General features: G+C 57.9%; 47 protein-coding genes and 1 pseudogene (2 of these 48 cut by a window edge). 30 read left to right on the top strand and 18 right to left on the bottom strand.

Annotation, left to right across the window (positions count from 1 at the left end):
- The 3 genes from prs to lolB all read right to left on the bottom strand — a co-directional run.
- On the bottom strand, window positions 1-766 hold the 5' portion of the coding sequence (gene prs / locus QSK07_RS15735) for a ribose-phosphate diphosphokinase (RefSeq protein WP_003850825.1). Its footprint begins 182 nt before the window's first position; 766 of the gene's 948 nt are visible here — the first part of the coding sequence; its start codon is at window positions 764-766; its stop codon lies beyond the left edge, outside the window.
- Between the two features lie 136 nt (window positions 767-902).
- On the bottom strand, window positions 903-1,760 hold the full coding sequence (gene ispE, locus QSK07_RS15730; protein ID WP_098050807.1) for a 4-(cytidine 5'-diphospho)-2-C-methyl-D-erythritol kinase: 858 nt from the start codon (window positions 1,758-1,760) through the stop codon (window positions 903-905).
- Window positions 1,757-2,380: a lipoprotein insertase outer membrane protein LolB gene (gene lolB, locus QSK07_RS15725; RefSeq protein WP_285721913.1), complete on the bottom strand. Its 624-nt coding sequence runs from the start codon at window positions 2,378-2,380 to the stop codon at window positions 1,757-1,759. Before lolB ends, ispE begins: the two co-directional genes overlap by 4 nt.
- Window positions 2,381-2,596: 216 nt before the next feature.
- Between lolB and hemA the strand changes: the two genes are divergently transcribed.
- From hemA to kdsA, 6 genes are read left to right on the top strand one after another with little or no spacing between them, the layout of a single operon-like run.
- Window positions 2,597-3,853, top strand: a complete 1,257-nt coding sequence (gene hemA / locus QSK07_RS15720) for a glutamyl-tRNA reductase (RefSeq protein ID WP_098050806.1) — start codon at window positions 2,597-2,599, stop codon at window positions 3,851-3,853.
- A 42-nt stretch (window positions 3,854-3,895) separates the two neighbouring features.
- Complete coding sequence (gene prfA, locus QSK07_RS15715) at window positions 3,896-4,978, top strand: peptide chain release factor 1 (RefSeq protein WP_098050805.1); 1,083 nt, start codon at window positions 3,896-3,898, stop codon at window positions 4,976-4,978.
- Entirely contained in the window at window positions 4,978-5,811 is an 834-nt protein-coding gene (prmC, locus tag QSK07_RS15710) for a peptide chain release factor N(5)-glutamine methyltransferase (protein WP_275219591.1), read from the top strand. The genes prfA and prmC overlap by 1 nt, the downstream gene beginning before the upstream one ends.
- 23 nt (window positions 5,812-5,834) lie before the next feature.
- A complete protein-coding gene (locus QSK07_RS15705; protein ID WP_285722012.1) occupies window positions 5,835-6,227 on the top strand; it encodes a SirB2 family protein in 393 nt (130 codons plus the stop codon).
- A 1-nt stretch (window position 6,228) separates the two neighbouring features.
- Window positions 6,229-7,038, top strand: a complete 810-nt coding sequence (gene sirB1, locus QSK07_RS15700) for an invasion regulator SirB1 (RefSeq protein WP_098050802.1) — start codon at window positions 6,229-6,231, stop codon at window positions 7,036-7,038.
- Window positions 7,039-7,063: 25 nt separating this feature from the next.
- Complete coding sequence (gene kdsA, locus QSK07_RS15695; RefSeq protein ID WP_098050801.1) at window positions 7,064-7,918, top strand: 3-deoxy-8-phosphooctulonate synthase; 855 nt, start codon at window positions 7,064-7,066, stop codon at window positions 7,916-7,918.
- Between the two features lie 59 nt (window positions 7,919-7,977).
- Here the strand turns inward: kdsA and chaA are convergent, their stop codons facing one another.
- A complete protein-coding gene (gene chaA / locus QSK07_RS15690) occupies window positions 7,978-9,069 on the bottom strand; it encodes a sodium-potassium/proton antiporter ChaA (protein ID WP_098050800.1) in 1,092 nt (363 codons plus the stop codon).
- A gap of 373 nt (window positions 9,070-9,442) precedes the next feature.
- Here chaA and chaB point away from each other — a divergent pair, with 373 nt between their 5' ends.
- A complete protein-coding gene (gene chaB, locus QSK07_RS15685) occupies window positions 9,443-9,673 on the top strand; it encodes a putative cation transport regulator ChaB (protein WP_098050799.1) in 231 nt (76 codons plus the stop codon).
- A 225-nt stretch (window positions 9,674-9,898) separates the two neighbouring features.
- Window positions 9,899-10,573 carry a gamma-glutamylcyclotransferase gene (locus tag QSK07_RS15680; RefSeq protein ID WP_167493432.1) on the top strand — a complete coding sequence of 225 codons (675 nt, stop codon included), beginning with the start codon at window positions 9,899-9,901 and terminating at the stop codon, window positions 10,571-10,573.
- 94 nt (window positions 10,574-10,667) lie between these two features.
- Here QSK07_RS15680 and QSK07_RS15675 read toward each other — a convergent pair whose 3' ends face one another.
- The 8 genes from QSK07_RS15675 to QSK07_RS15640 form a co-directional block, all read right to left on the bottom strand.
- The gene (locus tag QSK07_RS15675) at window positions 10,668-12,095 is read right to left on the bottom strand and encodes a serine/threonine protein kinase (protein WP_285721912.1); all 1,428 of its coding nucleotides are present in this window, start codon (window positions 12,093-12,095) and stop codon (window positions 10,668-10,670) included.
- A 44-nt stretch (window positions 12,096-12,139) separates the two neighbouring features.
- Window positions 12,140-13,093 carry a hypothetical protein gene (locus tag QSK07_RS15670; RefSeq protein ID WP_098050797.1) on the bottom strand — a complete coding sequence of 318 codons (954 nt, stop codon included), beginning with the start codon at window positions 13,091-13,093 and terminating at the stop codon, window positions 12,140-12,142.
- Window positions 13,094-13,107: 14 nt separating this feature from the next.
- Window positions 13,108-13,884 (bottom strand): PP2C family protein-serine/threonine phosphatase, encoded by a 777-nt coding sequence (locus QSK07_RS15665; protein ID WP_285721911.1) that lies wholly within the window; start codon window positions 13,882-13,884, stop codon window positions 13,108-13,110.
- The gene (gene tagH, locus QSK07_RS15660) at window positions 13,881-15,017 is read right to left on the bottom strand and encodes a type VI secretion system-associated FHA domain protein TagH (protein ID WP_275219587.1); all 1,137 of its coding nucleotides are present in this window, start codon (window positions 15,015-15,017) and stop codon (window positions 13,881-13,883) included. Before tagH ends, QSK07_RS15665 begins: the two co-directional genes overlap by 4 nt.
- A 36-nt stretch (window positions 15,018-15,053) precedes the next feature.
- Window positions 15,054-15,752 carry a type VI secretion system-associated protein TagF gene (tagF, locus tag QSK07_RS15655; protein WP_013357633.1) on the bottom strand — a complete coding sequence of 233 codons (699 nt, stop codon included), beginning with the start codon at window positions 15,750-15,752 and terminating at the stop codon, window positions 15,054-15,056.
- A gap of 13 nt (window positions 15,753-15,765) precedes the next feature.
- Window positions 15,766-17,880, bottom strand: coding sequence for a type VI secretion system membrane subunit TssM (gene tssM, locus QSK07_RS15650; RefSeq protein ID WP_285721910.1), 2,115 nt, complete (start codon window positions 17,878-17,880; stop codon window positions 15,766-15,768).
- On the bottom strand, window positions 17,880-19,097 hold the full coding sequence (gene icmH, locus QSK07_RS15645) for a type IVB secretion system protein IcmH/DotU (RefSeq protein ID WP_275219584.1): 1,218 nt from the start codon (window positions 19,095-19,097) through the stop codon (window positions 17,880-17,882). The genes tssM and icmH overlap by 1 nt, the downstream gene beginning before the upstream one ends.
- Window positions 19,098-19,182: 85 nt before the next feature.
- A complete protein-coding gene (locus QSK07_RS15640) occupies window positions 19,183-19,674 on the bottom strand; it encodes a hypothetical protein (protein ID WP_013357636.1) in 492 nt (163 codons plus the stop codon).
- A 487-nt stretch (window positions 19,675-20,161) separates the two neighbouring features.
- On the opposite strand from QSK07_RS15640, the gene QSK07_RS15635 reads away from it, so the two are divergent.
- The 7 genes from QSK07_RS15635 to cobA all read left to right on the top strand — a co-directional run bounded on the left by QSK07_RS15635 (window position 20,162) and on the right by cobA (window position 32,143).
- On the top strand, window positions 20,162-21,373 hold the full coding sequence (locus QSK07_RS15635) for a nitrate regulatory protein (RefSeq protein WP_285721909.1): 1,212 nt from the start codon (window positions 20,162-20,164) through the stop codon (window positions 21,371-21,373).
- A gap of 262 nt (window positions 21,374-21,635) precedes the next feature.
- Entirely contained in the window at window positions 21,636-22,886 is a 1,251-nt protein-coding gene (locus QSK07_RS15630; RefSeq protein ID WP_285721908.1) for a CmpA/NrtA family ABC transporter substrate-binding protein, read from the top strand.
- A gap of 11 nt (window positions 22,887-22,897) precedes the next feature.
- The gene (gene ntrB / locus QSK07_RS15625; RefSeq protein WP_285721907.1) at window positions 22,898-23,770 is read left to right on the top strand and encodes a nitrate ABC transporter permease; all 873 of its coding nucleotides are present in this window, start codon (window positions 22,898-22,900) and stop codon (window positions 23,768-23,770) included.
- Between the two features lie 10 nt (window positions 23,771-23,780).
- The gene (locus QSK07_RS15620; RefSeq protein WP_013357640.1) at window positions 23,781-24,569 is read left to right on the top strand and encodes an ABC transporter ATP-binding protein; all 789 of its coding nucleotides are present in this window, start codon (window positions 23,781-23,783) and stop codon (window positions 24,567-24,569) included.
- 10 nt (window positions 24,570-24,579) lie between these two features.
- Complete coding sequence (gene nirB, locus QSK07_RS15615; RefSeq protein WP_285721906.1) at window positions 24,580-28,644, top strand: nitrite reductase large subunit NirB; 4,065 nt, start codon at window positions 24,580-24,582, stop codon at window positions 28,642-28,644.
- A complete protein-coding gene (locus QSK07_RS15610) occupies window positions 28,641-31,262 on the top strand; it encodes a nitrate reductase (RefSeq protein ID WP_285721905.1) in 2,622 nt (873 codons plus the stop codon). The genes nirB and QSK07_RS15610 overlap by 4 nt, the downstream gene beginning before the upstream one ends.
- On the top strand, window positions 31,262-32,143 hold the full coding sequence (gene cobA / locus QSK07_RS15605; protein WP_285721904.1) for a uroporphyrinogen-III C-methyltransferase: 882 nt from the start codon (window positions 31,262-31,264) through the stop codon (window positions 32,141-32,143). Before QSK07_RS15610 ends, cobA begins: the two co-directional genes overlap by 1 nt.
- 845 nt (window positions 32,144-32,988) lie before the next feature.
- Here cobA and QSK07_RS15600 read toward each other — a convergent pair.
- Window positions 32,989-33,801, bottom strand: a complete 813-nt coding sequence (locus QSK07_RS15600; RefSeq protein WP_285721903.1) for a DeoR/GlpR family DNA-binding transcription regulator — start codon at window positions 33,799-33,801, stop codon at window positions 32,989-32,991.
- Window positions 33,802-34,153: 352 nt separating this feature from the next.
- Between QSK07_RS15600 and QSK07_RS15595 the strand changes: the two genes are divergently transcribed.
- The 8 genes from QSK07_RS15595 (at window position 34,154) to QSK07_RS15560 (ending at window position 43,205) form a co-directional block, all read left to right on the top strand.
- The gene (locus QSK07_RS15595; RefSeq protein WP_275219576.1) at window positions 34,154-34,951 is read left to right on the top strand and encodes a GolD/DthD family dehydrogenase; all 798 of its coding nucleotides are present in this window, start codon (window positions 34,154-34,156) and stop codon (window positions 34,949-34,951) included.
- 55 nt (window positions 34,952-35,006) lie between these two features.
- On the top strand, window positions 35,007-35,942 hold the full coding sequence (locus tag QSK07_RS15590) for a D-ribose ABC transporter substrate-binding protein (protein WP_275219575.1): 936 nt from the start codon (window positions 35,007-35,009) through the stop codon (window positions 35,940-35,942).
- 45 nt (window positions 35,943-35,987) lie between these two features.
- A complete protein-coding gene (locus QSK07_RS15585; RefSeq protein ID WP_285721902.1) occupies window positions 35,988-36,599 on the top strand; it encodes a DUF2291 family protein in 612 nt (203 codons plus the stop codon).
- A gap of 10 nt (window positions 36,600-36,609) precedes the next feature.
- The gene (locus QSK07_RS15580) at window positions 36,610-38,136 is read left to right on the top strand and encodes a sugar ABC transporter ATP-binding protein (RefSeq protein WP_285721901.1); all 1,527 of its coding nucleotides are present in this window, start codon (window positions 36,610-36,612) and stop codon (window positions 38,134-38,136) included.
- Window positions 38,137-38,174: 38 nt separating this feature from the next.
- Entirely contained in the window at window positions 38,175-39,242 is a 1,068-nt protein-coding gene (locus QSK07_RS15575) for an ABC transporter permease (RefSeq protein ID WP_098050780.1), read from the top strand.
- An 11-nt stretch (window positions 39,243-39,253) separates the two neighbouring features.
- Entirely contained in the window at window positions 39,254-40,051 is a 798-nt protein-coding gene (locus QSK07_RS15570; RefSeq protein WP_285721900.1) for an SDR family oxidoreductase, read from the top strand.
- A 173-nt stretch (window positions 40,052-40,224) separates the two neighbouring features.
- Window positions 40,225-41,658: a YchO/YchP family invasin gene (locus QSK07_RS15565; protein ID WP_285721899.1), complete on the top strand. Its 1,434-nt coding sequence runs from the start codon at window positions 40,225-40,227 to the stop codon at window positions 41,656-41,658.
- 224 nt (window positions 41,659-41,882) lie between these two features.
- The gene (locus QSK07_RS15560; RefSeq protein ID WP_285721898.1) at window positions 41,883-43,205 is read left to right on the top strand and encodes a methyl-accepting chemotaxis protein; all 1,323 of its coding nucleotides are present in this window, start codon (window positions 41,883-41,885) and stop codon (window positions 43,203-43,205) included.
- A 153-nt stretch (window positions 43,206-43,358) separates the two neighbouring features.
- On the opposite strand, the gene QSK07_RS15555 is transcribed toward QSK07_RS15560, so the two are convergent.
- From QSK07_RS15555 to QSK07_RS15545, 3 genes and pseudogenes are all read right to left on the bottom strand, one after another.
- Window positions 43,359-43,559 carry a hypothetical protein gene (locus tag QSK07_RS15555; RefSeq protein WP_275219569.1) on the bottom strand — a complete coding sequence of 67 codons (201 nt, stop codon included), beginning with the start codon at window positions 43,557-43,559 and terminating at the stop codon, window positions 43,359-43,361.
- 93 nt (window positions 43,560-43,652) lie between these two features.
- On the bottom strand, window positions 43,653-44,147 hold the full coding sequence (locus QSK07_RS15550; RefSeq protein ID WP_013357655.1) for a MarR family winged helix-turn-helix transcriptional regulator: 495 nt from the start codon (window positions 44,145-44,147) through the stop codon (window positions 43,653-43,655).
- 640 nt (window positions 44,148-44,787) lie between these two features.
- Window positions 44,788-46,331 (bottom strand): annotated as a pseudogene (locus QSK07_RS15545) (methyl-accepting chemotaxis protein).
- Window positions 46,332-46,935: 604 nt separating this feature from the next.
- On the opposite strand from QSK07_RS15545, the gene QSK07_RS15540 reads away from it, so the two are divergent.
- The gene (locus QSK07_RS15540) at window positions 46,936-48,492 is read left to right on the top strand and encodes a putative bifunctional diguanylate cyclase/phosphodiesterase (protein ID WP_285721897.1); all 1,557 of its coding nucleotides are present in this window, start codon (window positions 46,936-46,938) and stop codon (window positions 48,490-48,492) included.
- A 77-nt stretch (window positions 48,493-48,569) separates the two neighbouring features.
- Here the strand turns inward: QSK07_RS15540 and QSK07_RS15535 are convergent, their stop codons facing one another.
- The gene (locus tag QSK07_RS15535; protein WP_285721896.1) at window positions 48,570-49,643 is read right to left on the bottom strand and encodes a porin; all 1,074 of its coding nucleotides are present in this window, start codon (window positions 49,641-49,643) and stop codon (window positions 48,570-48,572) included.
- A gap of 928 nt (window positions 49,644-50,571) precedes the next feature.
- On the opposite strand from QSK07_RS15535, the gene QSK07_RS15530 reads away from it, so the two are divergent.
- From QSK07_RS15530 to spy, 6 genes are all read left to right on the top strand, one after another.
- On the top strand, window positions 50,572-51,792 hold the full coding sequence (locus tag QSK07_RS15530) for an aspartate aminotransferase family protein (protein ID WP_285721895.1): 1,221 nt from the start codon (window positions 50,572-50,574) through the stop codon (window positions 51,790-51,792).
- Entirely contained in the window at window positions 51,789-52,820 is a 1,032-nt protein-coding gene (gene astA / locus QSK07_RS15525; RefSeq protein ID WP_098050773.1) for an arginine N-succinyltransferase, read from the top strand. Before QSK07_RS15530 ends, astA begins: the two co-directional genes overlap by 4 nt.
- Entirely contained in the window at window positions 52,817-54,286 is a 1,470-nt protein-coding gene (gene astD / locus QSK07_RS15520) for a succinylglutamate-semialdehyde dehydrogenase (RefSeq protein WP_285721894.1), read from the top strand. The genes astA and astD overlap by 4 nt, the downstream gene beginning before the upstream one ends.
- Window positions 54,283-55,611 carry an N-succinylarginine dihydrolase gene (astB, locus tag QSK07_RS15515; RefSeq protein WP_285721893.1) on the top strand — a complete coding sequence of 443 codons (1,329 nt, stop codon included), beginning with the start codon at window positions 54,283-54,285 and terminating at the stop codon, window positions 55,609-55,611. The genes astD and astB overlap by 4 nt, the downstream gene beginning before the upstream one ends.
- Before the next feature lie 50 nt (window positions 55,612-55,661).
- On the top strand, window positions 55,662-56,657 hold the full coding sequence (astE, locus tag QSK07_RS15510) for a succinylglutamate desuccinylase (RefSeq protein WP_285721892.1): 996 nt from the start codon (window positions 55,662-55,664) through the stop codon (window positions 56,655-56,657).
- A gap of 308 nt (window positions 56,658-56,965) precedes the next feature.
- On the top strand, window positions 56,966-57,460 hold the full coding sequence (gene spy / locus QSK07_RS15505) for an ATP-independent periplasmic protein-refolding chaperone Spy (protein ID WP_098050769.1): 495 nt from the start codon (window positions 56,966-56,968) through the stop codon (window positions 57,458-57,460).
- A gap of 72 nt (window positions 57,461-57,532) precedes the next feature.
- Here spy and cho read toward each other — a convergent pair whose 3' ends face one another.
- Window positions 57,533-57,671: the 3' portion of an excinuclease Cho gene (cho, locus tag QSK07_RS15500; RefSeq protein ID WP_098050768.1), read on the bottom strand. The gene runs 722 nt beyond the window's last position; 139 of the gene's 861 nt are visible here — the last part of the coding sequence; the start codon falls outside the window, past its right edge; the stop codon is at window positions 57,533-57,535.

The raw sequence follows: 57,671 nt of genomic DNA, 5'->3' as shown, positions 1-57,671 counted from the left end.
TGCCGGAGAAGATCGGGTGGGTCGCGTAAGCAAACACGCGTTTAGCACCGCGCTCTTTCAGCGCTTCAGCCGCTTTGCACAGCGTGCCGCCGGTGTCGATCATATCGTCGACCAGCACGCAGTCGCGGCCAGCAACGTCACCGATGATGTGCATCACCTGAGAAACGTTCGCGCGAGGGCGGCGTTTATCGATGATAGCCATATCGGTGTCGTTCAGCAGTTTAGCGATAGCACGGGCACGTACTACGCCACCAATATCGGGAGAAACAACAATCGGGTTTTCCAGACCGATCTGCATCATATCTTCCAGCAGGATCGGGCTGCCAAATACGTTATCAACCGGGACGTCGAAGAAGCCCTGGATCTGCTCGGCGTGCAGGTCAACCGTAAGAACACGGTCAACACCGACGCTGGAAAGGAAGTCTGCCACTACTTTAGCGGTAATAGGCACACGCGCGGAACGCACGCGGCGGTCCTGACGGGCATAACCAAAGTAGGGGATGACTGCGGTAATACGACCAGCAGAAGCACGACGCAGCGCGTCGACCATCACAACCAGTTCCATCAGATTATCGTTGGTGGGAGCACAGGTGGACTGGATGATGAAAATATCACCACCGCGTACATTTTCATTAATCTGTACGCTCACTTCACCATCACTGAAACGGCCTACAGCGGCGTCTCCCAGGCTGGTGTAAAGACGATTGGCAATACGTTGTGCTAGTTCCGGGGTGGCGTTACCAGCAAATAGCTTCATATCAGGCACGAGAAGAACCTCAGGCTTTGCGTCCAGAGAATGAACGGCATGACTGTAACCGGCGCCTACGGTCATAGACGTTCACACGGGTGTGTTAATGCGAAACGTGCAGTGTCTGGAACAGGGTGACACTGTCACGCATTCGCTAATCGCCTCGCAGGGTACGCTGTAGCGGCGAGACATTAACGCCCCGGGCTATAAATCCGCGTACCCCATTCGGGGCAAGCTCCAGCACCTGGCGGGCAGCGGACTCGGTGTCAAATTCAGCAAACACACAAGCGCCTGTGCCAGTCAGGCGTGACGGCGCGTATTCTAGCAGCCAGGAAACAAGCGCATCAACCTCACGAAAACGTTTTCTTACCACTGCTTCACAATCATTGGTGAAGGGTAAGGCTAAAAGCGTCGATAAACTGCGCGATGGCGTATCCCGCGTCAGCCCGGGGTCGTTAAATACCACGGGCGTACTGATGTTCACACCAGGATGAGCGACAAGATACCACTTTTCTTCCGGCGCTGCGGGATGAAGTTGTTCACCCACGCCCTCTGCAAAGGCCGCAAAGCCATGCACAAAAACCGGTACATCCGCGCCCAGCTTCACACCGATTGCCGCCAGCTCATCCGGTGCGAAGCCGGTTTGCCACAGATGATTCAGCGCCACCAGCACGGTCGCCGCATCAGAAGAGCCGCCACCAATGCCGCCGCCCATGGGCAGCCTTTTCTCGATAGCAATCTGTGCACCTGCACGTGCGGGCAGGCGATGGTTATTCTGTGCCGCCTGTTTCAGCATGTTCGCAGCACGCACAATCAGGTTGTCCGCATCCGCCACGCCCGGCACCGGCGTTAACAGCTGAATAGAATCGCTGTGATCAACGCTAATTTGCAGTTCATCACCGTAGTCGAGAAACTGAAACAGCGTCTGCAGGTTATGATAGCCGTCGGGACGACGGCCAGTGATGTAGAGAAAAAGATTCAGTTTTGCCGGGGCAGGCCAGTGGGTGATCATTGAACGGTCCAGCCGTCCATACGTAGTTTAATTCGCTGGTCACCCTCTTTCAGCTCCAGGCTGGACGGCAGCGGCGGGGTAACCTTGCTGTCGTAGTCCGCAATCGAAACCTGCCAGTTCTGACCGTCACGGCTGTAGTTAAGGCTGCTTAGCTGATAGCTATCGTTAAGCCTATAATCCGTGGCATCGCCCGGCAGACCCATCATCCACTGACGCAGATTTGCCAGTGGAATATTCATGCCGGTCAGCTGCGAGATCATTTTCTGCGCATCGTTGCTGACGTAGCGCTTGCCTTTGTTATCGACGATCTGCACTACCGAGCCCTGCGCATCGAGCTGCAGTTCGGTGCTGCCGAGCGGATTGGTCAGCAGCAGGCGATAGCGATCGGGCGCGGTCTGCTGCCAGTTGAAGCGGGCGTAGACTTTCTGCTTGTCAGAGAGGTAGGCAAAGGCGCCGCGGGTCTGGTAGTGCGTGACCTTTGAGACCGCCTGCTGATGCTGCTGCCACTGTGGCGCGGTAACGCTGGGGCCGGGACCCTGCGGTTTGTTGACGCTACAGGCCGCCAGCAGCACGCTGGCAAGGGGCAAAAGGCGCAACAGATTGCGTGGTGAATTAAGCATCAAGTGGTCATCTCCTCGGACACATTTATTATTTGTAACGGATAACGCTAACCGCCCCGGTTTTAACCGTCAATGCTGTTATGCAGCAAATTGAGCACGAACAGGTTAATCTTATTACAGTCATAGCCTTTGTATGGCTTTTCTTGATCTGCCGCATCTTGTAGAATGCGCCTCACAAAACCCTGACATTATTGGGACATCCCAACCAAAACCGCCATGACGCTGCTCGCTCTCGGAATCAACCACAAGACTGCCCCCATTGCTCTGCGCGAACGTGTTTCGTTCGGGCCGGAGACGCTTGAGCAGGCGCTGAACAGCCTGTTATCACAGCCAATGGTGCAGAGCGGCGTGGTGTTGTCCACCTGTAACCGGACGGAACTCTACCTGAGTGTAGAGCAGCAGGCCGATTTACAGGCGCGTCTGGTGAGCTGGTTATGCAATTATCATCAGCTGGATGAAGAGGATGTGCGCAATAGCCTCTACTGGCATCAGGATAACGAGGCGGTCAGCCACCTGATGCGCGTCGCCAGCGGACTCGATTCACTGGTGCTGGGCGAACCTCAGATCCTCGGTCAGGTAAAAAAAGCCTTTGCCGACTCCTCACGCGGTCATGCGCTGAGCAGTGAACTGGAACGCATGTTCCAGAAAACCTTCTCTGTCGCCAAACGCGTGCGCACGGAAACTGATATCGGTGCCAATGCGGTGTCAGTGGCGTTTGCCGCCTGTACGCTGGCCCGTCAAATCTTCGAATCCCTCTCCTCCGTTAATGTATTGCTGGTTGGCGCGGGTGAAACCATTGAACTGGTGGCACGTCATCTGCGTGAACATCAGGTTAAAAATCTGATCATCGCGAACCGTACCCGCGAGCGTGCCGAAGCGCTGGCGTCGGAAGTCGGTGCAGAGGTGATTACGCTGGCGGAGATTGATGCCCGCCTGGCTGAAGCTGACATTATTATCTCCTCAACCTCCAGTCCGCTACCGATTATCGGCAAGGGGATGATGGAACGCGCTTTGAAAGCGCGACGTAACAAACCCATGCTGCTGGTCGATATTGCGGTGCCACGCGACGTGGAGCCGGAAGTCGGCGATTTGCCCAATGCCTATCTCTATAGCGTGGATGACCTGCAGGCGATCATCGAGCAGAACCTTGCGCAGCGCAAAGCGGCCGCGGTTCAGGCCGAAAGCATCGTGGTTCAGGAAAGCAGCGAGTTTATGGCGTGGCTGCGCTCACAGGGCGCGGTGAATACCATCCGTGAATATCGTTCTCAGGCGGAGGATATCCGTGCTGAGCTGGAAGGCCGTGCGCTGCAGGCGCTGCAGCAGGGTACCGATCCGCAGAAAGTCATGCAGGAACTGGCGCACAAGCTGACTAACCGTTTAATACACGCTCCAACCAAATCACTTCAGCAGGCCGCCCGCGACGGCGATAATGAACGCCTGCAGATTTTACGCGACAGCCTGGGTCTCGATTAGGCACAACGCTGTCGCCACCTGTTACGGGAATCCCACATTTAAATGAAAACCTCTATAATTGCCAAACTGGAAGCCCTGCAGGAGCGCCACGAAGAAGTGGAAGCGATGCTGGGTGATGCTGGCGTGATCGCCGATCAGGAGCGTTTCCGTGCGCTGTCACGCGAATATGCTCAACTGACCGATGTGACCCGTTGCTTCCGCGACTGGCAGCAGGTTCAGGAAGATATTGAAACGGCGCAGCAGATGCTCGACGATCCTGAAATGCGCGATATGGCGCAGGAAGAGTTGCAGGAGGCGCGTGAGAAGGGCGAAGCGCTGGAACAGCAGTTGCAGGTGCTGTTACTGCCGAAAGATCCCGACGATGAGCGCGCCTGTTTTATCGAAGTGCGCGCCGGAACGGGTGGGGATGAAGCCGCGATCTTCGCTGGCGATCTCTTCCGCATGTACAGCCGCTATGCCGAAGCGCGTCGCTGGCGGGTAGAGATCGTCAGCGCCAACGAAGGCGAACATGGCGGTTACAAAGAAGTGATTGCCCGCGTCACCGGCGACGGTGCCTATGGCCGCATGAAGTTCGAATCAGGCGGACACCGCGTACAGCGTGTTCCGGAGACCGAATCACAGGGCCGTATTCATACCTCAGCCTGCACTGTTGCCGTGATGCCGGAAATTCCGGAAGCGGAACTGCCGGAAATTAACGCTGGTGACCTGAAGATCGATACCTTCCGCTCATCCGGCGCAGGCGGTCAGCACGTTAACACCACCGACTCCGCGATCCGTATTACCCACCTGCCAACCGGCATCGTGGTGGAGTGTCAGGACGAACGTTCACAGCATAAAAACAAAGCCAAAGCGCTGGCGGTGCTGGGTTCCCGTATTCATGCGGCAGAGATGGCCCGCCGTCACGCCGCCGAGGCCAGTACTCGCCGCAACCTGCTGGGCAGCGGCGATCGTTCTGACCGTAACCGTACCTATAACTTCCCGCAGGGCCGCGTGACTGACCATCGCATCAACCTGACAATCTACCGTCTGGACGAAGTAATGGAAGGCAAACTCGACAGCCTGATTGAGCCAATTGTGCAGGAGCACCAGGCGGATCAGCTGGCGGCACTGGCTGGTCAGGATTAATGGATATTCGTCACTGGCTGAAACAGGCTGTCGCCACGCTGTGCGGGGGGGACAGTCCGAGGCGTGACGCAGAGATCCTGTTAGGTTTCGTGACCGGCAAATCGCGCAGCTGGTTAATTGCTTTCGATGAAACGGTGCTCAGCGATGCGCAACTCGCACAGCTGGACAGCCTGCTGGCAAGGCGTGCCCGGGGTGAACCGGTGGCGCATCTGGTGGGCGAACGCGAGTTCTGGTCGTTGCCGTTACGTGTCAGTGACGCCACGCTGATCCCGCGCCCGGATACCGAACTGCTGGTTGAGCAGGCGCTGGCGCATCTGCCCGCGACACCGGCAACCATTCTGGATATGGGCACCGGCACCGGGGCAATTGCGCTGGCGCTGGCCAGCGAGCGGCCCGACTGTCGGGTGACCGGCGTGGATCGCATTGAAGCCGCCGTTGAGCTGGCGAGCAGCAATGCAGAACAGCTCAACCTCTCTAATACCACCTTTCTGCTCAGTCACTGGTTTCAGGCGCTGGCGCCGCAGCGCTTTGCGCTCATCGTCAGCAACCCGCCTTATATTGATGCCAGCGACAGTCACCTGGAGCAGGGCGACGTGCGTTTCGAACCGCGCAGCGCGCTGGTGGCGGATGAAGCGGGGCTGGCCGATCTGCGCACGCTCATCGTGCAGGGGCCCGCGTGGCTGCTGCCGGGTGGCTGGCTGCTGCTGGAACATGGCTGGCAGCAGGGTGAAGCGGTGACTACGCTGATGCGGAATAATGGCTATCACGCCGTTGAAACCGTCAGGGATTACGGCGGTAATCCGCGTGTGACGCTGGGTCAGTTCCCTTCATAAAAGCGCTTTGAAAAGGATTCATGATGTTTGCTTTTTATCCCCTGATTAAAAATCTGCATATCTTAACGGTCATGCTGACCGTGACGCTGTTCCTGCTGCGGTTTTACTGGCTGCGCTGTGGTTCGGCGATGATGACAAAACGCTGGGTCCGCATTCTGCCGCACGTTAACGATACCCTGTTACTGCTGACTGGCGTCTTGCTGGTGGTGATTACCCACTTCTATCCCTTCACGCCACAAGGAAGCTGGCTGACGGAGAAGCTTTTAGCGGTTATCATCTACATCGCCTTAGGATTTGTGGCATTGAGTCGCCGTACTCGCACTGATCGTACCCGCTGGATCGCTTTTCTGGTGGCGTTAATCGCCCTGGTGACCATCATTACGCTGGCGCTGACCAAAATGCCGTTATGGGGATAGCATGACCTCGACCGAACAATTAGATTTCAGCCAGACACCGCTGTGTGAAGCGGTGATTGGTGCCACGCTTGCCATCCGCGCCGATTTCCCGGCGGTGTCGGTGGAAGCGCAGCTTACGGCGTTAGTCGCCGAAGCGCGTGATTATGTCAGCGACATCGAAGATGCTGACATGCAGCTGGAAAAGCTGCTGGAGCTGTTTTATCGCCAGTGGGGATTTTGCGGCGCCAGCGGCGTCTACAAACTTTCTGATGCGCTCTGGATCGACAATGTATTAAAGACCCGTCAGGGCACCGCCGTGTCACTGGGCGTGATTCTGCTGCACATCGCCGCCGAGCTGGAACTGCCGCTGATGCCCGTGATCTTCCCGACGCAGCTGATTCTGCGCGCCGACTGGATTGATGGCGATAAGTGGATGATTAACCCGTTTAATGGGGAAACCCTGGATCGGCACACGCTGGAAGTGTGGCTGAAAGGCAATATCAGCCCCACCGCGCGTCTGTATGACGATGATCTCGACGAAGCCAAAACCGTCACCGTGATGCGCAAGATGCTCGACACGCTGAAAGCGGCGTTGATGGAAGAGCAAAAGATGGAGCTGGCGCTGAATGTCAGTCAGGTGCTGTTGCGTATCGATCCGGATGATCCCTATGAAATCCGCGATCGCGGTTTGATTTACGCGCAGCTGGAGTGCGAACATATCGCCCTGAGTGATTTAAACTATTTCGTTGAGCAGTGTCCTGAAGACCCGGTCAGCGAAATGATCAAAGTTCAGATTCACGCAATCGAACAAAAACAGGTCACGCTGCACTAAGCGGACCCACTGAAAAGGAAAGGGCATGACACAGAAAGTCGTGAGTATTGGCGAGATCAACGTTGCAAACGACCTGCCATTTGTACTGTTTGGCGGGATGAACGTGCTGGAGTCGCGCGACCTGGCGATGCGCATCTGCGAGCACTACGTCACCGTGACAAATAAACTCGGTATTCCTTACGTGTTTAAGGCGTCGTTTGATAAAGCGAACCGCTCCTCAATTCACTCTTACCGTGGCCCTGGCCTCGAAGCGGGGATGAAGATTTTCCAGGAGCTGAAGCAGACGTTTGGCGTGAAGATTATCACTGATGTCCATGAAGCGGCACAGGCCCAGCCAGTTTCTGAAGTGGTTGATGTGATTCAGCTGCCGGCCTTCCTGGCGCGTCAGACTGATCTGGTGGAGGCGATGGCGAAAACCGGTGCGGTCATCAATGTTAAGAAGCCGCAGTTCGTCAGCCCCGGTCAGATGGGCAACATCGTGGATAAGTTCGCGGAAGGTGGCAACGAGCAGGTTATCCTGTGCGATCGCGGCAGCAACTTTGGCTACGACAATCTGGTTGTCGACATGCTCGGCTTTAACGTGATGAAGAAAGTCACTAAAAACAGCCCGGTAATTTTCGACGTGACCCATGCGCTGCAGACCCGTGATCCGTTTGGCGCGGCATCTGGCGGTCGTCGTGCGCAGGTGGCAGAGCTGGCGCGTGCCGGTATGGCGGTCGGCATTGCCGGTCTGTTTATCGAAGCGCACCCGGATCCGGAACACGCCCTGTGTGACGGCCCATCTGCGCTGCCGCTGGATAAGCTGGAGCCGTTCCTGGTGCAGATGAAAGCGATTGACGATCTGGTGAAGAGTTTCCCGGAACTCGAAACCAGTAAGTAAGTTTGCTGCAAAAAAAAGAGCGATTCATCGCTCTTTTTTTCGCCTGAAATCCGGTGACGTTACAGCATGATAGTCATCAGATAGCCAATAAACAGCGCCAGATGCGCAGCACCGTTCAGAACATTGGTGCGGCCGGTTGAGAAGGAGATCTGACAGAGGATCAGCGATGCCATCATAATCACCATCTGCGGCGGCTCCAGCCCGAATATCAGCTCCTGTCCGGTCAGCGTGGCGATAATGGTCACCGCAGGCACCGTCAGGGAGATGGTCGCCAGCACCGAACCAAAGAACAGGTTCATGGCGCGCTGCACCTGATTCATCAGCACGGCTTTAATCGCGCCCAGGCCTTCAGGGGAGAGGATCAGCAGGGCCACCAGGAAACCGGTGAACTGTGCCGGTGCATTCATTTCTGTCAGCAGGCTTTCCAGGGTGGTGGCGTTCATTTTGGTCACGGCAATAACAGCAATCAGATGCACGATCAGCCAGACGGTGTGCCAGACGCTGCTATGGGCCGAGGGCTTACCATGGTGCGGATCACCATCATCGCTATCATCTTCGTGCTCATAGACAAACAGGCTCTGATGCGTCTTGGTCTGAATCAGCAGGAAAACGCCATACATCGCCGCGGAAATCGCTGCAATCAGCAGCGCCTGAGTCACCGAGAAATTTCCGCCCGGCAGCGCGTTGGGAAACACCAGCACCAGAATCGCCAGCGGGAAGATAGCGATGAGATATTGCTTTACGCCCGCCAGATTCACGTACTGCGTCGCAAATTTGTTACCGCCCAGCAGCAGCGCAAAACCTACCAGCCCGCCGGTCACAATCATCACTATCGAATAAAGCGTATCGCGCATCAATCCCGGTGCGGCATCGCCGGTCGCCATCAGTGCTGAGATCAGGCTCACTTCCAGAATCACCACTGACAGACTCAGGATCAGCGAGCCATAAGGCTCACCCAGCCGGTGGGCCAGCACGTCAGCGTGACGCACAACGCTGAATGCACTGCTCAGAATGGCAACCAGCGCCAGTAAGTTAATACCGACTACGACCGGAAATGAGGTATTTGCACCAAAAAAATAGAGTATACCCAGCGTGATAATGGGAAATATCAGTGAAAATTCCTTGTGACGTGTTTTTTCATGTGAAGGCATTCACCATCCTCTCTGGTTAATGATTATCCGGATGCAGCGGATGCTGCTGTTAGAAATATAATCAGTTTTAAGGCAGGGCGCAGTTTATCTTTTCACCGGCCCGGGTGGGGAAAATTTACTGCTTTTTACTTAAACGCAATAAAGGGCCGAAAGGGTATTAACCTGACGTTATCTCAAATATTGCAATAGTAATCAGTCTACAACAATTATGACTTATGCACCTACCGGGTCTCATTTTGCCGGAAATTTGGCTTAATATTATGATTTGCAGGGTCAGTACCTGATTTTTAATCTGAAGTGCTAATAAGTCGCTGTTTGTATTTTTGCTTTCCTGCGCCAGGCTTAGTATGTATCCATAAACCGAGGAGCCGCTATGCCTTACGCTAACCGAGCCGACCTACCTGACAACGTAAAACATGTGCTTCCTGCGCATGCGCAGGAGATCTATCAGCAGGCCTTTAACAACGCATGGGATCAGTATAAAGAGGCTGAAGATCGCCGCGGCGATGACTCTCGGGAGGTGGTCGCGCATAAAGTCGCCTGGGCTGCCGTGAAGAAAGAGTACGAAAAAGGCGATGATGATAAGTGGCACCCTAAACGTTAATCCGGCGGTTAGCTGGTTTACGACAAAGGGCCGGGATTATCTGGTCCTTTTTTTCGTCTGTGCTATCAGGTTTATCTGGTTTTTTTTAACCTGCGACCGGAATCACGCTTGAAACCCCGCGTGTAAATAGATTACTGTCAATTTGATGATCGAAACGCAGTGCCGTTTTGGCGTCATGTTTCAGGAGCCATTCTGCAGGACGCTGTTGAAGTCGAGGAGGTCGCATTGCTTACCCGGGAATTTCTGTTAAAAGCGGATTGTAAAACGTCATTCGGGGATATCGATGAGACGCTGCTCTGGAGTTGCGAGCAGCGCGCGGCTTCGCTGGCAGCCACGCTGGCCTGCCGTCCCGATCACAGTCCGGTCTGGATATTTGGTTACGGCTCGCTGATGTGGAACCCGATTTTTGAGGCGGACGAAGTCGCATCCGGTTCGCTTGAAGGCTGGCATCGCGCTTTCTGCCTGCGGCTGATTGCCGGACGTGGCACCGCCACGCATCCTGGCCGCATGCTGGCGCTGAAGCAGGGTGGCCGCACGACGGGACTGGCGTTTCGTCTGCCGGAAGCGCGGTTACATGAAGAGCTGGCGCTGCTGTGGAAGCGGGAGATGATCACCGGCTGTTATTTACCGACATGGTGTGAGTTACAACTGGAGGATGGCCGCAGCGTCACTGCGCTGACCTTTATTATGGACCCGCGCCATCCGCTCTATGAATCGGACTCCTGCCCGGAGGCGATTGCGCCTTTAATTGCCGCAGCGAGTGGCCCGCTGGGATCGAACGCACAGTACCTGTTTGCGCTGGAAGAAGAACTGACCCGGCGCGGCATGGAAGAAGAGAGTCTGAGCCGGCTGGCGCATCAGGTGCGGACGCTGCAGCAATCCTGCCTCAGGCAGGCCTGAATCCCGTCCGGTATAGCAAAAGGGCGCGTCCTTATGACGCGCCCTTTATCGTCTGCGCCGCTGGCAGCCCCGGGTAACCTGTTAATCCGGTCAGCTAGTTGCCAGGATTAATCAGCCAGGTGCCCGGCTTATCAATTGTCAGGGATTGCGTGTGCAATTCGCTGCCATTTTTAACGTCTATTTTATACTGTCCTGCCGCCAGATTCAGTGCGGCAAATCCGCTGCTGCCGGGTTTAACCTCAACCGGCTGTCCATTCAGCACCACGCTTTCACCACTTTCCAGCTTAAGATAAACCGTCGCCAGGGCAGCAGGCACGGCGGCTGGCGGCGGAGCTGATGCGGGTGCCTGCGTCGCGGCTGCCGGATTGTTAAGGACATCCGGTGTGGCACTGTGGCGATTAGCCAGCCAGACGGTGACGACCACGGCCAGAAGCGCCACGGCAGCCAGCCCCAGCAAGCCTGGCGACAGCCGGCGCACCGTGCGCGGCGTTACCGGCTCCGCTGACGCCGCAGCGTGATTCATCGCCATCACCACCGGTGGGGCCACTTCAACCGGCTCCTCGACCGGCAGCGCGGGCGGCTCGCCCGGCACCGGGAAGCTGTTTACCACGGCTTCCACATCACTGACCGGCAGATCAATCAGTGCCGCAAAGGCGTCAATCGTTTGCGGACGATCGCCGGGTTTCATGGCCAGCGCACAGTCAATGGCATGCAGCAGCGGCAGCGAGTAGCCCTCTGGCTGACGTTCCACCAGCGGCTGATAATTATCTTCAATACAGCGCACCACACTGACTGGCGGTGGATTACCGGTAATCAGACTGTGCAGCACCGCGCCCAGCGCGTAAATATCGGTCCACGGTCCCTGTTCGACTTCACCTTCTTCGCTGTACTGCTCAATCGGCGCAAAGCCAGGTTTAAGCATGATTTCGGTTTCGTCAGAGAGGTTGCCAATCTCTTTACGCGCCGAGCCAAAGTCCAGCAGCACCGGCAGCTGGTTTTCCTGAATCTGGATATTGTCGAGCGAGATATCGCGATGCAGATAGCCAGCCTGATGGATGGTGCTGATGGCGCCCAGCAGCGGCGGCAGCAGGCGGCGGATCCAGACTTCAGAGATAGAGGCCGGGCTGGTCAGCTGCCACTCTTTCAGCGTCATCCCGCTGTAGTAAAGCGTGCCCATATAGGCCGTGCCGTTCTGCTCCCAGAAGCGCAGTACGTGCAGCAGACCAGGATGATTGAAGCGGGCCAGCAGACGCGCTTCCTGAATAAAGCTGGTCAGCCCGGCATTAAACAGCTTCTGGAAACGTTCACCGCGCAGCTCCAGCGTTAAGTCGGCGGCACGGACAGCCAGCGACACGGGCATATACTCTTTGATGGCAATAGTACGTTCAAGCTGGTGATCCCACGCACGATAGACGATGCCAAAGCCGCCGCCTCCGATCACTTCCTTGATCTCAAATTCATTGAAACGGTATCCGTCAGGCAGGGCATTCGGAACAGTTTTCGGATTATCATTTGCCGACATAGTGAACTCTCTGTACACGGCCTGGTCGTCAGGCTGCGCGGTAATTAATTGATGTTGCGCCAGGCACCAATGGCAGGATCAACCAGATCCGCGTGCAGGGTGTCGATGAGTAACACATTCACTTTTTGCTGTGGCATGAAATAGGGCGCCCACTGGCTGCGCAATGTATCGACTCGCGATTTCACAGCGTCAGCATCCTGCTGTGCAGCATTCTTATCCATCTTTATTAACAGCGCACCATTGAAGCGCCAGACATGCTGCCGGGCATCAAAGGGTAGCACCAGCCAGCTATCCGGCGTATCCGGTCGTGTCACAATCATGCGCTGATTATTTGCGGCAATGACTTCCAGCTTGCTGTCCGGAATAGTCAGATTGGCGATGGGGTAACCCTGATAAAAGGTGACCGCAACCAGCGTCGGGTGATTCGCTGTCGCCAGCGTCAGTTCACTTTTGCCTTCTGCCCAGCCGTCAGGCGAGCACTGCTGCTTGCTGACATCCGGGATAAACAGGGTCTGCGCATTCTCATCCCAGGCGGTGCGGAAATGGCAGCCGCTGGGAAGATCAAAATGTTGCAGCGGCGTGCTGTTGGCGGGCCGTGACAGGTCGAGCGGAGCGGCATTGCTGGCACTGGCGCTGGCTGTTGCATCCGCCATCACAATCGGGCGCCAGTTCTGCAACTTGCTGCCGCTGCCGCTGGCCAGGACGCCACCCTCTTTATTGGTCATCTGCCAGGGCAGTTCGTCCAGTAAGCCGCACTGATTCGCGAGCAGGGTGCCCACGCGCGGTAAAAAGGTGGTCAGCACGGACGAATCCTTACTTTTGCCAGAGACGATACGCAGCGGCAGCGTCTCTTTACACCAGTCGTCAGGCGCTTTACTCACCACATTATCGATATAAACCTCCAGCGCCAGGCTGGGGGAATAGACCACACGATAATTTTCAGCCTGGGCGTTAAAGGCAATCAGCAGAGTGATGATGCCGGGCAACCACAGTTTCATAAGGATCCTTGGAATCAAAAACGAGGCGGCAGAAAGCGCGCCGAATCAGCCAGTGAGTAGAGCAGTGTTGCCTCCTCCGGCTCACCAATCCAGACCGCCAGTGCGCTAAGATTATCTTTCTTAACGTTGCGGCTCACCGCCTGTTCCATCAGAGCCAGCCACTCTTCGCAGGCATTCACCATGCGCAGCGCCTGTTCCATTTCACTACTGGTCAGATTCAGCCAGAAGCCATCGGTGCAGACCAGAAAAGCGTCCCCATCCTCCAGCGTAATCTCCTGCGAAAAGCTGACTAAGCGAGGCGGCTCAGCGCCGAGCGCATTATAGAGTAAATTACTGTTAATGCCGGTATTTTCATAGCCCGCTTCTTTCAGCTGCTGGGCCAGACTGTGGTCGCGGGTCACCTCGTGAAGCACGCCCCGCCGGAAGTGGTAAACCCGGCTGTCACCGGCATGCGCCCACCATGCACGCTGTTTCTGGCGGTCAATAAACAGGGCTGCCAGCGTGGTGCTCATGCGCGAATATTTCGGATTTTTACCCTGTGCCTCATGCAGCGCTAGGCGGCACTTTTCGATCGCCTGGTGGGTGATTTCCGGCGTAAAGTCAGTGTGCGCCTGTATCTGGCTCAGCAGAGTGTCGCGCACCAGCTGTGCCGCCATCTCGCCGCCGGGCAGCCCGGCCACGCCATCGCAGACCACAAAACAGGCTTTTCGCTCATCCAGCTCGGCACCTGTGCGATCCTGATTCTCATCGCGTAGTCCCTGCTGGCAGCGGCTGGCAAAAACGATTTTCATGCGTCGTCCACCCGCGTCTGAGAATCTTTATACTGATTCACTTCCATGTCATAGGCGTGAAGGAAAGCTTCGCCAAACAGCGTATGGAAATCATCTTCGATCTCACCGGCCGTACGCTGGTAATTACGCATAAAGTAGTCCCATAACGCCGCTTTCTTCGCGGTGGAAAACGGCAGTTTTGACACCAGGCCATCGGCGCGAGCCTGCTCTTCCAGCCGCTGCGGATTAAAGGATTGCAGCATCGCCGCAATAATGGCACGAATTCCGGCAATCATGCCCAGCTGGTGGGCCTGCAGATCGACCAGCGCATCGCGCACTGCCTGTTCCGGTGGCATAAATCCGGGCATCTGGCTCTGATACATCTGCATCAGCACGGTTTTGCCGGAGGGCAGGATCTTGAACGGATTGTTGGCCTCATTCAGAATCATGGTCATGTCCGCTTTCACGCCCCGTTTGAGAATGGAACGTGATGAGAGCAGCGCCACGGTGCCCTGAGAAAAGAGGCTCAGCATCCGGCCGGTAATGCGCATCTGCTCTTCGTCAACTGGCGTGGCGTGACCGTTGCTCAGCCCCATGCCGTCCAGCAGGGCGGCGATCAGCCGATCCTGATCCACTGGCTGTGCCGCCAGCGCCCGGCGCGGCTCACTGGCCTGCGGATCGATCGCCAGCCGCGCATCACTGTGACGCTCATGACGTGAAGGCGGCACGTCGTTGACCAGCAGCCGATCCTCAACCTCATGATGTTCGTGAATGCCCAAAGGATTCGCGGGCCGGGCGCTGTCACCCGCAAACAGCGCCAGCGGATCGCTCTGCGCGTTCTGGCAGGCAGGATCGCGCACTTCCAGCGCATAATCACCGATGCGCAATGCGTCGCCGTGCTTCAGCAGCACCTGTATGCCGCGACCCAGCGTAATGCCGTTATGCTCGACCGGCGTAACGCTGCCCTGGTTAGTCAGCCGGCACTCCCCGTCATGCGACAGGTGAACCAGCGCCTGCAGGCGCGAAATAGCCCGCGTCTCATCCGGCAGCACCAGATCGTTGTCCTGACTGCGGCCAATAGTGCCGCCAGGCGGTTGAAACGCGACGCTTCTGATCGGAACATCCGTAGTGCATTGCACGATGGTAAATTGCATGAGTTATCCCAGATTGAACGGCAAACGCATCCGGCCTCACTCAAACATCGGAGGATAGAGGCCATTACGTCCCGGCTGTGCACCTGCCGCCGGGTTAAACAGTAACGAAAACAGTTGCGCCGTGAGGTTGCCGCTGTGCTTGTGGGTCGCATGGGCAAAACCATCACTGCGATTACTCCACCAGTAGCTCATATGCTGCTGAGGGTCGAAACGTTCGGCCACTTCACGCCAGCTCAGCGTGCAGGGCAGATCCTGAAATCCGATCACATCCATAATCTCAGAGGGCTTGCGGGCGGGCACCAGCAGCGGCGGCAGCGCCTGTATCTGCTGCTCTAACTGCTCGCCGTCCAGTGGCGTCTGAACCGCCCGTAACAGGGTCGCACCCAGATCCTGAAACCAGTCACCGGAGATGGTCAGCTGAGCCGGATGCCACTGCGCAAGCGGAAAGCTGTGCAGTGCCAGCAGCGGCCAGGCGCGCCCGACGCGGTCACATGAGGGCAGCAGACAGCCCATCTGTACGTGTGGCCGGGTCGCAGTCACCGGCAGGACAAAGTTCCATACCGGCGCGTGAAGAAAGTTCGCGCTGTATGACCAGGCCTGCTGATGCCAGTGCATTAATCCCTGCTGGAACCAGTGATTCCACGGGCTAATCTGTTGCTCACTCAGACGGCGGTGCAGAAAGTCACCGGTCGACGGCAGCTTGCCATACCAGCCGGGGGCGGTGTAAGCAGCCATTTTCACCTCACCATTACTCGCTTTGCGAGTGTGATCGCGCGGCCGGGTGCAGCGGTGCTGCCGCCAGCACGCTGCCCGCCTGGCCCGCGATTTTAAGATTGTCTGCCAGCTTGCGCATCATCAGTGCATTGTCACGCGCATAAGGCGATGACTGAATCTGCTGATCCAGCAGCTGGCTCAGGTGCCAGTCGAGCTGCTGCAGATCGCGGGCACTGACCGTATCGGGCAGCGAGCGCTGTAAGTTTTGCAGCAGCCAGGCCCGTAAAAATTCGCCATCGTAATTGCGCGGCTGATAGAGCATCTGATAGGCGCGCAGCGCATTGCGGCTGTAGGCGTTATCATCACCCGGATCGTTGCGCAGAATGTTAGTGATCTGCTGCGCCACGCGCGGCAGCAGCAAAGACTTAAGCGCATTTTGATAAAGCACCCAGGCGGCGTCACTGACCTGACTGCCGCGATATAAGCCAGCCCGCATAGCAAGCGGCGGATTATCGAGAGAAAATCGCTCTGACAGCGGCAGCTTCACCAGGTTGTTCAGAAAGGGTAGCAGATCAAAAATATTATCAGCAGGCTGATGAATTACCTGCTGACTCTGCTCACGAATGGCCGGCACCCGTGCGGCCACCTGCTGAAGATAGTGCTGATTCTGGTAATAGCTGATGCTCCACAGGCTGGAGGCAATCAGCAGTGCGCCTGCCAGCACGCCGTAGCCAATCCAGTGGAACAGCTGATTGCGATATTCCCAGCGGCGATTACTGCCCGCCAGTCCGCTTTCTTTAAAGATCAGATCGCTCAGCAGATCACGAATAAAGAAGCTCTGGCCTTTGTTGCCGGGAATCGGACTGTTGCGGTTAACGCTGTCCCAGGCGGCAATCGAATGTTCGCCCGCCTGACGTAACTGCAGTTTACGGCTCAGTTCACCCATTACCCGATCAAACGGCATGCCTTCCTGCGTGCCGCTGGTAAAGAAGAGGCCGCGCGGGCTCCAGGCAACAGCATCCTGATGATCAGAAAAGACGATATCCATATACTCATTCAGCAGCGGGCGCAGTGAGGCGAATTCCTGCGGGAAGAGAAAGCATTCAGCGCGCTCATTCAGATCGCGCTCCTGGGTCATCTGCTCCGCCAGCTGCTGCTGTAGCTGCTCTTCCAGCCGTTGAAACTGCTGGACAAAATGATGATGCCAGTCATCTTTATGCGGCTTGCCCGTCTCACGGTTAAACGTAAAGCCCCATATAGCGTCACGCCGCGCTTTATCAATGTTGCCAAAGTAGCTCATGAAGCCTTTCAGCAAATCGGTCTTGGTGACCATCACATAGACCGGGAAGTGAATACCCGTTTGCTGATGCAGTTCCGCCATGCGCTCGCGCAGCGCACTGGCCTGGGCAAAACGTGCTTCGGCAGAATCGCTCAGCAGATCGGCCACGCTGATGGTCATGATGACACCGTTAATCGGCTGGCGGGTGCGATAGCGTTTTAGCAGATTGATAAAACTGTGCCACTCCGCGGCATCGCGCACGCGCTGGCTCTCCTGCAGCGCATAACGCCCCGCGGTATCAATCAGCACTGCGCTGTCGGTAAACCACCAGTCGCAATTGCGGGTGCCGCCGACGCCACGAATCGCCTGTTTACCCAGCGTATCGGTCAGCGGAAAATCGAGGCCCGCATTAAACAGCGCGGTGGTTTTACCGGCACCGGGCGCCCCCATCACCAGATACCAGGGCAACTGGTAGAGATAATTGGCATTAAAGCGCGAGAGCAGATTGCCGCTGTGACGACGGCCAAACTGGGTGCGTTTCAGCTGCATCGCCGCTTCGCTGAAGCGCTGATTAAGCCGCTCCTCAGTCATCTGACGTTCCGCCGGATCGTCATTGCCCGCCAGCTGAAGCTGGGTCAGTAAGTGGCTATTAAACCAGGCACGATAAAGTGACGGGATCAGCTGGAACAGGATCCAGAGAAAATAGAGAGCGCTCACGGTGAGCTGGCGAGGGAGCACCGGTTCCAGAGGACGCGACTCGCCCCATGTCCAGAACGGGCCCAGCATCCAGACCAGACAGCTCAGCGCCGTGACACCAATAAAACTCCACAGCAGGCGATGCGTTAACAGCAGGCGAAGGGAAGCGCGCATTATTGTGCTCCTTGATGATTACTGAGCGTTTCAGGCGCGGCAAACAGGGTGATCTCAACGCGGCGATTGCGGGTCCGGTTTTCGCTGCTGTCGTTGGGCAGCAGCGGGTCGCTGTCGCCGCGGCCTTCAGAGCGGACCGTATGACCGTCCTCCAGCTGCAGCTGCAACAGCTGGGTGATGGCACGGGCGCGGGCGAAGGAGAACTCATAGCTGGAGGCAAAACGGCTGTTATCCACCGGATGATCGTCGGTAAACACGGACACCAGAATGGTGCCTTTGACATCTTTCATCGCGGTTGAGACGCGGGCGAGCAGCGCGCGGCCCACCGGGTTGATCACCGTGCCTTGCTCGGCAAACAGTTTGTCCGCGGGAATAATCACTTTACTGCCAAATGCACCATCGCTGACTTCGAGCTGTCCTGCAGCGATCACATCGTTCAGTCGCTGATGCAGATCGAGCAGCGCCTGCGGAGAAGAGGGACGGCGGCCCGCAGTAATCTGCGGCAGCGGGGTCTGATAGATGGTGCGCAGCAGCGGTTCAGCAGCGTTGCCGAGCCGCCAGTTCAGGCCGCTGTAGATCAGGCAGCCGATGAGCGCGACCAGCATGGCGCAGGCCCAGAGCGGCACCATCGGGCGGGCGAGGGTACTGACCAGCGGATGCACCTCGACCAGCGGGGGGTGCGGCATCTGGCGCTGGGCGCGCGTCTCGTCAATCAGGCTTTTCAGGCGCTTACGGATACCGTCGCACTGGGCGCGGCCATTTTCACTGCCGCGATAGCGGCCTTCATAGCCCAGTAGCAGGCAATATTGCACCACTTCCAGCAGCCAGAGGTGTTGTTGCGGGCTTTGTGAAATGCGTGACAGCAGCTGAAAGAATTTCTCGCCACCCCAGCTTTCATTGTGAAAGGTCACCAGCATGCCGTTGCCCGACCAGACGCCACGCGTGCCCCAGGGGGTTTGCGCTGCGGCTTCGTCCAGCGCGCTGCAGATGCAGTAACGCGCGCCGATAATCATCTCAAACGGCAGCCCTGCCTGTTTACAGCGTTGTTCAAACTGGCGGATTTCATCGATCAGAGACTGGCGCAAACCCGCAGGGTCGTCATGGGTGGCTGCCCGACGAATTTGCACCACCGCATTCAGCAGTGGCGCCGCAGCCTGAAGTAATAGATTCTCATTGCCTGAGGGGGTCGCCTCACGCGCAGGGGATTCCACAGTCATTAATTCGTGATCTTCCAGCCAATGGCAAATCCCTGTACCCGCAGCACAGGACGGTGCTGCGGGCAATATGCGCCGGATTTCATATTCAGTCTAAGATCCAGGTCGCGGTATCGTTAGTCCGACAGGCTTTACTCGCGCCGCCGACGGCCACACAGACTTGTTTCGCTTTTCGCGGACGGGGACGATCACTCTGCAGCGTGGCATCATAACGACTGCTCTCTACGCCCGCTTTTAACGGTACATAACCAATTAACGGGCCATCAGCCTGGTCAGCAATCGCCAGCCAGCTGTGCTCCACATTACCTAATACTTCAAACGGTTTACCCGTTTCGAGATAGCGTACGACTTTGCCGCCGTAATCCGGCGAGGTCATTACCGAGGCACCATAGAGCGCCCGCCAGGTCTGGTTGACCGGCTCAAATTCAGTCGGTGCCGCGACAGCATGTCGATGGACCAGTTTGACGCCGTTAATTTCGCTGGTGACCAGCGTATCGTCAGTGACGGGCGGCGGCGGGGCCTTACAGCCTGCCAGGGTAAGCACCGCCAGCAGCGTTAACGCAAGACTCTTTTTCACCATGTTCCTCGTGATCTCATCAAAGTATCTGCATATTGCCAGGCCCGATGCAGGAGACGCTGTTTTTCGCGCCGCATCGTGCCGAAAGTCTGTTTTTTAAAAAAAGTTCAGATTACATCAGGATAGTTACGCGTTTAGTCTACCTAAGACTTTTGAGAATTCAAACCATTGCACCTGCTGGCGATGCGTGATAGCAGGCGCTTTGGGGGCGGGCTGCGATAGAAGAAAAGCGCCAGACAATGTGATAGTTAAAGCGAACTGAATTATCGCAGGGACAAACTGGTTAAGAACATTGCCGCGCATTCTGACATGCAATGAATCCAATTGGAAATTATTAAGAATTTCTAATTGTTCGTTACCGATAAAATTTATCTCTTCACTCAAAGAATCTTATCAAAATCAGAATTTACTCGCCGGATATGCCCGCCTTTTTTCCGGAAAGCGGCACGTCTTTTGCTTTAGAATAGTTTTAACGGCGGAGAGGTGAACCATGGATGCCCTGATCTGGCTGCAGGCATCGCGTGACAGCGATATTGCCAGCCTGCAACGGCTGCTTGAGACCGGCGAGCTGATGGCCGCCGTCAGTGAGCTGGTTCACCAGCTGCAGCGGGAACGCGGTGCAAACAATCTCTGGATCTGCTCCGGTGGCGCGCTGTTCAGCGCCGAGCGTCACGCTCGTCAGCAGGAGGTCAGCGCCGGCCTGCACCATTTTTATCAGGCGCTGCCGCACGCCACCGCACAACCCGGTTTCAGTCGTTTCTGCAACCTCATTGCGGCTGCCCTGCAGTCGCTGGCGGGATTACCGCTGCTGCGTCAGCAAATCAGCCTGCATGAGCGGGATCAGGCTGCGGCGATGGCGGCGTTTAATCAGGTCATTCGTACCTTACTTAATCTGGTTTTCGAGGCAGCCGACACCGCCAGCGATCCCGATATCTCGCGTGCACTGATCGCGCTGTTCAGTTTTATGCAGGGCAAAGAGCTGGCAGGACAGGAGCGGGCCATCGGCTCAGCTGGCTTCGCGGCGCGGCACTTCACGCCTGAGCAGCGCAGCCAGATGGTGGCGCTGATTGCGGCTCAGGAGCAGAGCTTTACCACCTTCCGGGAGTTTGCCGACAGCGCCGCCTGTGAAAACTGGCAGCCGCTGTCTCACGCCAGCCGGGATATCGAACGGCTGCGGCGCATCGCCTGCACCGGTAGCCAGTATGATGAAACCGGCGCGCTGGAGTGGTTTTCCCTGCTCTCCGAGCGGCTGGATCAGATGAAAACGCTGGAGGATGCCCTGACGGCCACGCTGATGCAGCGCTGTCGTGAGGCGATTGAGCAGGCGCAGCAACAGGCGGCATCGCCGGTCATGCAGGGTGACAGCAACTTCTCGCTCTACGTCTGCGGGGCTGACTGGCTGCCCGGCGCGTCAACGCTCAGCAGTGACGGGCTGGCCCCGCAGCTCGGGCGCTCGGTGCTGTCGCTGATTGGTGAACAGTCACAGCGTCTGCAGCAGCAGGCGGATGAGCTGGCATCGATGCGCGCTTCACTCGACGAGCGACGGGTAATCGATCAGGCCAAACACTGGCTCATGCAGCAGCAGGGGTTCACCGAAGAGGCAGCCTGGCAGGCGCTGCGCAAAAGTGCGATGAATCAGAATAAGCGTGTACTGGAGATCGCGCAGGCGGTGCTGGCCGTCGCGAAGACCCTGAGCAACTAACCCGGACGAGGTAGCTGCACAACCTTTGTGCGTGATCTGCGTCAGAAACGTGCAAAAAAGGTTAATTATCCAGCAGCGCATCACCGCACGTCGGCTTTAACGCGGCTTCAGCGATCTGGCACGCCCTTTGCTTTAACCCTACAGAGAGTATGCATTGCTCCCGCCAATGGCGGTGGGGTCAGTGCTTTGGATAAAGGCGTCCATCCGCAGGCTTCGGCTTGTCGGAGGACGCCTTTTTTTATTTCTGTTCAGGGGCAACAAGATGAGCAAAACGCCATTTTCACTGACACGACGTCAGGCGCTGATCTCCGGTGCGGCGCTGGGTACGGCCTGGATCGTGCCGGGATTACGCAATGCAGTCTGGGCAGCAGGTTCCGATGCGCCAGAAAAGGCGCAGGTGCGGGTCGGCTTTATCCCGCTCACCGACTGCGCGCCGGTCGTCATGGCGTCGGTAAAAGGCTTCGACAAAAAGTATGGCCTGACATTGCAGGTCAGCAAAGAGGCGAGCTGGGCGGCGATGCGTGACAAGCTGACCTCCGGCGAGCTGGACGCGGCCCATGTGCTCTACGGCATGATCTACGCGCTGCAGCTTGGCGTAGGCGGGCCGCAGCACGACATGGCGAACCTGATGACGCTCAATCACAATGGCCAGGCGATTACCCTGTCGAACCCGCTGAAAACCCGTGGCGTTACCGATGCGGCCAGCCTGAAAAAAGCCGTTGATGGCAGTCCGAAAGGCAGTCTGACCTTCGCCCACACCTTTCCTACCGGTACGCACGCCATGTGGCTCTACTACTGGCTGGCCAATGCCGGCATTCATCCGTTTGACGATGTGCGCACCGTGGTCGTGCCGCCGCCGCAGATGGTGATGAACATGAAGATTGGCAACATGAGCGGCTACTGCGTCGGCGAGCCATGGAACCAGCGTGCTATCAGCGACAACATCGGCTTTACCGCTGCCACCAGCCAGCAGATCTGGCCAGAGCATCCGGAAAAAGTGCTCGGCACCCGCGCCCAGTGGGTGAAAGAGAACCCCAATACGGCCCGCGCGCTGACTGCCGCGGTGCTGGAGGCGGCGCGCTGGATCGATGCCTCAGACGATAACCGCCGTGAAACCGCGCAGGTGTTAGCCGGGCGCGCCTGGATCAACACCAACGTGGAGACGCTGCAGGGACGGATGCTTGGTCAGTACGAGAACGGTCTGGGACAGTCGTGGCAGGACGCGCATCCGATGCGCTTCTTCGACAACGGCAACGTCAGTTTTCCGTGGCTCTCAGATGGCATGTGGTTCCTGACCCAGATGAAACGCTGGGGACTGCTCGCCAGCGATCCCGATTACCTCGCCGTGGCTCGCCAGATCAACCGCATCGACATCTATAAACAGGCCGCCAGCGCCGTCGGGCAGATTGCCTTGCCCGCCAGTGAGATGCGCAGCAGCACCCTGATCGACGGCAAAGTCTGGGATGGCAGCAATCCTGCCGCCTACGCCGCCAGTTTCGCTATCAAACGTTAAGAGAGGTTGCTATGAAAACTGACGCGCGCGCCCTGGCGCAGCCGGCGCAAAACCCCGGCAGTGCCACCGTTATTCCGTTACAGATCACCCCGAAAGCCGCGGTTCGTCCGGCGCGGCTGCGTCCGCTGTTGCAGCGCGCCATTCCCGCCGCGGGCGGCCTGCTGCTGATGTTGCTGGTGTGGCAGCTCGCGGCGCTGTCCGAACCCTCGTTTCCCTCGCCGTATGCCACCTGGCAGGCCGCGCAGGTGCTGTTCGCTGACCCGTTCTACAGCAATGGCCCTAACGACCAGGGCATCGGCTGGAACGTGCTGGCCTCGCTGCAGCGCGTCGCCATCGGCTTTGGCCTTGCCGCGCTGGTGGGCATCCCGGCCGGTTTTCTGCTGGGGCGCTTCACCTTTATGTCGCGCATGTTCAATCCGATTATCGCCCTGCTGCGGCCGGTCAGCCCGCTGGCCTGGCTACCGATTGGACTGCTGCTGTTCCAGCGCGCCGAGCCTGCCGCCAGCTGGACCATTTTCATCTGTTCCATCTGGCCGATGATCATCAACACCGCCGAAGGGGTGCAGCGCATCCCACAGGATTACCTCAACGTGGCGCGGGTGCTACAGCTCTCTGAATGGACGGTGATGCGCCGGATTCTGCTGCCCGCCGTGCTGCCTGCGGTGCTCACCGGGGTGCGTCTCTCTATCGGCATTGCCTGGCTGGTGATTGTCGCCGCCGAAATGCTGACCGGCGGGCTGGGCATTGGCTTCTGGATCTGGAACGAGTGGAACAACCTCAACGTGGCAAACATTCTGATCGCCATTCTGATTATCGGCGTCGTCGGGCTGCTGCTGGAGCAGGCGCTGATGCTGCTGGTCCGTCGTTTCAGCTGGGAAAAATAAGGAGAACACCATGCAACACATTATTCGCGTTCAGCAGGTGAGCCAGCGTTTCAACACAGCCAGCGGCGAGTTTCTGGCGCTGGACAACGTCAGTTTTGATATCCACGAAGGGGAAACCCTGAGCCTGATCGGCCACTCCGGCTGCGGCAAATCGACGCTGCTGAACCTGATTGCCGGATTAACCCGTCCCAGCAGCGGCGTGCTGCTGTGCGATAACCGTGAAATCACCGGACCGGGTCCCGAGCGTGCGGTGGTGTTTCAGAACCATTCGCTGCTGCCGTGGCTGACGGCGTTTCAGAACGTCGAACTGGCGGTGCAGCAGGTGTTTAAAGGGCGCTTCAGCAAAGCGGAGATGCGCGACTGGATCGAGCACAACCTTAATCGGGTGCAGATGAGTCACGCCATGCACAAACGGCCTGGCGAAATCTCCGGCGGCATGAAGCAGCGCGTCGGCATTGCCCGGGCGCTGGCAATGAAGCCGCGCGTGCTGCTGCTGGATGAGCCATTCGGCGCGCTGGATGCCTTAACCCGCGCCCACCTGCAGGACAGCGTGATGCGCATTCAGCAGGAGCTGAACACCACCATTGTCCTGATCACCCATGACGTGGATGAAGCGGTGCTGCTCTCCGATCGGGTGCTGATGATGACCAACGGCCCGGCAGCGCAGGTCGGCGAAATCCTCACGGTCGATCTGCCGCGTCCGCGCTCGCGGGTGGCGCTGGCGGACGAGCCGCGCTATCACCAGTTGCGCCAGAAAGTGCTGCATTTTCTCTATGAAAAACAGACCACTGCCGCATAAGGAGCAGACCATGAGGCAACGGTTGCTGGTGATAGGTAATGGCATGGCCGGGATGCAGATGGTGGAGAGCCTGCTGCAGCTCGCGCCGCAGCGTTACGCCATTACGGTCATTGGCCGCGAGCCGCACGGCAACTACAACCGCGTGCTGCTGTCGCCGGTGCTGGCCGGTGAAAAGTCCTTTGGTGACACCCTGATCCACGATCGCGACTGGTATCAGTGGCACGGCGTCACGCTGCTGACCGGTGAAACCGTGCAGCATGTCGATCTGGCCGCGCGTACGGTGCAGACCGATCAGCGCCAGCTCGGCTGGGATCGGCTGGTGTTCGCCACTGGTTCACAGCCCCGTCTGCCCGCGATTCCCGGCATTGACGCAGAGTGCGTAATGGGTTTTCGCAGTATCGCCGATGTCCGGCAACTGCTGGCGGGCCTGGGACCGGTGGTGGTGCTGGGTGGCGGCTTTCTCGGCGTTGAAGCGGCGGCGGCACTCCGCGCGCGTGGCCGTGAGGTCACACTGGTCCATCACAAACCCTGGCTGCTGGATCGCCAGCTGGATGCAAAAGCGGGCGAGCTGTTGCTGACGGCATTAGTACGGCGCGGCATTCGCTGCGAACTCAACAGCGGACTGTCGGCGATAGACGAGGCGGGCGTAACGCTGACCTGCGGGCGTCACTGCGTCGCCACGCAGGTGGTGATTGCCATCGGTGTTCAGCCAGAGGTGACGCTGGCGCAGGCGGCAGGGCTACCGTGTCAGCGCGGCATTATGGTCGATGGCCAGCTGCGGAGCGGCATTCCCGATGTTTACGCCGTGGGCGAGTGCTGCGAAATCGCGGGCGAAACCTTTGGCCTGGTCGCGCCCTGCCTGGCGCAGGCACAGATTCTGGCGGCGCAGCTGGCGGGATCGCCGCTGGCGGATTTCGTCAGTGAACCGCTGGCGACGCGGCTCAAAGTCAGCGGCATTTCGCTGTTCAGCGCTGGCGACGTCAGTGAGGCACCCTCCATCAGCAGTTTTGATCCGCTCTCCGGCGACTACCGCCGTCTTTTTATCCGTCAGGGCCGCCTCTGTGGCGTACTGCTCTTTGGCGACACCCGTCAGGGCCCCGCATTGCTTGAGCGTCTGCAGCGCGCCGAACCTGTCACGCTCAATGCCCTGTTCGATCACGATCAACCTGAACCGCAGCCACAGGCTGCAGAGAGTCCTGAGATGAGTAAACCGGTTTTAGCCGTGATTGGTCACGGCATGGTCAGTCACCACTTTCTTGAACAGCTGGTTGCCCGGGAAATGCATCAGCATTATCACATCGAGGTTTACGGCGAGGAGCGTCAGCAGGCTTACGATCGGGTGCATCTGTCGGACTATTTCAACGGTAAAACGGCCGGCGATCTGTCGCTGGTCGGCGCGGACTTCTTTGCCCTGCACGGTATCGAACTGCGCAGCGGCTGCACGGTCAGGGAAATCGATCGCCAGCAGCGCAGCCTGCGTGACAGCACGGGCAGTGAACTGGCGTGGGATAAGCTGGTGCTGGCGACCGGCTCTCGTGCTTTTGTCCCGCCGGTGCCGGGCCACGATGGCGAACGCTGCTTTGTCTATCGCACGCTGGACGACCTGGATGCCATTGCCGCCTGCGCCCGTCATAGCCAGCGCGGTATCGTGATTGGCGGCGGCCTGCTGGGTCTGGAGGCGGCGAATGCGCTGCGGCAGCTCGGGCTGGAGACGCACGTCGTGGAGTTCGCGCCGCGCCTGATGGCGGTGCAGCTCGATGAGGGCGGGGCGCTGATGCTGCGCCAGAAGATCGATGCGCTAGGCGTGACGGTTCATACCTCAAAACAGACCGAGCTGATTGAGCAGCAGCCCGACGGCAGCGTGGTGCTGCGCTTTGCCGACGGCAGCCATTTACCCGGCGATCTGGTGCTGTTCTCCGCCGGTATCCGTCCGCGCGATGAGCTGGCGCGCGAGGCGGGCCTGACGCTCGGGCCGCGCGGCGGCATTGAGATTAACGATCGCTGTCAGACCAGTGATGACGACGTGTTTGCCATTGGTGAATGCGCGCTGTGGAACGGCCAGATCTTTGGCCTGGTCGCGCCGGGCTATCAGATGGCGCGGGTGCTCGCCGGGCATCTGGCGGCTGAACCAGCTGCCTTCAGCGGCGCGGACATGAGCACTAAGCTGAAATTGCTGGGCGTGGAGGTGGCCTCATTTGGTGATGCCCATGGCCGCACGGCGGGCAGTCAGCACTATCACTGGACCGACGGGCCAAAAGGCATTTACAAGAAAATCGTGGTCTCTGCGGAGGGCACCCGACTGCTGGGCGGCGTGCTGGTCGGGGACAGCAGCGATTACGCCACGCTGCTGCAGATGATGCTCAACGCTTTACCCTTGCCTGCCGCGCCGGAGAGCCTGATCCTGCCTGCGCTGGCCGGGGCGCCGAAAGCACCAGGCGTCGCGGCGTTGCCCGACAGCGCCCAGGTCTGCTCCTGTCACAACGTCAGCAAGGGCGATATCTGCGCGGCGGTGAAAGACGGATGCAGTGAGATGAGCAGCATCAAAAGCTGCACCAGAGCGGCCACCGGTTGCGGCGGCTGTGCGGCCCTGGTGAAACAGGTGATGGAGTTTCAGCTGGAAAATCTCGGCGTCGAGGTGAAAAAAGATGTCTGCGACCACTTCAGTTATTCACGCCAGGAGCTTTATCACCTGGTACGGGCCGGTGAGTTCAGAACCTTTGATGCGCTGCTGGCCTCACACGGCAAGGGTCAGGGCTGTGAAGTGTGCAAGCCGCTGGTGGGGTCGATTCTTGCCTCATGCTGGAACGACTATCTGCTGAAACCGGCGCACCTGCCGCTACAGGATACCAACGACCGCTACTTCGCCAACATCCAGAAAGATGGCACCTATTCGGTGGTGCCGCGTGTCCCGGCAGGCGAAATCACGCCACAGGGGCTGATCGCCATCGGTGAAGTGGCGGCGCGTTATGACCTCTACACCAAAATCACCGGCGGGCAGCGTATCGACCTGTTTGGCGCGCGCCTTGATCAGCTGCCCGCTATCTGGCAGACGCTGCTTGAGGCCGGTTTTGAAACCGGCCACGCCTACGGTAAATCGCTGCGCACCGTGAAGTCCTGTGTCGGATCGACCTGGTGCCGCTACGGCGTGCAGGATTCGACCGCCTTCGCCATCGCGCTGGAGAACCGTTACAAGGGACTTCGCGCCCCGCATAAGATCAAGATGGCAGTTTCAGGCTGTACCCGCGAGTGTGCGGAAGCGCAGAGCAAAGACATCGGCGTGATCGCCACCGAAAAGGGCTGGAACCTCTATGTCTGCGGCAATGGCGGCATGAAGCCGCGCCATGCCGACCTGTTCGCCAGCGACCTCGACGACGCCACGCTGCTGCGCTATGTCGATCGCCTGCTGATGTTCTATATCCGTACGGCTAATCGCCTGCAGCGCACCAGCGTCTGGCTGGATAATCTGGAAGGCGGTCTCGATTACCTGCGGCAGGTGGTGATTGAAGACAGCCTTGGGCTGGGCGAGACGCTGGAGCAGGAGATGCAGCGGGTGGTTGACGCCTGGCAGTGTGAGTGGCAGACCACGCTGGCGGACCCGTCGCGGCTCGCGCTGTTTACGCCAACGATCAACAGCGATCAGCCCGATGAAACTCTGCACTACAGCCGGGTACGCGGTCAGCGGCAGCCTGAAGCCGTGGCTGCGCGCCCGCTGCTGCAGCTGCCCGTCGAGCCGTGGAGCGCCGTCTGCGCACTGGAAGCGATTCCGCCTGAAGCAGGGATCGGGGCGCGACTCGGCAGCGAGCGTGTTGCGCTGTTCCGCTTTGGCGACGCGCTCTATGCGCTGGAGGATCGTGAACCCGGCAGCGACGCCAGCGTGCTGTCGCGCGGGATTCTGGGCGATGTCGGCGGCGAGCCGGTGGTGATCTCTCCGCTCTACAAGCAGCGGGTGCGGCTGCGTGACGGACAGAGTCTGGATAATCCGCAGCATCAGCTGCGCTGCTGGCCGGTGAAGCTCGAAGAAGGGCAGATCTGGCTGGCAAACCGCCCGCAAAATCCACTGGCGCAGGCATCATGAACAGCAGCACCTGTCCCTATTGCGGCGTCGGCTGTGGCGTCTGCGTCACGCCGCAGGGCAATCATCAGGCAACGGTGATCGGCGATCCGCACCATCCCGCTAACGCAGGCCGGTTGTGCGTTAAGGGCGCGGCGCTGGGCGAGACGCTGACGCCACAGGGGCGTCTTCTTACCGCTCAGGTTAACGGCCAGCCGGTCAGCCTGGATGCGGCGCTGGATGCGGCAGCGGCCGGATTACGCGCGGTGATCGATCAGCATGGTCCGCAGGCGGTGGCGTTTTACGGTTCAGGTCAGTTGCTGACCGAGGATTACTACGTCGCCAATAAGCTGATGAAGGGCTACATCGGTGCCGCCAATATCGATACTAATTCGCGGCTCTGTATGGCATCAGCTGTGGTCGGTTATAAGCGGGCGCTGGGGGCCGACGCGGTGCCCTGCTGTTATGAGGATCTGGAGCAGGCCGATCTGGTTTTGCTGGTAGGGTCTAATGCTGCCTGGGCACATCCGGTGGTCTGGCAGCGGCTGATGCAGGCGAAGCAGCAGCGACCGGCGATGCGCACAGTGGTAATAGATCCACGTCGCACGGCCAGTTGTGATCAGGCCGATCTGCATCTGCCGCTGCGGCCCGGCAGCGATGGGGCGTTGTTTTCCGGGCTGTTGCACTGGCTGGTGCAGAACGATGGCCTTGATGCCAGTATGCTGCCGCACCTGAATGGCGTGAGTGAAACCCTGGCCGCCGCCGCGCAGTGGGATGTCGCGCGGGTAGCAGAGACCTGTGATTTAACGGAACAGCAGGTGACGCACTTTTTCCGGCTGGTCAGCCAGCACGATCGGGTGTTGACGCTGTGGTGCATGGGGATAAATCAGTCCGCCACCGGCAGCGACAATAACCAGGCGATTCTTAACCTGCATCTGCTAACAGGCAAAATAGGCCGTGCGGGCTGCGGGCCTTTTTCACTGACCGGACAACCCAATGCCATGGGTGGGCGCGAAGTGGGTGGTCTGGCGAACCAGCTGGCAGCGCACATGAGTTTTACTGACGAAGATTGCGATCGGGTGCAGCGTTTCTGGCGCAGCCCGTCGATGGCCCGCCAGCCGGGGTTGATGGCGCTGGATCTCTTCAGGGCAATTGCGGAAGGCGAGGTGAAGGCGGTGTGGATTATGGGCACCAACCCGGCGGTATCGATGCCGGAGGGCAATCGTGTGGCGCAGGCGCTGGCGGCCTGTCCGCTGGTCATTGTCTCGGATGTGATGGCGCAGACCGATACCAGCGCTTTTGCCGATATTCTGCTGCCCGCCCAGGGCTGGGGCGAGAAGAACGGCACGGTCACCAATTCTGAGCGACGTATTTCGCGGCAGCGCGCCTTTGTCGCCGCCCCGGGTGATACCCGGCCTGACTGGTGGCTGCTGGCGCAGGTTGCGCAGCGGTTGGGGTTTCGTGAGGGATTCAACTGGCAGCATCCGTCGGAGATTTTCTGCGAGCACGCGGCGCTGTCGGGCTTTGAGAACGGTGGTCAGCGGGCATTTGATATCAGCGGGCTGGCGCAGTTGAGCCAGGCAGCATGGGATGGGCTGCGTCCGGTTCAGTGGCCGGTAAACAGTGATTTCCCGCAGGGCTGTGCGCGGTTATTTGGCAATCGCCGCTTTCTTCACCCGGATGGCAAAGCCCGGCTGCTTGTCCCGGCCACGCCCGCTTTAACTCCGCCTAATGCGGCTTATCCGCTATTGATGAACAGCGGTCGGGTGCGCGATCAATGGCATACCATGACGCGCACCGGTCTGGTGCCGCGTCTGATGCAGCACTGTGATGAACCGTTTGTGTCGCTTCATCCCGCTGACGCCGTGCAGTATGGCGTCGCGGCGGGCGGTCTGGCGCGGGTGCAGTCGATGCAGGGCTGGATTAGCGCGCGGGTGTGCGCTGATGCCGGGATGCGGCGCGGCGAGCTGTTTGTGCCGATGCACTGGAACCGGCAGTTCAGTCAGCAGAGTCACGTCGATATGCTGGTCGCCGCCCGCGCCTGTCCGTTTTCAGGGCAGCCTGCGCTGAAGCAGACGCCGGTGCGGATTCTGCCGCTGGCGGTGAGCTGGCAGGGCTGGTTGTGGCAGCGCGGGGTTACGCAGCTGGCGGGATTGCGTTACTGGTCGCGTGCGCCCTATGCGTCGGTGCAGCGTTATGCGGTCGCAGGCGAGGGATCGCCGCAGGCGTGGCTGGCCGGGCAGGTTGATTTGTCAGGTTGTGACCTGCAGGTCGCCACTGGCAGCGGCAATGATTACCGGCTGCTGGCATGGCGAAGCGGCGAGTTACAGCTGGCGTTTTATGCCGGTAGCACGCTGCCATCGCTGGATAGTGCCTTTGTCGCGGCGGCCTTTGCGGATGCGCCGCAGGATGCTGCCGGTCGGCACAGCGTGCTGGCGGGCCAGTCGGTGCAGCGCAGCGCGGTGGGCCGGATTATCTGTAGCTGTATGGCGGTGGGTGAGCAGACGATTTTGCAGGCGATAGCGCAGGGGTGTCGCAGCACTCAGGCATTGGGTGAGAAGCTGAAGTGTGGCACGCAGTGCGGCTCCTGTATTCCGGAGCTGAAGAAGTTGCTGCTGTCCGACGTGGTTGTGGAGGAATGATGACGCGAGCAATTGATTCTCTGGACAAGTTACTGGCCCCGGTCGGTGTGGCAAAGCCGCAGGGTGTTGTGTGGCTGGTCGGCGCAGGCCCTGGTGATGTGGAGTTGCTGACGGTGAAAGCGTTGCGGTTGCTGCAGCGGGCTGAAGTGGTGGTATATGACCGGCTGGTGAGTGAGGCGGTAATGGCAGAGGTGCCGGAGAGTGCGCTGGCCATTGATGTGGGTAAGCAGCCGGGACAGCACGGGTTGAAGCAGACGCAGATCAATCAGTTGCTGGTGGATATGGCACGCAGCGGGCGCGATGTGATCCGGCTGAAGGGGGGTGACCCGTTTATTTTTGGTCGCGGTGGCGAAGAGATGGTGAGTCTTCAGGAGGCCGGGATTCGTTGTGAGGTCGTGCCGGGGATTACGGCGGCGGTGGGCTGTGCGGCGGCCTGCGGGATTCCGCTGACGCATCGGGATTGTGCGCAGTCGCTGCGGTTGATTACCGGGCATGGCCGGAGTGGCGAGCCGCAGCTCGATGCAGCCGCGCTGTCGGCGGTGAATCAGACGCTGGTGTTTTATATGGGGTTGAGCTGGAGTGCGTCGATCAGTGCGCAGTTGCAGGCACAGGGACGGGATGCGGCGACGCCGGTAGCAATTATTGAGAATGGAACCCGGCCGGATCAGCGGGTATTAATTACCACGCTGGGTGGGCTGGCGGAGACGGTAGCGCAGGAGAAGCCGGTTTCGCCGTCGCTGCTGGTGGTGGGTGAGGTCGTGCGGTTTTATCGGGCGGATTTGCAGGTGCGGGGTGATGGGACGGTGAGCCGGTGCGATGTGCAGGAAGTCGGGAGCCTTGTGCAGGAAGTACGGTGCGTCGTGCAGGAAAGGCCTGCCTGATCGCAAAGGAATCCCGCATCCCTGCGGACTGGGCTCGCCCTCCCTGGCTCGCACACTTTGCTCTTCAGGCAGGCCATTCCTGCACGGCTGGCAATAGTGCGGCGTTTTGCGGAGGGGGCCTGGAATCAGGTGCAGGCAGGTCTGGGTGAGAAGGCAGGAAGGGTTTGAAGAGCCGGTGTGTCGTGCAGGAAAGTCCTGCCTGATCGCAAAGGAATCCCGCATCCCTGCGGACTGGGCTCGCCCTCCCTGGCTCGCACACTTTGCTCTTCAGGCAGGCCATTCCTGCACGGCTGGCGATAGTGCGGCGTTTTGCGGGAGCGGGTCTGGAATCAGGTTCAGGCAGGTCTGGGTGAGGAGGCAGGAAGGGTTTGAAAAGCCGGTGTGTCGTGCAGGAAGTATGGTGCGTCGTGCAGGAAAAGCCGGCCTGATCGCAAAGGAGTCCCGCATCCCTGCGGACTGGGCTCGCCCTCCCTGGCTCGCACACTTTGCTCTTCAGGCGGGCCTTACCTGCACGGCTGGCGATAGTGCGGCGTTTTGCGGGAGCGGGTCTGGAATCAGGTGCAGGCAGGACTGGGTGAGAAGGCAGGAAGGGTTTGAAGAGCCGGTGTGTCGTGCAGGAAGTATGGTGCGTCGTGCAGGAAAAGCCGGCCTGATCGCAAAGGAATCCCGCATCCCTGCGGACTGGGCTCGCCATCCCTGGCTCGCATACTGTGCTCTTCAGGCAGGCCATTCCTGCACGGCTGGCAAGGTGCGGGTTTGCTGCAATGCCCGCGCTTTCCTGCGCCTGACATTCTCGTTTCTCAGTGTTCTGGAATCACTCACGGCACTTCGGTACGCATGTTCAATTACATCGCCCGCTTCAGCGGCAGCGGGGCCACCAGCACTTTCACGCCTAAAGCTTCAAACGCTTTAACCTGCGCGGTGCTGATGCCGCTGTCGGTGATCAGGTAGTGGAGGTTGCTCCAGTCACAGGGCAGCGCGAACATCGACACCTTGTCGATTTTACTGGAGTCCGCCACCACGTAGACCGTACTGGCAGATTTGATCATCGCCAGTTTGACCTTGATGTCCGTTTCGCTGGGGAAGCTCAGGCCCAGACGCGGTGAGATGCAGGCGGTTGCCAGAAAGAGTTTTTCGGCCAGCACATTTTCGAAAAAGCTGGCCGCCTTCTCGCCCGAGGTGGAGAGCGTCGGGAACTTAAAGGTGCCGCCGGTCAGCAGGATATTAATCCCCGGCTCGCCGCCCAGTTTCAGCGCGATGTTCACCGCCGTGGTCACCACGGACAAACGGCGGATATGGCTGATAGCGTCGGTAATCGCGGTGGTGGTGGTACCGGAATCGAAAATCACCGTGTCGCCATTTTCGATATGCTGCGCCGCAAGTCGGCCAATCGCCTCTTTCTCTTCCAGATGGGTCTGCCGCTCCAGCAGCATCGCGCCGGTATTCTGCTTGCCCGTCATCAGCGTTGCGCCACCGTGGTAGCGCTGCACAAACCCTTGTTTTTGCAGCATGCGCAGGTCGCTGCGTAATGTGGCTTCAGTCAGTCCAAAGGTCTCGGTCAGCGCTTTGACCGTGACCGTACCATCTTCACGGATCATCTCCAGAATTTTCTCGCGGCGTTGCTGCATGTCAGCGAACTGCTCACTTTTGCTTTTCAATCGAAATGCTCCCTTTTCCAGTAACCTGATGGCTCGGGCGAACAAAGTCTCTGTGGCTGAGTTTAACGCGCCATTTTTATGAATGCGAGATGACCTGGATTGCCTTTTGTTTTCGAACGAAAACTAAATAATCCGCAGGTTAATGAATCTCTCATGGTTTCCCGATTGCAGTCAGCAGGCTTTATTTCGGGACTGGAAGCCAGATCACGTCTTTTCAATCAGATAAACGGCTTTGAACGGCAGATGGTCGAAATTTGATCTGCCCCACATATCATTTCTTTTCGATAGATTATATTTTTGTTCGAAAATGATTGAGTCAGCGGCATCAGCAAAAATATGAGGGAAGAGTGGGATGAGTGGTGAATATGACGTAAACCTGCGCTACGGCGTGGATACCGCAATGAACCTGGCCGGTAAGGTGGCGGTGGTGACCGGCGGGCTGGGCGGTATCGCGATGGCGACCAATGGCATGCTGCTGGAGAAGGGGGCGCGTCTGGCACTGCTCTATCCGCCGTTTGAAGCGGAGAAAGTTGCCAGTCTGCAGGCGGACTTCGCGGCCGATCGGGTGCAGTTTATCTGCTGTGACGTCACCGATCCCGCGTCGGTGGAAGAGGCGTTTGACGCGGTGGTTGCCCACTATGGCCGTATCGATATCCTGGTCAACTGCGCAGGCTACGTGATGCTGCAGCCCGTGATTGAGACCGATTTTGCCGAATGGCAGAAGCAGATCGCGGTAAATCTTACCGGACCTTTCCTCTGCTCGCAGGCGGCCGCACGGCTGATGATCCGTGCCGGTGCGGGCGGCAAGATTATTAATATCGCCTCCCAGGCGGCGTCTATCGCGATCGACAACCATGTCGCCTATACCTCCGCCAAAGCGGGCCTGCTGGGCATGACCAAAGTGATGGCCAAAGAGTTTGCTCCGCATCGCATCAACGTAAATACCCTGTCGCCTACCGTAGTACTGACGCCGATGGGCGAGAAAGCCTGGCGCGGCGAGAAAGGCGAGCAGATGAAAAAGCTGATCCCGCTCGGTCGCTTTGCCTATACCGATGAAATCGCCGCCGCCGTGCTGTTCTTCGCCAGCAACGGCAGCGACATGATTACCGGCGCAGATCTGATGATCGATGGTGGCTTCACCATCTGGTAAGGCCAACCCAACACCCGGGACTTCATACCCTGCCATAACGATAAGAGAGAACATCATGAAAAAGCGTACCCTGCTGTGCACTGCCGTGGCTGCCTGTCTGGTTTCTCAGGCGGCGTTGGCCGCCGAAAAAGGCACCATTATGATTCTGGTTAACTCACTCGATAATCCTTACTACGCCTCTGAGGCCAAAGGCGCCAGCCTCAAAGCGCAGGCGCTGGGGTACAAAACCACGGTGCTGTCGCACGGCGAAGATGTGAAGAAGCAGAGCGAACTGATCGACGCCGCTATCGGTAAGAAAGTGCAGGGCATCGTGCTGGATAACGCCGACTCCACCGCCAGCGTGGCGGCGATCAAAAAAGCCAAAGATGCCGGCATTCCGGTGGTGCTGATCAACCGTGAAATCCCGGTGGATGATGTGGCGCTGGCGCAGATCACCCACAACAACTTCCAGGCGGGTTCAGATGTGGCCAACGTCTTTGTCGAGAAGATGGGTGAAAAGGGCAAATACGCCGAACTCGCCTGTAACCTGGCCGACAATAACTGTGTGACCCGCTCAAAATCGTTCCATCAGGTGCTGGATCAGTACCCCGATATGCAGAGCGTGGCGCGTCAGGATGCCAAAGGTACTCTGATCGACGGCAAGCGCATTATGGACAGCATCCTGCAGGCGCATCCGGATGTGAAAGGCGTAATCTGCGGTAACGGCCCGGTTGCGCTGGGTGCCATTGCGGCGCTTAAAGCCGCCGGTCGCAACGATGTGATCGTAGTGGGGATTGATGGCAGCAACGACGAACGCGATGCAGTAAAAGCGGGCACACTGAAAGCCACGGTGATGTTGCAGGCACAGGCGATCGCCGCTGAAGGCGTGACCGATCTCGATAACTTCATTCAAAAAGGCGTGAAGCCGGAAAAACAGCGGGTGATGTTCCGCGGCATTCTGATTACCCCGGAAAACGCCAAAGGCGTCCAGGACTTTAACTACAAGTCGTAATTAACCGCTGCCGCGCCTGCGAAAGCGGGCGCCAGGGAGAAGAAAATGTCCCGAAGAGTCTGGCTGACGCTGGTGGTCATGCTGTCAGGCGGCTGCAAAATTGTCTCGCAGCAGGAGCTGGCTGACCTGAAGAATCCCCCCAATCCGAAGATGGCCGACATCGACCAGTTGTGGCAGCAGAAGCTGGTGCCGCAGATTCAGGCCGAGGCTAAACCGCTGGCGACGCTGATGACGTCGCTCCAGTCTGCCAAAGACTTTGACAGCGCCTGTCAGACCTATGGCTATCGCAGTCAGGCTGAGAATCCCTGCGTCTTCAGCGTCTCCGTGCGTGGCGAGGTAACCGCTGTCAATACCACTTCGCGTAGCGGAAAAATGACCGTGAAGGATGAATTGGGTGACAGTGTCACTATTCAGATCGGGCCAATCATTCGTGGCACGGCGCTACGTGATGTCTATAAAGGCGCGAGTTATCAGGACTTCAACGATCAGGTGCTGTTTGGTGATTACGGCAAGGCGATCAACCAGCATGCCTCAACCCTGATGCAGCACTTCGCACCGAAGGTTGGCGACAAAGTGAGGGTCAGCGGCGTATTCAGCAGCTGGGACATTCCGCAACAGCTGCCGGATATCACCCCGGCTGCCATCACCCGGCAATAAGGAGCGGCAGATGCAAAATCCGCAACCGTCCGGCGACGTGATTATCGAAACGCGCAACGTGTCGCGTCTCTATCCCGGCGTGATCGCGCTCGATCAGGTCAGCTATCGCGTATATCGCAACAAAGTGAATGTGCTGATTGGAGAGAACGGGGCCGGCAAATCCACCATGATGAAGATGCTGGCCGGGGTAGAAACGCCGTCGTCGGGCAAGATCCTGCTGGATGGCCAGGTGGTGTCGCTGAACTCCACCCATCAGGCGGAGAAGCAGGGGATCAGCATCATTTTTCAGGAGCTGAATCTGTTTCCCAACATGAACGTGATGGACAACATTTTTATCGCCAACGAGTTTTTCCAGCGCGGCGTCATCAATGAAAAGTATCAGTACGCGCTGGCGAAGTCGCTACTGCAGCGGCTACAGCTCGATGTCGATCCCTATGCGCCGCTGGGCGAACTGGGCATCGGTCATCAGCAGCTGGTGGAGATTGCCAGGGCGCTGTCGAAGGATACCCGGGTGTTGATCATGGATGAACCCACCAGCGCCCTGAGCCAGTCGGAAGTGAAAGTGCTGTTCAATGTCATCGACCAGCTAAAGCGGCGCGGCGTCACCATTATCTATATCTCACACCGGCTGGAAGAGCTGATGGAGATAGGCGATCACATCACCATTTTTCGCGATGGGCGCTTTATCAGTGAGCGCGAGGTACGCGACGTCAGCGTGCCGTGGATTATCGCCCAGATGGTGGGCGATAAGAAAAAACAGTTCGACTATCAGCCTGCGCCACAAGGGGAAACGGTGCTGGAGGTTGAGGGGCTGACCGCGCTGCATCAGAACGGCGGCTACAAGCTGAATGAGGTCAGTTTCAGCCTGCGTAAAGGTGAGGTGATCGGCATTTATGGACTGCTGGGCGCGGGGCGTACCGAGCTGTTTAAGGGGCTGATTGGCCTGATGCCCTGTCAGTCGGGCCGGGTCCGGCTGTCCGGTAAGGATCTGGCGAAACGCAGTTTTCAGCAGCGGCTGAAAAGCGGCATCGCGCTGGTGCCCGAAGATCGTAAAGGCGAAGGGGTGATTGAACTGATGTCGGTTACTGCCAACATGACGCTTTCTGACTTCAGCCTGCGCGGTTTTCGTCGGGCGCTGGGGCTGCTGAATCCGGGCCGGGAGCAGCAGCGGGTCAGTGAGATGATCGGCCATCTGGCGATTAAAGTCAGCGATCCCGATCTGCCGGTCACGGCGCTAAGTGGCGGTAATCAGCAGAAGGTGGTGCTGGGTAAGGCGCTGATGACCGGGCCGCAGGTGGTATTGCTGGATGAGCCGACGCGCGGCATCGATGTCGGTGCCAAAACCGACGTTTATCACCTGATTGGCAATCTGGCGCAACAGGGGCTGGCCGTGATGTTTTCGTCGTCCGAGCTGGATGAGGTGATGGCGCTGGCGGACCGCATTTTAGTGATGGCCGATGGCCGGATAACGGCCGATCTGCCCCGCGCAGCGGCAACGAGAGAACATCTGATCGCGGCATCAACCCCGCAGGATTAAGCGCCTGGCCCATTGGGCTAAGCTGGCCGGAGAATGTCATGAACCAAAAATATCTGCTCTATATGTACCTGCTCAAGGCGCGCACCTTTATTGCGTTGCTGATTGTGGTCGGCTTCTTCAGCGTGATGGTGCCGAACTTTCTGACCCCCTCTAACCTGCTGATTATGACGCAGCACGTCGCCATTACCGGGTTGCTGGCGATAGGGATGACGCTGGTGATCCTCACCGGCGGTATTGATCTCTCGGTAGGCGCGGTCGCCGGGATTTGCGGCATGGTGGCGGGTGCGCTACTGACCAGTGGCATTCCGTTATGGGGGGGCAATACGCTGTTTCTCAACGTGCCGGAAGTGATTCTGGTGGTGGCGATCTTTGGTGTGCTGGTCGGGCTGATTAACGGTACGGTGATCACCCGACTGGGCGTGGCCCCCTTTATCTGTACCCTGGGCATGATGTATGTGGCGCGCGGTGCGGCACTGCTATTCAACGACGGCGGCACCTACGCCAATCTGGTCGGGATGCCCGCGCTGGGCAACACCGGTTTTGCCCTGCTGGGTTCCGGTACTGTGCTGGGCGTTTATCTGCCAATCTGGCTGATGCTCGGCTTCTTACTGCTCGGCCTCTACCTGACGCGCAAAACCCCACTGGGCCGTTACATCTACGCCATTGGCGGCAATGAGTCCGCCGCGCGGCTGGCGGGCGTGCCGATGATCAAAGTGAAAATTTTTGTTTACGCTTTTTCCGGCCTCTGCGCCGGTCTGGTCGGGCTGGTGGTGGCGTCTCAGTTGCAGACCGCGCATCCGATGACCGGCAACATGTTTGAGATGGACGCCATCGGGGCCACGGTGCTGGGCGGTACGGCGCTGGCGGGCGGGCGTGGGCGGGTGTCCGGCTCGATAATTGGCGCGTTCGTTATCGTCTTCCTGGCGGATGGCATGGTGATGATGGGCGTCAGCGATTTCTGGCAGATGGTGATTAAAGGTCTGGTGATTGTCACCGCCGTCGTGATCGACCAGTTCCAGCAACGTCTGCAAAGCAAAGTGGTGCTGCTGCGTCGCCATGAAAAAAAGCAGCAGGCGGTGCCTCTCACTGATATCCGTCACAGTTAACAGGAGCAATTATGAGCCGCGAACAACGTGGAAAAACAGTGGTGATTACCGGTGCCTGTCGCGGCATCGGTGCCGGGATCGCGGCGCGTTTCGCCCGTGATGGGGCCAGGCTGGTGATGGTGTCAAATACCGATCGGGTCTTTGCCACAGCTGACCAGCTTTCGCAGCAGTATGGCAGTGAGACTCTGGCGCTGCAGGTCGACGTTACGGATGAAGAGGCTGTGCAGCAGCTCTATCAGCAGGCCTTTGAACGCTTTGGTCAGATTGACGTCTCGATTCAGAATGCGGGCGCGATTACCATTGACCGCTTCGACACCATGCCGAAAAGCGACTTTGAGCGGATTCTGGCCGTGAACACCACTGCCGTCTGGCTCTGCTGTCGTGAAGCGGCGAAATATATGGTGAAGCAGAGCTGCGGCAGTCTGATTAACACCTCATCGGGGCAGGGACGACAGGGCTTTATTTACACGCCCCACTATGCCGCCAGCAAAATGGGGGTCATCGGCATTACCCAGAGTCTGGCGCTGGAGCTGGCACCGTGGAACATTACGGTCAACGCCTTCTGTCCCGGCATCATTGAGAGTGAGATGTGGGATTACAACGATCGCGTCTGGGGCGAGATCCTCAGCAGCGAGGAGAAAACCTACGGCAAAGGTGAGCTGATGGCGGAGTGGGTGAAAAACATTCCGCTGAAGCGTGCCGGTCAGCCGCAGGATGTCGCCGGGCTGGTGGCGTTTCTGGCTTCAGAGGATGCGCGCTATATCACCGGACAGACCATTAACGTGGATGGCGGCTTAATCTTCTCCTGATGACGCCTGAGATGACGCTGGCCTGCTGCATAGCAGGTCTTTTGTATGCCAGACTTTTCTGTTATATGCACAAAATGCCTTTGCTGTCCTGAATCCCCGTCACAATATGTTAAGGTAATGGTCAATGAATTTGACTTTATCGCAGCAACAAATTAATTAACGTGCCGGGTGACATGATACCTAAAACAGGGGTTCTCTCTTTGATTGCGCTGTCGCTCTCTGCCATGCAGAGTGCCCGCGCGTTTCAGACTGAAACGGCAGTGTCAGAAACGCCGTTCGACAATCCTGCGCGCTACAGTGAGTCGCTGCCAACGCTTGGCAGCACCCGCGACGAGAATGAAGCGTGGAGCAAAAAGCTGGCAGCGGTGGCGAAAAGCATCGGTGAAGCGAGTAACAACAGCGACAGCAATGTTACGTTTGGCCAGCAGGCGGGCGTCTGGGCATTCAATCATCTGCGCGATGAAGTGGCCGACCGGGTTGAGAGCGAAGGGCAGTCACTGCTTTCCCCTTATGGTACCGCGCAGCTCGATCTGAAAGTCGACATGAACGGCAACTTTGCCGGCACGGGCGGCGATCTCTTCAGCACACTGGCCGACGAGAACAGCCTGCTTACCTTCAGCCAGCTTGGCCTGCATGATACCGGTGAGGGTCTGGTCGGCAATGCGGGACTGGGACAACGCTGGGACGCCGGTAACTGGCTGCTGGGCTACAACGGCTTTGTCGATCACGTCTTCAGCAGCGGCCTGCAGCGCGCCTCGGTGGGAACTGAAGCCTGGAGTGATTCGATGCGTTTCTCTGCCAACTACTATCAGCCGCTTTCTGGCTGGAAAAATCTGGGCGATTCGCAGCAGCAGCGCATGGCGCGCGGCTATGACATCACCAGCCAGAGCTATCTGCCTTTTTATCGTCAACTGGGCGTCTCGGTGAGCTATCAGCAATATCTGGGGGAGAATGTCGATCTGTTTAACAGCGGCAACCGCTACCACAATCCCTCCGCCATGTCGTTTGGCCTCTCTTACACGCCGGTGCCGCTGGTGACGCTGTCTGCCACCCACAAAGCCAGCAGTGCCGGTGAAAGCCAGGATCAACTCGGTCTGAAACTGAACTACCGATTTGGCGTAGCGCTGAGCCGTCAGCTTGATGCCGGTAACGTCGCGGAAGCGCGCTCCCTGCGCGGCAGCCGTTACGATACCGTGACGCGCAGCGATACGCCGGTGCTCTCATTCCGTCAGCGCAAAACGCTGTCGGTGTTCCTGGCGACACCCCCCTGGCAGTTAAGCAGTGGCGAGAGTCTGCCGCTGAAGCTGCAGGTGCGGGCCAGCAATGACATCAAGGCAGTGAGCTGGCAGGGTGACACGCAGGCGCTGAGCCTGACGCCACCGGCCAATAACGCCGATCCGCAGGGCTGGAGTGTGATCTTACCGCAGTGGGACCCGTCGCCAGACGCCAGCAACGAATACCGGCTGTCGGTGACGCTGGAGGACAGCAAGCAGCAGCGTGTCACCTCTAACTGGATCACCCTGAAAATTGAGCCGCCGATGGCCATGGACGCATCCCCGCAAAACGATCGTTACGATTTAATGGCACCCACCGGCACGGCGCTCTAGCGGACACCTGCCAGCACGGCGCTCTGTCGGGTAGATCCGGCCGGCGCGGTGCAGGGTACGTCCGGCCGAATTTATCACAGGGTCGTGCTGATGGGTCCGTCAGGCTTATGTGTCAGTAGTAACATCATGTTGCAATCATCAGCCGAAACTATTGCAGCGATGCGTAAGGTACGCCGGCAAAATGCCGATAACAGGAGCAATTCCACCGCTTACTGGTACTGCTGATGCGCCTGAGTTTACTGAAATATCTTGTTCCTTCTTTTCTCCGTCAGCGTGGCCTGCACGCCGCCGCGTCATTCCGATCGCTGGGGCGCGCTATGCCCGTGATTGAGTTCACGCCTGAAGGCATTATTCAGAGAGCCAGCCCGCTATTTCTGGCGGCCATGGGATACCGGGCGGACGAAATTGTCGGTCAGCACCACAGCATGTTCTGTCCGCCCACGCTGGTGAACTCGCCAGAATATCGCCGTTTCTGGCAGAGGCTGGCGGCAGGTGAAAGCTTCAGTGATAAATATCTGCGGCTGGCTAACGGCATGCGGCCAGTCTGGCTGGAGGCGAGCTATATTCCGGTGACTGACCGGCGCGGACGGGTATTCAGGATCGTGAAAATAGCCGCTGATATTTCAGAGAGAATGCAGTCATCACTGGAGCAGGCGTCGCTCATCAATGCAATCAGCCGTTCCATGGCCGTCATCGCCTTTAGCCCTGATGGCCACGTGCTGGAGGCAAATGATAACTTCCTTGAGGCTACCGGTTATCAGGCTGCCGAAGTCATAGGAAAGCATCACCGGCTTTTCTGTTCAGATGCGCTCTCTCAGAGTGAGGAGTACCGGCAGTTCTGGTTGAGGCTGAATCAGGGCGAGTTCTTTTCGGGCCAGTTTCCCCGCCTTAACCGGCGTGGCGAACCGCTCTGGCTCAGGGCCACTTACAATCCGGTATTCAACAGCGATGGACAGCTTACTAAAATTGTTAAGTTCGCCACCGATGTGACGGAACAGGTACTTCGTAATCAGCAGGAATATGACGCGGCGTTAAATGCCTGGAACATGGCTATCCAGACGCGGGGAAGTGCACAGGCGGGCGCGGATGTTATCGACAGCAGCATTCAGATGATCAGCCGGATTGCTGAAGAGATGAGCGTGGTGTCGGCAGATGTGACGCGTCTGAACAGCCAGTCTGACAGCATTGATGGCATGGTTGAAACCATCCGGCGCTTTGCCATGCAGACACGCCTTATTGCACTGAACGCCGCTATTGAAGCGGCGCGGGCAGGCACGTCGGGCCGCAGCTTTGCCGTCGTCGCGGCAGAAGTCCGCAGCCTGGCGGCCAGCGTCAGCAGTGCGACCGAGGAGATTGAGCGGGTGGTAGCAGGGAATAATCAACTGGCCAGAGAGGTGCTGCGGGGAATTGAAACTTCGCTGGCGAACACCGGTCAGGGGGTACTGCTGATGCGTGAGGCAGGGGAAGTGATAGCCAGCATTCAGAAAGATTCAGAGCGGGTAGAAAGCGCCGTCAGAGACGTTGCCCGGGTGGCGCATAGCGAATAACGACGTCTGAACCGGCCGGATAAACAGGGCCGGTGAATGCGTGGCCCTGAAGAACAGAGATTCATTGGGCCAGGTCCGGCGTTTATACGAACAGGAGAATAAGGAACGGCGGTTGTGACGATTATCTGATCAGCGCCGCTCAGCCTGGCAGGGTCAGTTAACTAGTTTCGTCACGACACGAACGGCTCTGGCATAGACTTCTCTCTGACCGTTGACTGATCGCGCTTCCTGTTGTTTCAGGAACGCAATGATTTCCTGTATGCCTGCCGTCTTGCCTGACTTCAGCAGGCTGGAAACAGCCTGTCCTACCACGGCATGGACATCATCCATATCCGCGGATTTATCGGTACTCAAAAGAAACTCCGGGGCAGCAATTCCGCTGAAAAGCATCTGAACGGGCAACGCGTCGGTGATTCAGACTGCCCGCACGTTTATCAAAAGCCAGCATCATGGCAGGGCCTTAAGCAGTTTTTCCCGCAGCGTGGCAACCTGGGTCGTCAGTTCACCAAGCTCACTGCAGGCGGTATCCATTACGGAGATCATATCGGCCGGGACGCCCGCCGCCGCGACTTTGAGCTGGTGACCCTGTTCCGTCAGGGAGACCACAACCCGGCGCTCATCCTTCCCGGTGTCACGCTGGCGACAGATGATGCCTGCGCTCTCCAGCCGCTTCAGAAGCTGACTGAGCGTGCCGGAATCCAGCCGGACGCGTGCGCCAATATCGGAGACGGTCAGGCCATCTTTTTCCCACAGCACCAGCAGTACCAGATACTGCGGATAGGTCAGCCCCAGCGGTTTCAGCCGCGACTGATAGAGCTTTGTCATGGCGAGCGATGCGGAGTAGAGCGCAAAGCAGAGAAACTGGTCGATGGTTTCAGGCGCTGCACTGGCGGGAGATGTATCAGCGATCCCCGCGGTTTCATCATTCATATCTTTACTCATTCTGAGTCCGGGGCAGGAGAGCCAGACCACCGGCGGCTTGTCAGCCCTGAAGTCTTGCTAAGCGTGTATCGGGAAGATGCGGACTGCGGCAGCATCTCTTGTCGGGTGTCAGACACCCAACTTTCAGGCGCTTTCGCGGCGAGAGGAAAAGCCGCTGGCTGCGCCTCCGGGTGAAAGGTGGCTCAGTATTGAATCAAATTAAATTGAAGTCAACATAACCGGGCGTAGCGCCTGGAACACAACGTGCGCCAGGGGCAATACGGCTAAGATTCGCCGCAATTTTTCAGTCTTTAACGCAGAAATAAATGCCGCACACTGTCAGCGCTGCGCGGTCATCGGGTAATGCCTGTGCAGCACAGAAAGTTATCCATGACCGCAATCATTCTTCCCACCGCCAGCAGGTCAGCGGCCAGTAGCAGGCCGGTGCGCACCCGTTTATCCATCAGGGCGCGGTCACTCAGGTGCGCCTGAATCCGGCTCTAAAGCCCGGTCAGATGTATCCAGTTATTGGCGAAGGTATCCACGCTCAGTTACTCTCCTTCGCTGAGCTGCAGCAGCAGAATATCTGCATCCTGTTTTAGCCCGCCGATACGGCTGATAAGGTCAGCCGTATCGGCGAAACAGTGTCCGCCGGGAGGGTTCATACGGTGAAGGTCCCGACCAGGCCACGCAGGTCGCGCGCCCGTGCCAGCAGGGACTGTGACGCAGAAGAGGACTCTTCTACCAGCGCGGCGTTATTCTGCGTGACGCCGTCCATCTGACTCATCGCAATGCTGACCTGAGAAATGCCCTGCATCTGCTCACCGGAGGAGAGTGAAAGGTGGTCCATGGCATCGGCCAGTTCACCTACGCGGCTGACAATTTTCAGGATGCGCTCACCCGTTCCTGCGGCCACCGTGACACCTTCCTCGACCTGCGTGACCGCCTGCTCAATCAGCTGCCTGATGTCGCGTGCCGCAGTGGCGCTGCGCTGGGCCAGCGAGCGGACTTCACCCGCCACCACGGCAAATCCGCGACCGTCTTCCCCGGCACGTGCTGCTTCTACTGCGGCGTTAAGCGCCAGAATATTGGTCTGGAAAGCGATGCCCTCAATCACCGACGTAATGTCACGCACCCGCACGGCACTCAGTGAAATGTCATGCATGGTTTCTCACAGGCGCTGAACATCCGCTTCGCCTGCATGGGCCAGTGTGGCAGCCTCGCGTGCTGAACCCGCCGTCTGATGCGCGCCCGCCGCATTGCTTTTTACTGTGGCAGTAAGCTGCTCCATGCCGGCTGCGGCTTCCTGCAGCGCAGCAGCCTGCTGCTCGGTACGGGATGAGAACTCACTGTTGCCCTGGGAAATCTCATCGGCCGCCAGCGCCACTGAAGCGGAAGCATCCTTGATTTGCGTTACCAGCTCGCGCAGATTGGTCTGCATACCGCGTAACGAAGCAAGCAGACTGGTGTTGTCGCCACGTCGCAGCGTAACCACGGAGGTGAGATCGCCAGCCGCGATCGCGGCAGCCAGCGTCTGTACCTGAACAGGTTCGCCGCCCAGCTGACGCATCAGCATACGCACAATTAACGCGCAGGTAGCGACCGTAGCCAGCACGGAGATCGCTGCCAGGATGATCAGTATCCAGGTGGTGCGGGCGATAGCGTTCCCGTTTTCCACCACCGCATCCCGGCTGTTGCGCATCTCAAGCTCAGTCAGATCGTTGATCGCGTTAAGCAGAGTCTGCTGCGCAGGACGCGCTACGGTTAACAGATAGTCGGTAACCTCCTGCTGACGGTTTTCCAGCCCGAGTTTCCCGGCGTTCATCAGGGTAGCTAGCGCGGCCTCTTCGGCAGATTCAATTCTGCTCATCGCCTCGCGTCCCGCGGGGCCGGCATCAGTCTGCATCATGCGCGACAGCGCTTCACGATTGTTGATGTAAAGCGCCCGCTGTTTTAGCAGACGTTCCCATTCTGGCTTCATCGCAACAGGTCGGTCATCAGGGCCAGGTTACGCACCGCAATGGCCATAACACGCACGCCGCCACGCATATCCAGCACGGTCTGGTACTTTTTCAGCCGGACATTGACCACCTCGTCCATGCTATTACGGGCGCTGTTCAGCGCCTGAATCGCGGTACCGGCACAAATAATAAACAGCAAAATCAGCAGGCCAAAACGTGCGCTAAGGCGCGTTGAGATTTTCATCGATCTTCCGGAAGCGTTCGTTGGGTAACCCGGTATCGGCAGCCGGAGAGGGTTCTGTAGGGTTGCACTTAACTAAATTGAGTGCTATTTAGTTTTGTGCGATAAAAGTATGCGTTGCCGGAATGTCTCCCATGTAATCAGACCGCCGGTGATAAATAAAAAAGTGTCATGCTTCCAGGCTTCGTCACGCAAATTTGCGCAACGACTTACGTCAGCGGATGACGATTCAACCTATTGTTAATGAATGATTTAACCGCCCTTTCATGGTGTATCCTGACGCACTGTGCGGTGTTCCGCCTTCCTGTCACATGACCCGTTGAAACCGTCATAATGCATAAATATAACCGGACTGGCCTGTTAATCTGGCCGTTGCTGCCGATAGAACACTCATCGATATTGATGACGTAACCGGCACGCGCCGCGCCGCGCAGGTCTTCTGTTGTGCTGGCGCGAGGCGGTGAGAACGCGTGATTTCTATGATCAGAAATAGCGGAGGGGTGATGATCGTCGGCAGTTAAGCTGACAGGCTATGAGACATACACCCCGGATTTTTACTGATAATTAAAACAACACTCTGACACTCTCCATCACCGGGAATGAACGCATGCGCCTGAAACTTTTCTGGCTCGCAGTGCTGAATATTGCGACCATCATTTTACTCTCCATACTGTGGGAATTCGGGCTTGAGGCGCGGGTTTCCAGCCTGCTGGGCCTGGGCTACGATCCCGGTTTCGAAACCAGCGAGCGGGTGCGGTTTATCCTGACTGCGACTGCATTTGCCGGGCTGGCAATGATTATCCCGGCGCTGATTATCGTGAATCTGATCCGCAAATCGCTGAGAGCAGAAAAAAATGCACTCAGGCTGGCCGGCACGGATGCGCTGACCGGCGTGATGAATCGTCGGTCATTCACCTCACACCTTACGGCGCTGAATACCGGAGAGATGCCTTACACCCTGACGCTGCTCGACATCAATGATTTCAAGAGTATCAATGACCTGAACGGTCATCGCCAGGGTGACGCCACGCTGGTTGCGCTGGCCGGGCTGCTGACCACCTCAGCGGGCACGCAGAGCCAGGTGTTTCGCATTGGTGGGGATGAGTTTGCTATCGTAACCGCGGTGCCCCAGGCTGAGCAGGCGCTGGCCGCCGCTGAAAGTCTCTGTCAGCATGCGGCATCCATCCGGACCGGCCCGCATACCTTCCTCAGTCTCTCCGCAGGCATTGCCAGTTCAGCCTGCACGGGGCAGGCCGATGTGGTACGGGCGGCGGATCTGGCGCTGTACGAAGCTAAACAGAACACGCGTTCTCATCTGGCGCGGTTCACACCAGACATGGAGTTGCGCTTTCGCCAGCGGGAAAGGCTGGAGCAGGAAGTCGTTGCTGCCGTCAGCGGCCACGCCATCGTTCCCTTTCTGCAGCCACTGGTGTCGCTGCGAAGCGGAAACATTACCGGCTTTGAAATACTGGCACGCTGGATCACCGCGTCGGGGCAGACGGTTTCACCCGCCGAGTTTCTGCCGGTGGTGGAACGGCTGGGGCTGATGGACAGCATGACCGTGGCGCTGCTGCAGGATGCGGTCAGTGCAACACGGGCATGGCCCGCCGGGCTCTGCCTGTCGCTGAACATTACCCCGGAGCAGTTGCTGAGACCGTCGCTAACCACCTGTCTGTCCCGCATCATGCAGCATGCCGGACCGGTCATGCTGGAACTGGAGATCACGGAACAGAACGTCATGGCCATCTCTGATGATGCCCGCGAAGCGATCCGCCTGCTGAAAGAGGCCGGTATCGGCGTGGTACTGGACGATTTCGGCACTGGCTATTCCAATCTCTCCGTATTGCTGGGGCTGGGTATTACCAAAATCAAAATTGATCAGACGTTTATTGCCGGAATTGTGACCGGGTCGGAGCAGCGTAAAGTCGTGGAAACGCTGCTGGCGCTCTGTCAGGGGCTGAATGTGGTTATTACGGCAGAGGGCATCGAGGATGTCGCTACGCTGCGGTGGCTGAGAAAACGCGGCTGTGATTATGGTCAGGGGTATCTTTTCAGCCGTCCGGTGCCTGCCGGGCAGGCAACCACGCTGCTGGCATCGGCCAACGTGGAAGAGCTGATGCAGGAAGAGGCCGTGGCGGTTAACGTAGTCAGGGCGCTGGGCTAAAACCGGCGTGAGAACGGATTATGGCTGGCGTGAGTCAGTAAACAGGCCCGGCAGGAAGCGCCGGGCCTGTTGTCTCATCAGAACTGGTAAATCAGACCCAGCGCGGTGATGTCGTCGGTCGCCAGACCGAGCGGGTTGTTATCTTTCAACAGGTTGATGCGGTATTCACCATAGACCGACATATTCTTGTTGAAATAGTAAGTGGCACCCACGGCGGTGTACTTAACAATGTCGGCATCGCCGATATTTTCAATCTCTTTACCCTTCGATGAGACGTAACCCACGGATGGACGGAAGCCGTTCAGGAACTGATACTGTGCCACGGCTTCAAAGTTTTGCGCTTTGTTGGCAAAGCCACCGCTGATCGGCGTGGCGTTCAGGGTTTCGCCGTACATTGCGGCCAGATAAACCTGGTTCGCATCATATTTGACTGAGGTTGCCCAGTGCTGGGCTTTTTCGCCTTCACCGCGTGCGGCAGCGTTCTGCGACGTGGTGCGATCCAGGCTGGCAAATGCGCCAGCGAAGCTCAGGCCGAAATCGAAGTCATAAGATGCGGAGAGGGCAAAACCATCGCCATTCGAACGACGCACGCCGTCGATGTTACTGCTGCGGTCGTTTTTACCCTGATACTGTGCAGCAAGATTTAACCCGTCTACCAGACCAAAGAAATCACTGTTACGCCAGGTCAGCACGCCAGTTGAGCGGCCAGAGAGGAAGGCGTCGGTATAACCTGAATCGCCGCCGAAGAACGGCAGCATATCGGTGTAACTCAGCGCGTCATAGACCAGGCCATAGTTACGTCCGTAATCCAGCGCACCGGCCTTACCAAATTTCAGGCCAGCATAGCCCAGACGGGTACGGTTGGTGGCCTGTGCGTCACTGCCTTCGGAGTTGTGAAGGCTGTACTGATACTGCCAGAAGCCATAACCGGTGAGCTGATCGGTAATCTTCGTCTCGCCCTTAAAACCAAAACGGGCATAAGAAGAGGTATCACCGTTGTTGTTATCGTCGTCAGAAAAGAGGTGTGACACGTTAATCTTGCCGACCAGGTCCAGCTTATTGCCATCCTTGTTATAAATTTCTGCGGCCTGTGCGGAAGAAAGACCGATCAGTAACGGCATAATAGCCGTCAGTAAAGTGCGCTTCATCATTTAATTATTACCCTGTATTCATTAATTATTATTCCCCTGATGCGGGGTGAAATGAAAATGACACAAAAAGTTAAAATTACAAAGCGCAATAAAAGTAACAAAATGTGATGTCTATATTCAACTAATGAATAATAGCGGGGAAAAGAAGATTAAATGACAGGGTAATAAGATTTTCTTCTAATAAAAAACTCAGGAGAAATAGTGTAAAATTGATTTATTATCAGTAAATTAGTTATAAAAAACACACTTTAATGCATAAGTTAACTGTATAAAATTAAATCAGATTACTCCCTGCATTAATTATAGTGACTTTTATGAAAGTGATAATTCCACAAGGATTCACTTCTAATCATTAGTCTGCATATTAATATCTGTTCATCTTTTCTGAAATATTATTTCCCGCCCGATAATCACGTCAGAAATAATCTGCGTGACACTGATTAAAGTGTCATCACATTGTTCATTAATTAATCGATAATAGATGGGGAAATTAATCCGGCCGGCGTGATAAATGAAAATAGTTTGTTAATTTTTGCTAATTAGCGCTCTTGGTTCAGGCGAAATACGGCGACCATCGCTGCACCAGTGAGAGGCAAGCTGCGCTAAAACAGGGCAGGAAAAGGGTTTTTATGGAGAGATAGTTTATCAGCGATCACAAAAGCGATATTTCATCCCGCGGATGCATAATTCTGCTGTTTAAAACCCGGCTTTGCCGCTGCAATCAGACAACTATTCACTATATATGCAAATAAAGTGAATATCGTTAGCTCCTAACTCGTTGATATTACGTCGTGATGACCATTTTATGCATTAATTCTCTGGCTGGCACGTTAACTGCACTCTACAGTAGGGCTGCACTACAACATCCTTTAACAATTTTAAAACATAAGCTTTACCTGGCCGGTAAACTAAAGCAGGAGAATGGGTTATGGCACTGCACGTTTCACGTCACGATTTCGATCAATGGATGATGCCGGTTTATGCACCTGCGACCTTTATACCGGTTCGCGCAGAAGGCTCTACCGTCTGGGATCAAAACGGTAAAGATTACATCGACTTTGCCGGTGGCATCGCTGTTAATGCGTTAGGGCATGCGCATCCGGCGTTACAGCAGGCGTTGCAGCAACAGGCCGCACGGTTATGGCACACCGGTAATGGCTACACCAACGAACCGATCCTGCGACTGGCGAAGCAGTTGATCGACGCCACCTTTGCAGACCGGGTGTTCTTCTGTAACTCCGGCGCGGAAGCAAACGAAGCAGCGCTGAAACTGGCGCGCAAAGTGGCGCATGACCGTGCTGGCCCGCATAAAAGTGGCATCGTGGCGTTTAAGAATGCATTTCACGGACGCACCCTGTTTACCGTCTCAGCCGGTGGTCAGCCCGCCTACTCAAAAGATTTTGCGCCGTTGCCGCCTGAGATCCAGCATGCACCGTTTAACGATCTGGCTGCAGCCGCTGAAATGATTAATGACCATACCTGCGCCGTAATTGTTGAACCAATTCAGGGCGAGGGCGGCGTGCTGCCTGCCGATCCGGCGTTCCTGCGTGGACTGCGTGAACTCTGTGATAAGCATCAGGCCGTGCTGATTTTTGATGAAGTGCAGAGCGGCGTGGGCCGTACCGGTTCGCTTTACGCCTATATGCATTATGGCGTCACGCCGGATGTCCTCACCAGTGCCAAAGCGCTGGGCGGCGGCTTCCCGATTGGTGCGATGCTGACCCGCGACGATCTGGCCTTGGTGATGGGCGTCGGTACCCATGGCACCACCTATGGCGGCAATCCGCTGGCGGGTGCGGTTGCCGGTAAAGTGATGGAGCTGATTAACCAGCCTGACATGATGGCGGGTGTCACGCAACGTCATGAGTGGATTGTCGCGGCCCTGGATGAGATCAATCAGCGCCTGCATCTGTTTAAAGAGGTGCGTGGTCTGGGTCTGCTGATTGGCGCGGTGCTCAGTGACGACTTTGCCGGTAAAGCCAAAGAGATCAATCTGGCCGCCGCTGAAATGGGCGTGATGGTGCTGATTGCCGGGGCTAACGTGGTACGTTTTGCCCCCGCCCTGAATATCAGTGAGCAGGAAGTGAAGCTCGGCATGGCACGCTTTGCTGAGGTATGTGAGCGTCTGGTTCGAGGGTCCGCATCATGATGGTAATCCGTCCGGTTGAACGCGATGATTTAAGCCAGCTGATGGCGCTGGCCGGTAAAACCGGCGGCGGGCTGACCTCGCTGCCCGTTGATAGCGCCACGTTACAGGCGCGTATCGATCGATCGCTGCAGACCTGGGAGGATTCACTGCCACGCGCTGAGCAGGGCTATGTCTTTGTGCTGGCTGACAGTAAAGATAACCGTGCCGTGGGCATCTGCGCCATTGAGGTAGCGGTCGGCCTGCAGGATCCCTGGTACAACTTTCGCGTCGGCACTCAGGTGCACGCGTCGAAAGAGCTGAATGTCTATGCTGCGCTGCCCACGCTGTCGCTGAGTAACGATCATACCGGCAGCAGTGAACTCTGCACGCTGTTCCTCGATCCTGACTACCGTGACGGCAAAAACGGCTATCTGCTGTCGAAGTCCCGCTTCCTGTTTATGGCCAGTTTCCGTGAACGCTTCACCAATCGGGTGGTGGCTGAGATGCGTGGCGTCAGCGATGAGCAGGGCCATTCACCGTTCTGGGAGAGCGTCGGCAGCCGTTTCTTCTCAATGGAATTCAGCAAAGCCGATTTTCTTAGCGGCACCGGCCAGAAGTCCTTTATTGCGGAGCTGATGCCGAAGCATCCGCTCTACATCGACTACCTGACGCCAGAGGCGCAGGCCGTCATCGGACAGGTGCATCCACAAACCGCTCCTGCCCGTGCCGTGCTGGAGGCGGAGGGCTTCCGCTACCTCAATTATGTCGACATTTTTGATGGCGGCCCGACGCTGGAGTGCGATATCGACCACATTCGCGCCGTACGCAAAAGCCGTCTGCGCAGCGCAGAACCGGGCGAAAATCCGGCTGATGCGCCGCTTTGCCTGGTTGCCAATAACCATTACCGCCAGTTCCGTGTGGCGCTGATCCCGGCCCATGCCGACAGCGACAGCGTGCAACTCACGGATGAACAGATGCGGGCGCTCCACTGCCAGCCGGGCGATAGCCTGCGCGTGGTGACGCTCTTCAAAGAGGAGAAAACAGCATGACGCACCTGATAGAGGGAGAATGGCTGAGCGGCGACGCGGAGATCCTGACGAAAGCGGATCCGGTCAGCGGCGAGACGCTATGGCAGGGCCAGGCTGCATCGGCCGCGCAGGTCACGTCGGCCTGTGACGCGGCGCGCGCCGCCTTTCCGGCCTGGGCCAGACGCCCGCTGGCGGAACGGCAGGCGATCATAGAGAAATTTGCCGCCGGGCTTGAAGCGCACAAAACAGAAATGGCAGAAACCATCGCCCGTGAAACCGGCAAGCCGCGCTGGGAAGCGCTGACTGAAGTCGGCGCGATGATCAATAAAATCGGCTTTTCGGTGAAGGCGTACCATAGCCGCACCGGTGAGCAGCATGAAGGCGAAAGCTCGCTGCGCCATCGTCCGCATGGGGTACTGGCGGTATTTGGTCCCTATAACTTCCCCGGTCATCTGCCAAACGGGCATATCGTGCCGGCGCTGCTGGCGGGTAACTGCGTGGTTTTTAAACCCAGTGAACTGACGCCGCTGACCGCCGAAAAAACGATTGAGATCTGGCTGGCGGCGGGCCTGCCAGCTGGCGTACTGGCGCTGTTGCAGGGTGGACGTGAAACCGGTCAGGCGCTGGCTACCTGTAGCCAGATTGATGGCCTGCTGTTTACCGGCAGCGCTCACACCGGCTATCAACTGCATCGCCAGTTTGCCGGTCAGCCTGAGAAGATGCTGGCGCTGGAAATGGGCGGCAATAACGCTCTGATTGTAGAAGACCCTGCTGAACTGGATGCGGCCGTCAACATCACGTTGCAGTCCGCCTTTATTACCGCCGGTCAGCGTTGCACCTGCGCCCGGCGTCTGCTGGTTAAACGCGGCGAGGTGGGTGATGCCTTTCTGCAGCGGCTGGCTGAAGTGACGGGGCGACTGCAACCGGCCGCCTGGAATGCTGAGCCGCAACCCTTTATGGGCAGCGTGATCTCCACCGGCGCGGCAGAGAAGATTATGGGTGAGTGGCAACGTCGGGTGGCGGCGGGTGGCGAAGTGCTGCTGGCGATGCGCTGGCCGGATCGCCACAGCGCCATACTGACGCCAGGCATTATCGATTTAACCGGTGTGCAGGGCATCCCGGATGAAGAGGTCTTTGGCCCGCTGCTGGGCGTCGTCCGCTATGACACCTTTGATGAGGCGATTACGCTGGCGAACCAGACCCGTTACGGCCTGTCGTGCGGATTAATCTCGCCTTCACGCCAGCAGTTTGATCAACTGCTGCTGGAAGCACGCGCCGGTATCGTCAACTGGAACAAACCGCTGACGGGCGCAGCCAGTACGGCACCGTTTGGCGGCATTGGCGCGTCGGGCAACCATCGCGCCAGCGCCTGGTATGCGGCGGATTACTGTGCCTGGCCGATGGCCTCACTGGAGACACCGGACCTGACGCTGCCCGCCACGCTGTCGCCGGGCCTGGATTTTTCTGCGCCGGAGAAAACATCATGAAGGCAACAGAAGCCAACTTTGATGGGCTGGTGGGATTAACCCACCACTATGCCGGGCTGTCGTTTGGTAACGAAGCCTCAACCCGTAACCAGCTGCAGCCCTCGAATCCCCGTCTGGCGGCAAAGCAGGGGTTGCTGAAAATGAAAGCGCTGGCCGATATGGGCTACGTGCAGGGCGTGATCCCGCCACATGAGCGGCCCAATATTGCGGCGCTACGCCAGCTCGGATTCAGCGGCAGCGATGAGCAGGTGCTGGCGGCAGCCGGGAAAACCGCGCCGGGATTACTCTCCGCCTGCAGCTCCGCGTCGGCGATGTGGGTCGCCAATGCCGCTACGGTTTCGCCGTCCGCGGACAGCCTGGATGGCCGGGTTCACCTGACGGTGGCAAATCTTAACAACAAATTCCATCGGGCAATGGAAGCGCCGGAAACGGCCTGGCTGCTGCGTTCCATCTTCCGCGACGACGGCCATTTTGCCGTACATGATGCGTTGCCGCAGGTGGCGATGTTTGGTGATGAAGGGGCGGCTAACCACAACCGGCTCGGCGGGAGCTATGGAGAGCGCGGCGCGCAGCTGTTTGTCTATGGCCGCGACAGCATCCATGAGGGCAACGCTCCGCAACGTTACCCGGCGCGGCAGACCCGTGAGGCCAGCGAGGCAGTGGCCCGTCTGCATCAGCTTTCACCCGAAAGCGTGCTTTTCGCGCAGCAGAATCCTGCCGTGATCGATCAGGGCGTATTTCATAACGATGTGATTGCGGTCAGCAACCAGCAGATGCTGTTCTGTCATCAGCACGCCTTTGTTAATCAGCCTGAACTGCTGGCGCAGCTTCGGGCGCGCGTGCCCGGCTTTGTGGCACTGGAAGTACCGGCAGATCGGGTCTCGGTAAAAGAGGCGGTAGAGACCTATCTGTTTAACAGCCAGCTGCTCAGCCGTCCCGACGGCAGCATGATGCTGGTGCTGCCGGAAGAGTCACGTCAGCATCCGGGTGTCTGGCGCTATCTGTGCGAACAGGTCGAAGGTGACACGCCACTGAAAGCCCTGAAGGTGTTTGATCTGCGCGAAAGCATGTATAACGGGGGAGGCCCGGCCTGCCTGCGTTTGCGGGTGGTGCTGACGCCTCAGGAGCAGCAGGCAGTCAATCCGGCGGTGCTGATGAACGACAGACTCTTCAATACGCTGAATCACTGGGTTGACCGTCACTACCGCGATCGCCTGACCCAGGCCGACCTGGTCGACCCGCAATTGCTGCGTGAGGGACGTGACGCGCTGGATGAACTGACGAAGCTGCTAGACTTAGGAAATGTATATGCATTTCAGCAGTGACGGAGGGGGCAGTTCAGGCTGCCGCCTGCTCAGGGCGAAAAGGAGGAACGATGCAGGATTTTTTACAGCAAACGCTCTCCGGCGAAGTACCGCGTAAGCGTAGTGGTGAAACGGCGCATCTTCGCTGGCAGTGGTTGTATCACGGCATACTGTTAATGGAGCCAACGGTGCCGGTTAAACAGGCACTGGTGCTTTCCGCCGGGATTCACGGTAATGAAACCGCCCCGGTTGAAATGGTGAACCAGCTGATTAATTCCCTGCTGCGCGGCGAAAAACCGTTGCAGCAGCGCATGCTGGTGATTCTGGGTAACCCGTCAGCGTTGCGGGCTGGCAAGCGCTATGTGCGCTATGACATCAACCGGCTGTTTGGCGGACGCTGGCAGCAGATTGATGATGGCGATGAGGCCCGCCGCGTGCTGCGGCTGGAGCAGACGCTGGAAACGTTCTGGCAGCTGGGCGAGTGCGATGAGACGCGCTGGCATCTCGACATGCACACGGCGATTCGCGGCTCTTACCATCCTCAGTTCGGCGTGATGCCGCACAACGAGCGCCCCTGGCCGCCCGGATTTCTTGACTGGCTGGCCGCAGCCGGTCTGGAAGCGTTGGTATTTCATCGTGCGCCGGGCGGCACCTTTACTCATTTCAGCTGCGAGCACTTCGGTGCGGCCAGCTGCACCCTGGAACTGGGCAAAGCGCTGCCGTTTGGCGAGAACGATCTCAGTCAGTTCAGTGCGGCACAGCAGGCGCTGGCATCGTTACTTTATGGTGAAGCCATGCCGGTCACGACGGTTAAGCCGCGCCATTATCGGGTCGCGCAGCAGATCACCCGGCTGAGTGAGCACTTTACGCTGCATATGTCGCCGGAAACGCTGAACTTTACCGCCTTTCCACAGGGGACATTGCTGGCCGAAGATGGCAACACTCGTTATTACGTGCAGCAGGCACGGGAATATGTGCTGTTCCCGAACCCCAACGTAGCAGCCGGGTTACGTGCCGGACTGATGCTGATAGAAGAGGGCGAACAGACCCAGGCGTTGCCGGTCTGATGCCTGAAGTTACCGGCGCCGTTCATCGGTGCTAAAAAATCGGCAGGAAAAGCGGGAGAGAGCCTTCCGCTTTCCTGTCGTAACCATTACACTCCTCCATGATTTCTGCGAAATTCGCTGTAAATACATAAACGTTTTCAATTCCTCACGCCTTTCTTCTTATTCTCTTCATGATTGCCCGATTTTTATCTTTTATGCTTTCATGGCTTTACTCAGACTCTGAGTAGTTGACGTTCAGCATCGTATGCTTGTTTCCGAAGACGCGACAGAGTGCTGTCGTCATTATCATGAATTATAAGGACACGATTATGCGCAAACTGACTTCCCTTTTACTGGCTTCTTCGCTGGCGTTTGGTGCAGCCACCGCCGTCCATGCTGCTGCCGATAACCTGACTCCACCGCCAGCAGGCAGCGAAAAAGCAATGCACAAACCGCCAATGCGTCATGGCCCGGAGATGATGTTTAAAGGTCTGAACCTGACCGACGCGCAGAAAACGCAGATGCGCGACATCATGAAAGAGAGCCACAAAGATATGCAGCGTCCATCGCTGGATGAGCGTCGCGCAGCCCACAGCATTATTGCCTCTGACAGCTTTGACCAGAGCAAAGCAGAAGCGCAGGCAGAAAAAATGTCCGCCAATGCGAAAGAGCATGCGCTGAAGATGCTGCAAACGCAGAACAAGCTCTATAACGTGCTGACGCCGGAGCAGAAAAAACAGTACAACGCGAACTTTGAAAAGCGTCTGACTGAGAAAGGCCCGCACGAAGGAAAAATGGCACCGCCAGCAGAACCGGCTGAATAACTTTAATTAAGCCAATGGCCTGAGACCGCCGACGCTGTCCACTGATATAAGTGGGCAGCATCGGCGGTTTTTTTATAGCGGCAGAATAGGGTAGGCACCCGACAGAATCGGGCGGCAGAGAATTTTGTAGCCGTCGTGATCAAAACCGCCTTCCGGGCGCTGCAGTTTTCTGGCTTCATCCATACTGCTGACCGAACCGAGATAGAACCAG

Origin of the sequence: Pantoea sp. QMID4 (assembly GCF_030270445.1) — a bacterium.
In the GTDB taxonomy this organism is placed as follows: Bacteria; Pseudomonadota; Gammaproteobacteria; order Enterobacterales; family Enterobacteriaceae; genus Pantoea; species Pantoea vagans.
The sequence above is the reverse complement of the archived record's forward strand: the minus strand, read 5'-3'. Positions and strand labels throughout refer to the sequence as shown.

Bases quoted from the DNA above. Each gene is read 5' to 3' on its own strand.
- ispE (WP_098050807.1), bottom strand. From the start codon at position 1,760: ATGATCACCCACTGGCCTGCCCCGGCAAAACTGAATCTTTTTCTCTAC.
- lolB (WP_285721913.1), bottom strand. From the start codon at position 2,380: ATGCTTAATTCACCACGCAATCTGTTGCGCCTTTTGCCCCTTGCCAGC.
- hemA (WP_098050806.1), top strand. From the start codon at position 2,597: ATGACGCTGCTCGCTCTCGGAATCAACCACAAGACTGCCCCCATTGCT.
- prfA (WP_098050805.1), top strand. From the start codon at position 3,896: ATGAAAACCTCTATAATTGCCAAACTGGAAGCCCTGCAGGAGCGCCAC.
- prmC (WP_275219591.1), top strand. From the start codon at position 4,978: ATGGATATTCGTCACTGGCTGAAACAGGCTGTCGCCACGCTGTGCGGG.
- QSK07_RS15705 (WP_285722012.1), top strand. From the start codon at position 5,835: ATGTTTGCTTTTTATCCCCTGATTAAAAATCTGCATATCTTAACGGTC.
- sirB1 (WP_098050802.1), top strand. From the start codon at position 6,229: ATGACCTCGACCGAACAATTAGATTTCAGCCAGACACCGCTGTGTGAA.
- kdsA (WP_098050801.1), top strand. From the start codon at position 7,064: ATGACACAGAAAGTCGTGAGTATTGGCGAGATCAACGTTGCAAACGAC.
- chaA (WP_098050800.1), bottom strand. From the start codon at position 9,069: ATGCCTTCACATGAAAAAACACGTCACAAGGAATTTTCACTGATATTT.
- chaB (WP_098050799.1), top strand. From the start codon at position 9,443: ATGCCTTACGCTAACCGAGCCGACCTACCTGACAACGTAAAACATGTG.
- QSK07_RS15675 (WP_285721912.1), bottom strand. From the start codon at position 12,095: ATGTCGGCAAATGATAATCCGAAAACTGTTCCGAATGCCCTGCCTGAC.
- QSK07_RS15670 (WP_098050797.1), bottom strand. From the start codon at position 13,093: ATGAAACTGTGGTTGCCCGGCATCATCACTCTGCTGATTGCCTTTAAC.
- QSK07_RS15665 (WP_285721911.1), bottom strand. From the start codon at position 13,884: ATGAAAATCGTTTTTGCCAGCCGCTGCCAGCAGGGACTACGCGATGAG.
- tagH (WP_275219587.1), bottom strand. From the start codon at position 15,017: ATGCAATTTACCATCGTGCAATGCACTACGGATGTTCCGATCAGAAGC.
- tagF (WP_013357633.1), bottom strand. From the start codon at position 15,752: ATGGCTGCTTACACCGCCCCCGGCTGGTATGGCAAGCTGCCGTCGACC.
- tssM (WP_285721910.1), bottom strand. From the start codon at position 17,880: ATGCGCGCTTCCCTTCGCCTGCTGTTAACGCATCGCCTGCTGTGGAGT.
- icmH (WP_275219584.1), bottom strand. From the start codon at position 19,097: ATGACTGTGGAATCCCCTGCGCGTGAGGCGACCCCCTCAGGCAATGAG.
- QSK07_RS15640 (WP_013357636.1), bottom strand. From the start codon at position 19,674: ATGGTGAAAAAGAGTCTTGCGTTAACGCTGCTGGCGGTGCTTACCCTG.
- QSK07_RS15635 (WP_285721909.1), top strand. From the start codon at position 20,162: ATGGATGCCCTGATCTGGCTGCAGGCATCGCGTGACAGCGATATTGCC.
- QSK07_RS15630 (WP_285721908.1), top strand. From the start codon at position 21,636: ATGAGCAAAACGCCATTTTCACTGACACGACGTCAGGCGCTGATCTCC.
- ntrB (WP_285721907.1), top strand. From the start codon at position 22,898: ATGAAAACTGACGCGCGCGCCCTGGCGCAGCCGGCGCAAAACCCCGGC.
- QSK07_RS15620 (WP_013357640.1), top strand. From the start codon at position 23,781: ATGCAACACATTATTCGCGTTCAGCAGGTGAGCCAGCGTTTCAACACA.
- nirB (WP_285721906.1), top strand. From the start codon at position 24,580: ATGAGGCAACGGTTGCTGGTGATAGGTAATGGCATGGCCGGGATGCAG.
- QSK07_RS15610 (WP_285721905.1), top strand. From the start codon at position 28,641: ATGAACAGCAGCACCTGTCCCTATTGCGGCGTCGGCTGTGGCGTCTGC.
- cobA (WP_285721904.1), top strand. From the start codon at position 31,262: ATGACGCGAGCAATTGATTCTCTGGACAAGTTACTGGCCCCGGTCGGT.
- QSK07_RS15595 (WP_275219576.1), top strand. From the start codon at position 34,154: ATGAGTGGTGAATATGACGTAAACCTGCGCTACGGCGTGGATACCGCA.
- QSK07_RS15590 (WP_275219575.1), top strand. From the start codon at position 35,007: ATGAAAAAGCGTACCCTGCTGTGCACTGCCGTGGCTGCCTGTCTGGTT.
- QSK07_RS15585 (WP_285721902.1), top strand. From the start codon at position 35,988: ATGTCCCGAAGAGTCTGGCTGACGCTGGTGGTCATGCTGTCAGGCGGC.
- QSK07_RS15580 (WP_285721901.1), top strand. From the start codon at position 36,610: ATGCAAAATCCGCAACCGTCCGGCGACGTGATTATCGAAACGCGCAAC.
- QSK07_RS15575 (WP_098050780.1), top strand. From the start codon at position 38,175: ATGAACCAAAAATATCTGCTCTATATGTACCTGCTCAAGGCGCGCACC.
- QSK07_RS15570 (WP_285721900.1), top strand. From the start codon at position 39,254: ATGAGCCGCGAACAACGTGGAAAAACAGTGGTGATTACCGGTGCCTGT.
- QSK07_RS15565 (WP_285721899.1), top strand. From the start codon at position 40,225: ATGATACCTAAAACAGGGGTTCTCTCTTTGATTGCGCTGTCGCTCTCT.
- QSK07_RS15560 (WP_285721898.1), top strand. From the start codon at position 41,883: ATGCGCCTGAGTTTACTGAAATATCTTGTTCCTTCTTTTCTCCGTCAG.
- QSK07_RS15550 (WP_013357655.1), bottom strand. From the start codon at position 44,147: ATGAGTAAAGATATGAATGATGAAACCGCGGGGATCGCTGATACATCT.
- QSK07_RS15540 (WP_285721897.1), top strand. From the start codon at position 46,936: ATGCGCCTGAAACTTTTCTGGCTCGCAGTGCTGAATATTGCGACCATC.
- QSK07_RS15535 (WP_285721896.1), bottom strand. From the start codon at position 49,643: ATGATGAAGCGCACTTTACTGACGGCTATTATGCCGTTACTGATCGGT.
- QSK07_RS15530 (WP_285721895.1), top strand. From the start codon at position 50,572: ATGGCACTGCACGTTTCACGTCACGATTTCGATCAATGGATGATGCCG.
- astA (WP_098050773.1), top strand. From the start codon at position 51,789: ATGATGGTAATCCGTCCGGTTGAACGCGATGATTTAAGCCAGCTGATG.
- astD (WP_285721894.1), top strand. From the start codon at position 52,817: ATGACGCACCTGATAGAGGGAGAATGGCTGAGCGGCGACGCGGAGATC.
- astB (WP_285721893.1), top strand. From the start codon at position 54,283: ATGAAGGCAACAGAAGCCAACTTTGATGGGCTGGTGGGATTAACCCAC.
- astE (WP_285721892.1), top strand. From the start codon at position 55,662: ATGCAGGATTTTTTACAGCAAACGCTCTCCGGCGAAGTACCGCGTAAG.
- spy (WP_098050769.1), top strand. From the start codon at position 56,966: ATGCGCAAACTGACTTCCCTTTTACTGGCTTCTTCGCTGGCGTTTGGT.